This is a genomic window from Nonomuraea sp. NPDC003727 (assembly GCF_053586935.1).
Window position 1 is genome coordinate 111,722 of the sequence record NZ_JBSFNE010000008.1, and the last position, 55,059, is coordinate 166,780.

53 protein-coding genes (2 of these 53 only partly in view) are annotated in these 55,059 nt (G+C 72.6%); 25 read left to right on the forward strand and 28 right to left on the reverse strand.

All coding sequences use genetic code 11. The annotated features are described in order from the left end of the window. The 3 genes from ACWDLG_RS21355 to ACWDLG_RS21365 form a co-directional block, all read left to right on the forward strand. Positions 1–1,022, forward strand: the 3' portion of a protein-coding gene (locus tag ACWDLG_RS21355; RefSeq protein ID WP_449922319.1) for a helix-turn-helix domain-containing protein. 508 nt of this gene lie to the left of the window's left edge; the window shows 1,022 of its 1,530 coding nt (coding positions 509–1,530); the start codon falls outside the window, past its left edge; its stop codon occupies positions 1,020–1,022. A 108-nt stretch (positions 1,023–1,130) separates the two neighbouring features. Next, complete coding sequence (locus ACWDLG_RS21360) at positions 1,131–2,162, forward strand: tyrosine-type recombinase/integrase (RefSeq protein ID WP_449922321.1); 1,032 nt, start codon at positions 1,131–1,133, stop codon at positions 2,160–2,162. Positions 2,163–2,312: 150 nt separating this feature from the next. Beyond that, positions 2,313–2,942: a LysE family translocator gene (locus ACWDLG_RS21365; protein ID WP_354922766.1), complete on the forward strand. Its 630-nt coding sequence runs from the start codon at positions 2,313–2,315 to the stop codon at positions 2,940–2,942. A gap of 332 nt (positions 2,943–3,274) precedes the next feature. Here ACWDLG_RS21365 and ACWDLG_RS21370 read toward each other — a convergent pair whose 3' ends face one another. The 4 genes from ACWDLG_RS21370 to ACWDLG_RS21385 form a co-directional block, all read right to left on the reverse strand. After that, positions 3,275–4,444, reverse strand: a complete 1,170-nt coding sequence (locus tag ACWDLG_RS21370) for a cytochrome P450 (RefSeq protein WP_449922324.1) — start codon at positions 4,442–4,444, stop codon at positions 3,275–3,277. 12 nt (positions 4,445–4,456) lie between these two features. Beyond that, positions 4,457–5,173 (reverse strand): helix-turn-helix domain-containing protein, encoded by a 717-nt coding sequence (locus tag ACWDLG_RS21375; protein WP_449922326.1) that lies wholly within the window; start codon positions 5,171–5,173, stop codon positions 4,457–4,459. A gap of 190 nt (positions 5,174–5,363) precedes the next feature. Next, a complete protein-coding gene (locus ACWDLG_RS21380) occupies positions 5,364–5,888 on the reverse strand; it encodes a GyrI-like domain-containing protein (RefSeq protein ID WP_449922328.1) in 525 nt (174 codons plus the stop codon). A gap of 2 nt (positions 5,889–5,890) precedes the next feature. Next, positions 5,891–6,661 carry a MerR family transcriptional regulator gene (locus tag ACWDLG_RS21385; RefSeq protein WP_449922330.1) on the reverse strand — a complete coding sequence of 257 codons (771 nt, stop codon included), beginning with the start codon at positions 6,659–6,661 and terminating at the stop codon, positions 5,891–5,893. Positions 6,662–6,742: 81 nt separating this feature from the next. Between ACWDLG_RS21385 and ACWDLG_RS21390 the strand changes: the two genes are divergently transcribed. Further along, the gene (locus ACWDLG_RS21390; RefSeq protein WP_449922331.1) at positions 6,743–7,507 is read left to right on the forward strand and encodes a MerR family transcriptional regulator; all 765 of its coding nucleotides are present in this window, start codon (positions 6,743–6,745) and stop codon (positions 7,505–7,507) included. A 63-nt stretch (positions 7,508–7,570) separates the two neighbouring features. On the opposite strand, the gene ACWDLG_RS21395 is transcribed toward ACWDLG_RS21390, so the two are convergent. The 3 genes from ACWDLG_RS21395 to ACWDLG_RS21405 form a co-directional block, all read right to left on the reverse strand. Continuing rightward, positions 7,571–8,368, reverse strand: coding sequence for a putative protein N(5)-glutamine methyltransferase (locus ACWDLG_RS21395; protein WP_449922333.1), 798 nt, complete (start codon positions 8,366–8,368; stop codon positions 7,571–7,573). Between the two features lie 276 nt (positions 8,369–8,644). Next, positions 8,645–9,472, reverse strand: a complete 828-nt coding sequence (locus tag ACWDLG_RS21400; protein WP_449922335.1) for an alpha/beta fold hydrolase — start codon at positions 9,470–9,472, stop codon at positions 8,645–8,647. Positions 9,473–9,661: 189 nt separating this feature from the next. After that, on the reverse strand, positions 9,662–11,377 hold the full coding sequence (locus ACWDLG_RS21405) for an ABC-F family ATP-binding cassette domain-containing protein (protein ID WP_449922337.1): 1,716 nt from the start codon (positions 11,375–11,377) through the stop codon (positions 9,662–9,664). Positions 11,378–11,443: 66 nt separating this feature from the next. Between ACWDLG_RS21405 and ACWDLG_RS21410 the strand changes: the two genes are divergently transcribed. After that, positions 11,444–12,163: a TetR/AcrR family transcriptional regulator C-terminal domain-containing protein gene (locus ACWDLG_RS21410; RefSeq protein ID WP_449922339.1), complete on the forward strand. Its 720-nt coding sequence runs from the start codon at positions 11,444–11,446 to the stop codon at positions 12,161–12,163. On the opposite strand, the gene ACWDLG_RS21415 is transcribed toward ACWDLG_RS21410, so the two are convergent. The 3 genes from ACWDLG_RS21415 to ACWDLG_RS21425 all read right to left on the reverse strand — a co-directional run bounded on the left by ACWDLG_RS21415 (position 12,093) and on the right by ACWDLG_RS21425 (position 14,505). Further along, positions 12,093–12,359 (reverse strand): Tn3 family transposase, encoded by a 267-nt coding sequence (locus ACWDLG_RS21415; protein WP_449922341.1) that lies wholly within the window; start codon positions 12,357–12,359, stop codon positions 12,093–12,095. The two genes, ACWDLG_RS21410 and ACWDLG_RS21415, sit on opposite strands and share 71 nt — an antisense overlap. A gap of 43 nt (positions 12,360–12,402) precedes the next feature. Beyond that, positions 12,403–13,035 carry a cysteine hydrolase family protein gene (locus ACWDLG_RS21420; protein WP_449922342.1) on the reverse strand — a complete coding sequence of 211 codons (633 nt, stop codon included), beginning with the start codon at positions 13,033–13,035 and terminating at the stop codon, positions 12,403–12,405. Positions 13,036–13,260: 225 nt separating this feature from the next. Further along, complete coding sequence (locus ACWDLG_RS21425) at positions 13,261–14,505, reverse strand: MFS transporter (RefSeq protein ID WP_449922344.1); 1,245 nt, start codon at positions 14,503–14,505, stop codon at positions 13,261–13,263. Between the two features lie 133 nt (positions 14,506–14,638). Here ACWDLG_RS21425 and ACWDLG_RS21430 point away from each other — a divergent pair, with 133 nt between their 5' ends. Then, positions 14,639–15,574, forward strand: a complete 936-nt coding sequence (locus ACWDLG_RS21430) for a LysR family transcriptional regulator (RefSeq protein ID WP_449922346.1) — start codon at positions 14,639–14,641, stop codon at positions 15,572–15,574. 82 nt (positions 15,575–15,656) lie between these two features. On the opposite strand, the gene ACWDLG_RS21435 is transcribed toward ACWDLG_RS21430, so the two are convergent. Further along, positions 15,657–16,673, reverse strand: coding sequence for a DUF4037 domain-containing protein (locus ACWDLG_RS21435; RefSeq protein ID WP_449922348.1), 1,017 nt, complete (start codon positions 16,671–16,673; stop codon positions 15,657–15,659). A gap of 165 nt (positions 16,674–16,838) precedes the next feature. Between ACWDLG_RS21435 and ACWDLG_RS21440 the strand changes: the two genes are divergently transcribed. Further along, entirely contained in the window at positions 16,839–17,219 is a 381-nt protein-coding gene (locus tag ACWDLG_RS21440) for a DUF3817 domain-containing protein (RefSeq protein WP_449922350.1), read from the forward strand. Here ACWDLG_RS21440 and ACWDLG_RS21445 read toward each other — a convergent pair. From ACWDLG_RS21445 to ACWDLG_RS21455, 3 genes are all read right to left on the reverse strand, one after another. Next, complete coding sequence (locus tag ACWDLG_RS21445) at positions 17,180–17,908, reverse strand: GNAT family N-acetyltransferase (protein ID WP_449922352.1); 729 nt, start codon at positions 17,906–17,908, stop codon at positions 17,180–17,182. The two genes, ACWDLG_RS21440 and ACWDLG_RS21445, sit on opposite strands and share 40 nt — an antisense overlap. Next, positions 17,905–19,335 carry an adenylosuccinate lyase gene (gene purB / locus ACWDLG_RS21450; protein ID WP_449922354.1) on the reverse strand — a complete coding sequence of 477 codons (1,431 nt, stop codon included), beginning with the start codon at positions 19,333–19,335 and terminating at the stop codon, positions 17,905–17,907. Before purB ends, ACWDLG_RS21445 begins: the two co-directional genes overlap by 4 nt. Positions 19,336–19,402: 67 nt before the next feature. After that, positions 19,403–22,603: an efflux RND transporter permease subunit gene (locus ACWDLG_RS21455; RefSeq protein ID WP_449922356.1), complete on the reverse strand. Its 3,201-nt coding sequence runs from the start codon at positions 22,601–22,603 to the stop codon at positions 19,403–19,405. Between the two features lie 112 nt (positions 22,604–22,715). On the opposite strand from ACWDLG_RS21455, the gene ACWDLG_RS21460 reads away from it, so the two are divergent. Further along, the gene (locus ACWDLG_RS21460; RefSeq protein ID WP_354921189.1) at positions 22,716–23,225 is read left to right on the forward strand and encodes a MarR family winged helix-turn-helix transcriptional regulator; all 510 of its coding nucleotides are present in this window, start codon (positions 22,716–22,718) and stop codon (positions 23,223–23,225) included. Here ACWDLG_RS21460 and ACWDLG_RS21465 read toward each other — a convergent pair. After that, positions 23,192–23,569: a MerR family transcriptional regulator gene (locus ACWDLG_RS21465; protein ID WP_449922358.1), complete on the reverse strand. Its 378-nt coding sequence runs from the start codon at positions 23,567–23,569 to the stop codon at positions 23,192–23,194. The genes ACWDLG_RS21460 and ACWDLG_RS21465 overlap by 34 nt on opposite strands. 44 nt (positions 23,570–23,613) lie before the next feature. Between ACWDLG_RS21465 and ACWDLG_RS21470 the strand changes: the two genes are divergently transcribed. Continuing rightward, positions 23,614–24,789: an MFS transporter gene (locus ACWDLG_RS21470; RefSeq protein WP_449922360.1), complete on the forward strand. Its 1,176-nt coding sequence runs from the start codon at positions 23,614–23,616 to the stop codon at positions 24,787–24,789. A gap of 56 nt (positions 24,790–24,845) precedes the next feature. Here the strand turns inward: ACWDLG_RS21470 and ACWDLG_RS21475 are convergent, their stop codons facing one another. Beyond that, positions 24,846–27,125 carry a HelD family protein gene (locus ACWDLG_RS21475; RefSeq protein ID WP_449922364.1) on the reverse strand — a complete coding sequence of 760 codons (2,280 nt, stop codon included), beginning with the start codon at positions 27,123–27,125 and terminating at the stop codon, positions 24,846–24,848. A gap of 176 nt (positions 27,126–27,301) precedes the next feature. Beyond that, on the reverse strand, positions 27,302–28,168 hold the full coding sequence (locus tag ACWDLG_RS21480) for an NAD(P)-dependent oxidoreductase (RefSeq protein WP_449922366.1): 867 nt from the start codon (positions 28,166–28,168) through the stop codon (positions 27,302–27,304). A 108-nt stretch (positions 28,169–28,276) separates the two neighbouring features. Here ACWDLG_RS21480 and ACWDLG_RS21485 point away from each other — a divergent pair, with 108 nt between their 5' ends. The 4 genes from ACWDLG_RS21485 (at position 28,277) to ACWDLG_RS21500 (ending at position 31,695) form a co-directional block, all read left to right on the forward strand. Next, entirely contained in the window at positions 28,277–29,275 is a 999-nt protein-coding gene (locus ACWDLG_RS21485) for a GlxA family transcriptional regulator (protein WP_449922368.1), read from the forward strand. A gap of 77 nt (positions 29,276–29,352) precedes the next feature. Further along, positions 29,353–29,694 carry a YciI family protein gene (locus ACWDLG_RS21490; RefSeq protein ID WP_449922370.1) on the forward strand — a complete coding sequence of 114 codons (342 nt, stop codon included), beginning with the start codon at positions 29,353–29,355 and terminating at the stop codon, positions 29,692–29,694. A 1-nt stretch (position 29,695) separates the two neighbouring features. Further along, a complete protein-coding gene (locus ACWDLG_RS21495) occupies positions 29,696–30,886 on the forward strand; it encodes an RNA polymerase sigma factor (RefSeq protein ID WP_449922372.1) in 1,191 nt (396 codons plus the stop codon). Positions 30,887–30,984: 98 nt separating this feature from the next. After that, positions 30,985–31,695 carry an SRPBCC family protein gene (locus ACWDLG_RS21500; protein ID WP_449922374.1) on the forward strand — a complete coding sequence of 237 codons (711 nt, stop codon included), beginning with the start codon at positions 30,985–30,987 and terminating at the stop codon, positions 31,693–31,695. A gap of 165 nt (positions 31,696–31,860) precedes the next feature. Here the strand turns inward: ACWDLG_RS21500 and ACWDLG_RS21505 are convergent, their stop codons facing one another. Continuing rightward, on the reverse strand, positions 31,861–32,847 hold the full coding sequence (locus ACWDLG_RS21505) for an NAD-dependent epimerase/dehydratase family protein (RefSeq protein ID WP_449922376.1): 987 nt from the start codon (positions 32,845–32,847) through the stop codon (positions 31,861–31,863). 281 nt (positions 32,848–33,128) lie between these two features. Then, complete coding sequence (locus ACWDLG_RS21510) at positions 33,129–34,433, reverse strand: ion channel protein (protein ID WP_449922378.1); 1,305 nt, start codon at positions 34,431–34,433, stop codon at positions 33,129–33,131. A 122-nt stretch (positions 34,434–34,555) separates the two neighbouring features. Here ACWDLG_RS21510 and ACWDLG_RS21515 point away from each other — a divergent pair, with 122 nt between their 5' ends. Continuing rightward, positions 34,556–34,999 carry a DNA-binding protein gene (locus ACWDLG_RS21515; protein WP_449922379.1) on the forward strand — a complete coding sequence of 148 codons (444 nt, stop codon included), beginning with the start codon at positions 34,556–34,558 and terminating at the stop codon, positions 34,997–34,999. A gap of 101 nt (positions 35,000–35,100) precedes the next feature. After that, positions 35,101–35,862, forward strand: coding sequence for an SDR family NAD(P)-dependent oxidoreductase (locus ACWDLG_RS21520; protein ID WP_449922381.1), 762 nt, complete (start codon positions 35,101–35,103; stop codon positions 35,860–35,862). Between the two features lie 45 nt (positions 35,863–35,907). Here ACWDLG_RS21520 and ACWDLG_RS21525 read toward each other — a convergent pair whose 3' ends face one another. Further along, positions 35,908–36,378, reverse strand: coding sequence for a pyridoxamine 5'-phosphate oxidase family protein (locus tag ACWDLG_RS21525; RefSeq protein ID WP_449922382.1), 471 nt, complete (start codon positions 36,376–36,378; stop codon positions 35,908–35,910). Positions 36,379–36,544: 166 nt separating this feature from the next. Between ACWDLG_RS21525 and ACWDLG_RS21530 the strand changes: the two genes are divergently transcribed. Further along, positions 36,545–38,251, forward strand: a complete 1,707-nt coding sequence (locus ACWDLG_RS21530) for an asparagine synthase-related protein (RefSeq protein WP_449922384.1) — start codon at positions 36,545–36,547, stop codon at positions 38,249–38,251. Positions 38,252–38,353: 102 nt separating this feature from the next. Here the strand turns inward: ACWDLG_RS21530 and ACWDLG_RS21535 are convergent, their stop codons facing one another. Then, on the reverse strand, positions 38,354–38,932 hold the full coding sequence (locus tag ACWDLG_RS21535) for a TetR/AcrR family transcriptional regulator (protein WP_449922386.1): 579 nt from the start codon (positions 38,930–38,932) through the stop codon (positions 38,354–38,356). Between the two features lie 83 nt (positions 38,933–39,015). Between ACWDLG_RS21535 and ACWDLG_RS21540 the strand changes: the two genes are divergently transcribed. Beyond that, the gene (locus ACWDLG_RS21540) at positions 39,016–39,747 is read left to right on the forward strand and encodes an SDR family NAD(P)-dependent oxidoreductase (RefSeq protein ID WP_449922387.1); all 732 of its coding nucleotides are present in this window, start codon (positions 39,016–39,018) and stop codon (positions 39,745–39,747) included. A gap of 19 nt (positions 39,748–39,766) precedes the next feature. Here ACWDLG_RS21540 and ACWDLG_RS21545 read toward each other — a convergent pair whose 3' ends face one another. After that, a complete protein-coding gene (locus tag ACWDLG_RS21545) occupies positions 39,767–39,964 on the reverse strand; it encodes a TetR-like C-terminal domain-containing protein (RefSeq protein WP_449922389.1) in 198 nt (65 codons plus the stop codon). Positions 39,965–40,019: 55 nt separating this feature from the next. Between ACWDLG_RS21545 and ACWDLG_RS21550 the strand changes: the two genes are divergently transcribed. Together ACWDLG_RS21550 and ACWDLG_RS21555 are read left to right on the forward strand one after the other, a co-directional pair. After that, entirely contained in the window at positions 40,020–40,514 is a 495-nt protein-coding gene (locus ACWDLG_RS21550) for an FBP domain-containing protein (RefSeq protein ID WP_449922390.1), read from the forward strand. A gap of 12 nt (positions 40,515–40,526) precedes the next feature. Continuing rightward, complete coding sequence (locus ACWDLG_RS21555) at positions 40,527–41,678, forward strand: MFS transporter (RefSeq protein WP_449922392.1); 1,152 nt, start codon at positions 40,527–40,529, stop codon at positions 41,676–41,678. Between the two features lie 16 nt (positions 41,679–41,694). On the opposite strand, the gene ACWDLG_RS21560 is transcribed toward ACWDLG_RS21555, so the two are convergent. Genes ACWDLG_RS21560 through ACWDLG_RS21570 form a run of 3 tightly spaced genes read right to left on the reverse strand, consistent with a single transcriptional unit; the run spans position 41,695 to position 44,417 of the window. Further along, complete coding sequence (locus ACWDLG_RS21560; RefSeq protein ID WP_354921242.1) at positions 41,695–41,928, reverse strand: hypothetical protein; 234 nt, start codon at positions 41,926–41,928, stop codon at positions 41,695–41,697. Positions 41,929–41,938: 10 nt separating this feature from the next. Further along, complete coding sequence (locus tag ACWDLG_RS21565; protein WP_449922394.1) at positions 41,939–42,571, reverse strand: LysE family translocator; 633 nt, start codon at positions 42,569–42,571, stop codon at positions 41,939–41,941. A 40-nt stretch (positions 42,572–42,611) separates the two neighbouring features. After that, positions 42,612–44,417, reverse strand: coding sequence for an AMP-binding protein (locus ACWDLG_RS21570; RefSeq protein ID WP_449922395.1), 1,806 nt, complete (start codon positions 44,415–44,417; stop codon positions 42,612–42,614). Between the two features lie 145 nt (positions 44,418–44,562). On the opposite strand from ACWDLG_RS21570, the gene ACWDLG_RS21575 reads away from it, so the two are divergent. Continuing rightward, positions 44,563–45,249: a nucleotidyltransferase domain-containing protein gene (locus ACWDLG_RS21575; RefSeq protein ID WP_449922397.1), complete on the forward strand. Its 687-nt coding sequence runs from the start codon at positions 44,563–44,565 to the stop codon at positions 45,247–45,249. Further along, entirely contained in the window at positions 45,249–45,995 is a 747-nt protein-coding gene (locus ACWDLG_RS21580) for a nucleotidyltransferase domain-containing protein (RefSeq protein ID WP_449922821.1), read from the forward strand. The genes ACWDLG_RS21575 and ACWDLG_RS21580 overlap by 1 nt, the downstream gene beginning before the upstream one ends. 16 nt (positions 45,996–46,011) lie before the next feature. Here the strand turns inward: ACWDLG_RS21580 and ACWDLG_RS21585 are convergent, their stop codons facing one another. Next, on the reverse strand, positions 46,012–46,533 hold the full coding sequence (locus ACWDLG_RS21585; RefSeq protein ID WP_449922399.1) for a hypothetical protein: 522 nt from the start codon (positions 46,531–46,533) through the stop codon (positions 46,012–46,014). Between the two features lie 136 nt (positions 46,534–46,669). On the opposite strand from ACWDLG_RS21585, the gene ACWDLG_RS21590 reads away from it, so the two are divergent. Continuing rightward, positions 46,670–48,085 carry an AAA family ATPase gene (locus tag ACWDLG_RS21590; RefSeq protein ID WP_449922401.1) on the forward strand — a complete coding sequence of 472 codons (1,416 nt, stop codon included), beginning with the start codon at positions 46,670–46,672 and terminating at the stop codon, positions 48,083–48,085. Between the two features lie 9 nt (positions 48,086–48,094). Here the strand turns inward: ACWDLG_RS21590 and ACWDLG_RS21595 are convergent, their stop codons facing one another. After that, positions 48,095–49,324, reverse strand: coding sequence for a lanthionine synthetase LanC family protein (locus ACWDLG_RS21595; RefSeq protein ID WP_449922403.1), 1,230 nt, complete (start codon positions 49,322–49,324; stop codon positions 48,095–48,097). Between the two features lie 74 nt (positions 49,325–49,398). On the opposite strand from ACWDLG_RS21595, the gene ACWDLG_RS21600 reads away from it, so the two are divergent. Continuing rightward, positions 49,399–49,815, forward strand: coding sequence for a hypothetical protein (locus tag ACWDLG_RS21600; RefSeq protein WP_449922405.1), 417 nt, complete (start codon positions 49,399–49,401; stop codon positions 49,813–49,815). A gap of 6 nt (positions 49,816–49,821) precedes the next feature. On the opposite strand, the gene ACWDLG_RS21605 is transcribed toward ACWDLG_RS21600, so the two are convergent. Continuing rightward, positions 49,822–50,643, reverse strand: coding sequence for a class I SAM-dependent methyltransferase (locus ACWDLG_RS21605; protein ID WP_449922407.1), 822 nt, complete (start codon positions 50,641–50,643; stop codon positions 49,822–49,824). A gap of 119 nt (positions 50,644–50,762) precedes the next feature. On the opposite strand from ACWDLG_RS21605, the gene ACWDLG_RS21610 reads away from it, so the two are divergent. Continuing rightward, positions 50,763–54,527: a Pls/PosA family non-ribosomal peptide synthetase gene (locus ACWDLG_RS21610; protein WP_449922409.1), complete on the forward strand. Its 3,765-nt coding sequence runs from the start codon at positions 50,763–50,765 to the stop codon at positions 54,525–54,527. Then, a protein-coding gene (locus ACWDLG_RS21615; protein ID WP_449922411.1) for a M1 family metallopeptidase crosses the window boundary here: on the forward strand, positions 54,518–55,059 show its 5' portion. Its footprint extends 724 nt past the window's final position; only the first 542 of its 1,266 coding nucleotides appear in the window; the start codon lies at positions 54,518–54,520; the stop codon falls past the right edge of the window. The genes ACWDLG_RS21610 and ACWDLG_RS21615 overlap by 10 nt, the downstream gene beginning before the upstream one ends.

The following is a 55,059-nucleotide window of genomic DNA, read 5'->3' on the forward strand; positions in this document are numbered from 1 at the left end:
TGTTCCTGGGGCCGTTGATGCACCGCACCGACCAGTTCGAGATCCCGTACGCCGGCGGGTGCGACCTGGGGACGCGGACGGTGCAGCCGCACATGAGCGCGCTGCGGCACTTCGGGCTCGAGGTGACGGCCACGGGCGGGATGTACCACGCCAAGGTGGACGCCTCGGTCTCCCCCAGCCGGCCGATCGTGCTGACCGAGCGGGGCGACACGGTGACGGAGAACGCGCTTCTGGCCGCGGCGCGTCACGACGGGGTGTCGGTGATCCGCAACGCCTCCTCCAACTACATGGTGCAGGACCTGTGCTTCTTCCTGGAGGAGCTGGGTGTGAAGGTGGAGGGGGTCGGCACCACGACGCTGACGGTGCACGGGGTGCCGCACATCGAGGTGGATGTGGACTACTCCCCCTCCGAGGATCCGGTGGAGGCGATGAGCCTGCTGGCGGCCGCCGTGGTGACCTCCTCGGAGCTGACGATCTGCCGGGTGCCGATCGAGTTCCTGGAGATCGAGCTGGCGGTGCTGGAGGAGATGGGCCTCGACCATGACCGGGGGGCGGAGTACCGGGCGGCCAACGGCCGTACGCGGCTGGTGGATCTGACGGTGCGGCCCTCGCGGCTGGTCTCCCCCACCGACAAGATCCATCCGATGCCGTTTCCCGGGCTCAACATCGACAACGTGCCGTTCTTCGCGGCGATCGCGGCCACGGCGCAGGGCTCGACGCTCATCCACGACTGGGTCTACGACAACCGGGCGATCTACCTGACGGAGCTGACGCGGCTGGGGGCGTCGGTGAAGCTGCTGGATCCGCACCGGGTGCTGGTGGAGGGGCCGACGCGGTGGCGTTCGGCGGAGATGATGTGCCCTCCGGCGCTGCGTCCGGCGGTGGTGGTGCTGCTGGCGATGATGGCGGCCGAGGGCACCTCGGTGCTGCGCAACGTCTACGTCATCAACCGGGGGTATGAGGATCTGGCCGAGCGGTTGACGGCGCTGGGCGCGCGGATCGAGATCTTCCGCGACATCTAGGGTGCGGGTCCGGGGCCGGCGGACGAGCCGGCCGGCCCCGGACCGGCTGTGCTTTTGTCGGTGCCGCTCGATACGGTCGTGCCGCGGATCTTCTAGGCGAGGAGGGGCATGCGGCCGGCGGAGCTCAACAGGCTGACGGTGGCGCAGGCGGTCGACCGCTATGTGGAGCTGGTGCGCGCCAGGACGGTGACGGGGGCGCTGTCGGCCTCGACGGCCGAGGTGTACGCGCGTGACGCGGCGACGCTGGTGGCGCTGGCCGGTGAGGAGACCGTGCTCGACGATCTGACCGGCGAGGACGTGGATGCGATCTTGCTGGCGTTCGCGCGCAAGCCGGACGGGCGGCGCTCCGGGGCGGGCGGGGGGTTGCAGAGCGCTTCGTCGCAGGCGCGTTTCCGGCGGTCGATCTCGGCGTTGTTCAAGCACGCGACGCTGGCCGGCTGGGTGCAGATCAATCCGATGGCGGCGGCGACGGTGACGGCCAGGGAGCGCGGCGGGTTGCGGCCCGAACGGCGGGCGTTGACGCGTGAGCAGGCGCAGGGCTTGATCGGGGCGGCGCGGGAGCTGCGGCCGGCCGAGCCGGCGGCCGGGGGGCGGCGCAGGCGCGGCGACCAGCGGATGGAGCTGCGTGACGGGTTGATCGTGCTGCTGCTGTCGACGCTGGGGCCGCGGGTGTCGGAGCTGGTGCGGGCCAATGTGGAGGATTTCTACACCAACGACGGGGTGCGCTACTGGCGGATCTTCGGTAAGGGCGGCAGGACGCGGGACGTGCCGTTGCCCGCGGTGGTGGCCGAGGCGCTGGAGGCGTACCTGGCGGGCGGGCGGGCCGAGTCGGCCGACAAGGCGTTGCTGCTGTCGTGGCGGGGGCGGCGGCTGGCGCGTGGTGACGTGCAGGCGGTGATCGACAGGGTGCAGCAGAGGGTGGATCCGGCGCAGCGGCGTTCGGTGACGCCGCACGGGCTGCGGCACACGACGGCGACGCATCTGCTGGCTGACGCGGTCGACATGGACGCGGTGCGCAGGGTGCTGGGTCACAGTGACCTGTCGACGCTGGGCCGCTACCGTGACGAGCTGCCGGGTGAGCTGGAGGTGGCGATGCGCGTCCATCCGCTGCTGAAGCCGCCGCCCGACGGGCGTGGGTGATCGTCGGGTACGGCAGGCGGTGGCCGGCCTCTGCCCGTCCAGGGCCCGCTGTCGTCGCGGGAGCGGAGGCCCCGCTCCTTCATGACGTCAGGGATGCGCCTGCTCGGGGGCGCGTGGCCGGGGCGGGCGACGGGCGGCCATGATGGGGGCATGATGTCGGCTGTGCTGTCGTTCGCGGTTGTCGCGGGTTTCCTCACGATCGTCCCTGGCCTTGACACGGCGCTGGTGCTGCGTTCGGCGTTGACGCAGGGCAGGCGGCAGGCGTTCGCGACCGCCCTGGGGATCAACACCGGTGTGCTGGTGTGGGGGGCGGCGGCCGCGGCGGGCCTGTCGGCGCTGCTGGCCGCTTCGCAGGTGGCCTTCACGGTGGTGCGGTACGCGGGCGCGGCCTACATGGTGTGGTTCGGCGTGTCGTTGATCGTCAAGTCGTGGCGGGAGGGTCTGGCGGCGTCCGCGCCCGCGCCAGCCGGGGCCGGCGGTGGTGTGCTGGCGGCGTGGGCGCGGGGCGCGCTGACGAACCTGCTCAATCCGAAGATCGGCGTCTTCTACGTGGCGTTGCTGCCGCAGTTCCTGCCGCCGGAGGCGCCGCCGCTGGTGGGCGGGCTGCTGCTGGCGTTGGTGCACAACCTCGAGGGCATGGTGTGGTTCGCGGTGCTGATCGCGGGGGCGCAGGTGGCACGGTCGTGGCTGGAGCGGGCGTGGGCGCGCAGGGTCGTCGACGGGGTGACCGGGGCGGTGCTGGTGGGTTTCGGGGTGCGGCTGGCCTTGTCGCCGCAGTAGCGCCGGTGGTGGGTGCGTGCGCGACCATGGGCGGTGTGCGTGGCCATGGGCGGTGTGCGTGGCCTGCACCCGCATGACCTGCATGGCGGGCGCGGTGGTGCGGGTGGCGGGCCTCACCGATGACGCTTGTCCCTCCGCCCCGCCGCGCTGCCTGGGCGCCTCTCCCCCGCGTCTCGTGCCTGGCGCCCGTCCCCGTGTGTCCCTGACCGGGGACGTGCGGCTGCGTCTCTGCGCCCCGGTGCCGCGTCCGGTGACACCCCGAGGAAGGCCAGCGGCCGATGAGCCGGGCGGGCGCGCTGCGCGACCAGCTCGGCCCGGGGATCAGCCCCCAGCTACGGGCTGACCAGCGCTAGATCGAGCAGGTCGATGCCAACCGGGGTGCGCTCGGTCGCGATCCGGCCCACCGACCACGGACCGGGGAACCGGTGCAGCAGTGCGTGAACCGCGACCGCGAGCTCGTGCCTGGCCAGATGCGCGCCGAGGCAGAAGTGCACGCCGTGGCCGAAGGAAAGGTGCTCGTTGGGCGTTCGGTCGGGACGGAACTCCTCCGGCTCGGCGAACACCCGGGGGTCCCGGTTGGCCGACAGCACCATGGCGATCACCCGCTGGCCGGTCTCGATGGCGTGCCCTGCGATGCCGGCCGGGCCGGTGGTGAACCGGTCGGTGCCACCGATCGGGGGCAGGAACCGCAGCACCTCCTCGACAGCATCCGGTACCAGTCCAGGGTCAGCACGCAGCTGGGCCAGTGCGTCCGGGTGAGCCGCCAGGCACAGCACGGTGTTGACCAGCAGGGTCTTGGTCGTCTCGTGGCCGTTGATGAGCAGCAGCGTGCAGAAGTTGATCAACTCATCGTCGGACAGCCGGCTGCCGTCCGGTTCGGCGGCCAGCAGAGTGTCGATCACGTCGTTTTGGGGCCGGGCGCGGTGCTCGGCGAACACCTCCATGAGGTACTCGACCAGTTCGGCTTGTGCGGTGCGGAACGCGGCCTGACGTACCGGGTCCTCGGCGAACGAGCCGGCGAAGGAGGTGATCGCCTCGGTCCAGCGCACGAAGTCCGGTTGCCGGTCGGCTTCGACTCCGAGCAGTGCGGCGATGGTGCGCACCGGCAACGGGTAACCGAGCTGGCCGATCACGTCCAGCTCACCGTCCACATCGGCCAGTTGCATCCGCACGGTGTCGGTGATCGAGGGGAGCAACGCCTGGATCGCGCGGGGCGTGAAGGCCCGGCTGACCAGTCGGCGCAGCAGGTGGTGCCGGGGCGGGTCCATCGCCGACAGACCGCCGAGAACCGGGTTGTCCCGGTGCGGCACGGGTTGCGAGCTGTAGCGCAGCTCGTCGGAGGAGAACGTCGAGTAGTCGGTGAGCACCTGGTTCACCTCGGTGTAGCCGTGCACCACCCAGGCACCGAACGGTTCGACGAAACGCACCCCGTCCCCGGCCAGACCGTCCCGTGCGGTCTCCCGGTGCCAGTCGAGGATCTCCATGACAACGTCATCAGCCATGCGTCGAGTGTGTTAGCCCCGGCTGGTCGAGGCTTGGAGAAAACGGACATCCGGCAGCAACGTGGTCGGCGGCGCCCCCACCGCGTGCCGGAATTCGGCGAGCAGGTGTGACTGGTCGTAGCAGCCGCTGCGCACGGCGATGGCCGCCCAGTTCGGGCGCTCGCCCTTGGCCACCGCGGCGTGCGCGGCGGCGAGCGCGTGGTGCAGCCGCACCACGCGCGCGTAGGACTTGGGCCGCAGCCCGACCGCCACCATGAACCGCCGCCGAAGTTGCCGCTCGGACAACCCAGCCTGGGCGGCATGCCGGTCGACCGGCGCACCTGGCGCCGCGTGCATGGCCGCCAGCACGATGCGCACCCGCTCGTCGACCCGGCATCGCCCCGCCCGCGCCCGCACCAGGGCCAGCGCCCCTGCCAGCCGCTCGATCACCGGCCCGTCCAGGCGCCCGACCTCGATGGGCGCCCCGGCCAGCGGCACCTCGTCGGCCGCGACCCCGAACAGCCCGGTCACCGTCCCCGGTCGCAGCCGCACCCCCACCAGGGACCCGCCCTCGGGCAGCGCCCCCTGCCGAGCGCGCGTCTCCGGCCCGGCCAACCAGCACGCCCCATCAGGCATGACCAGCAGGTCGACGGCGGGTTGCGGCAACCCTCTGGGCACCACGTCGCCGTCGAGCACCCAATTCCCGGACACCAGATGGGTCAGGTCGGCGGGCACGGGCGGAGCGGTCACCCGTGCAGTCAACCCGGTGGGCCGCCGCGTTCGCCAGCGATTAAGCGAACGGTGGACGCGGAATCGAACCCCTCACTCACCCCCTGCCGCCGCGCGGCCGTCCGGCGAGCTGTCGTGTAGGCAGGCAACCACGGGCTCCTGGCCGGCCGAGATGCGTAGACAACACCTCCGCTACCAGGAGCCCGTCCTGTCAGCCCGTGGTGGCGGCGCTCCTGACCGGCTGGCGCAGCAGGGTGCGCAGCTTGGCCGGGTCCTGCTCCTGCGGGTCCGACAGGTACACCTCGTGATGCGGCCCGTTGTGGACCAGGCCGTGCTCCTTCATGTACTCCTCCATCGCCGCCAGCGTCAGATGCTCCTCACTGAAGGGCCCCTCGTGCAGAAACTCCACACACTCGCCCTCGGTGAAGGTGACCACCTGCACCCGGTCGACCGCCGCGCCGGAGGGACGGGCGGCCTCTCTGGCCGCCTCCATCGCGCCGGGCTCGGGCGCCTGCGGCAGCGGCAGGTGCAGGTGCCAGCGCCACTCGGCGCGCGGCACGGTCAGCGGCGGGCGGCTGTCCTCCACCCACCAGCGGCCCTCCATCGGGCCGACGGCGGCGTTCATGGCGCCGGCCACGGTGTAGAGGGCGGTGACCGCCGCGCCGTACTCCGGGCCGCCCGGCTCGCCCAGACCGGTGACGGTCAGCGCGGTGACGGGCCCATAGCTGGTCTTCATGATCAATCCTCCAAAGGAATCTGCAGATGTGTGACGAGCTGGTCAGGAGGGGTCCGGGCGGGGTCGGAGACATACACCTCGCGGATCGGGCCACCTGCGGCCTGGCCGCGCTCGGCGCACCAGGCCAGCAGGGCGTGGGCGGTCAGCGTGACCTGGTCGTAGGGGCCGACGTGGGTGGCCTGGGCGAACCGGCCGCCAGGCAGCACGCGCGGCCTGGTCCCGGCGATCGGCTCGCCGGTCACCAGCGCCACCTCGACCGTGCACGGTTCGGTCAGCTCGACGGGGAACAACCCGATCAGCTGCGGCTCCCGCACGGCCGTACCGGCTGCCGCCAGGAGGCGGGCCACACAGGCGGAGGTGGCGCGGGCGATGTCCAGGTCGCCCGCGGCCTGCTCCCCCGTCACCGCCACCAGCCGTGACGGCTCCTCCACCTCGACCACCTGCGCGGACGGCAGCCCTTCGCTCATGACCCTTTCGAGGGCGGCCAGCGTGCGCCGCCGCCTTCGAAGCTCGGCCTCCAGGTCGTCGCGGACCCGGCCGAGCGCGCCTTCGGTTCCTGACAGGACCTGGCCGATGACCGCCAGCGGGACGTCCAGCGAACGCAGCAACCCGATCGACAGCGCCTGGCGGGCCTGGGACGGGTGGTAGTAGCGGTAGCCGCTGTCGTCGTCGATGTGGGCGGGCCGCAGCAGGCCGAGCTCGGCGTAGTGGCGCAGCTGCTTGACGCTGAGCCTGCTGAGGCGGGCGAACTGCCCGATCGGCAGAAGATCCATGGCTCAAGCATGGACTCTCCCACCGAGGGAGAGTCCAGCCGACGTTGACCCTCACGTAGCGGGAGGGTCCATGCTGGGGGCATGAGTTTGTCCGTGGGGCAGGTCTCGCGCCTGGCGGGGGTGACGGTGCGGACCCTGCACCACTACGACGAGATCGGGCTGCTGTCGCCGAGCCGGCGCAGCCAGGCGGGCTACCGCCGCTACGACGACTCAGACCTCGAACGGCTGCAGCAGGTGCTGTTCTACCGGGAGCTCGGCTTCGGCCTGGAGGAGATCATCGGCATCCTCGACGAGCCGGGCAGCGACGAGATGACGCACCTGCGCCGCCAGCACGAGCTGCTCACCGCGCGCATCGACCGGCTGCGCCAGATGGTGGCGGCCGTGGAGGTCGCGATGGAGGCGCACACCATGAACATCACGCTGACGCCCGAGGAACGCCTGGAGGTCTTCGGCGACTTCCGGCCCGAAGCCTACGAGGCGGAGGCGCAGCGGCGCTGGGGCGACAGCCCCCTCTACGCCGAAAGCCGCCGCCGCGTCGCCTCCTACACCAAGGCCGACTGGGTGCGGCAGCGCGGCGAGGCCGAGGCGATCACCGCCGACCTGGTGGAGGCGTTGCAAGCCGGGCTGCCCGCCGGCAGCGGGCAGGTGATGGACCTGGCCGAGCGGCACCGCCTGCACATCAGCCGCTGGTTCTACCCGTGCTCACCCGACGTCCACCGGGGCCTGGGCGAACTGTATGTGAACGACCCGCGTTTCACCCCGACGTTCGAGGCGCAGGCGCCGGGCCTTGCCGCCTACCTGAGCGAAGCCATCCGGGCCAACACCGCCCGCCTGCGGGCCGAGTGAGAGCAGGCGGGCGGTACGGCAGGGCGGGCCGTCAGCGGACCGTCCAAGGCCGCCGGGCACCGGCTACGGGCCGGGGGTGCCGATGACGACGGTGGCCTCCATCTCCTCGCAGGTGACCACGCGGGCGCGCAACCCGCTGCTGGTGAACGTCTCGACGGCCTGCGGCGCCTGCCGGCGGCTGGTCTCCACCAGCAGGCTCGCGCCGGGCGCCAGCCACACCGGGGCGGCGTCCGTCACCCGGCGCATGACCTGCAGCCCGTCGGCTCCGCCGTCGAGCGCCACCCGCGGCTCGTGCACGCGGGCCTCGGCGGGCAGCAGGTCGACCTCCTGGCTGGGCACGTAGGGGACGTTGGCGATCAGGACGTCGATCCGGCCGCGCAGCCGCTCGGGCAGCGCCGCCAGCAGGTCGCCGTGGTGGACGTGACCGCCGAGCCCGTCGAGGTTGCGGCGGGCGCAGTCCACCGCGGCCGTCTCGATGTCGGCGGCGTGCAGTTCGAGCCCGGGCACGGCGGTGGCGACCGCGGCGCCCAGGGCGCCCGACCCGCAGCACAGGTCGACCACGACGGCGGGCCGGTCGGGGGCGCCGGCCCGGCGGGCCAGCTCGATGGCCTGCCGGGCGAGGATTTCGGTACGGCGGCGCGGGACGAACACCCCGGGATCGACCGCCACGCGCAGGCCGCAGAACCGCGCCCAGCCCAGGACGTGTTCCAGCGGCAGGCCGGCGGCGCGCCGTTCGACCATGGAGGTCAGCTGGTCGGGGGTGGCGGCCGTGGCGATGAGCAGTTCGGCTTCGTCCTCGGCGAAGACGCAACCCGCCGAGCGCAGGGTGGTGACGATGAGGGACAGCGATGGAGCCGGCATGGGCGCCTTTCGGGAAAAGATCCTGTGGGCGCTCCCCCGGGTCACGCGCGTGTGGCGGCCCGGGCGGCTGTGCGGTGGGAGCACCCAGCCTGACGTGGCGAAATGGGTCTCACCTCCTTGGTCGCTGCCGTGCTGGAGATCGCCACGATACCGGAGCGTCCCCGGCGCCGTCACCCGGGGTGCCCTCCGCGGCCGGCGCGAGGAAGCCAGGGCGTCGGCCGGGGTTCCGTCGGCCGGGGTTCGGCCGCCTCCCAGGGGCCGCCGGGGGCCGGCCGCTCAGCTCGCCAGTTCCGCGGTGAAGCCGGTCAGCAGCGCGGTGACCTGCTCGGGCCGCTCCAGCGGCGGCAGATGGCCGGTCCCGGGCAGGTCGACGCGCCGCGCCCCGGCGATCCCGGCCGTCAGCAGGTCCGACACCTGCTGGATGCCCGGCACGTCACACAGCCCGTTGACGACCAGCGTCGGCACCCGCACCTCGCCCAGCCGTTCGGCGGCCGCGGGGGTCAGGAACCTCTGGACGGTCGGCGGGCCGCTCCACAGCCGCTCGAACACCTTGCGGCACATCGTCACCGCCCGTTCCCACACCTGGTCGGTCAGGTCGGCCCGCCCCCGCGAAGGGCCGGCGACCTGCCACAGCACCTGCGCCCGCGCCATCGCCAGCGCGTCGCCCGGCTCGACCTCGGCGCCGCCCTGCCGGTAGCGGGCCAGCCGCTCGGCCGGCACCGCGCTGTTCACCCGCTCGCGGGCCTGCTCCAGCATCTCCGGCGGCCAGGTGTGCCCGGCCAGCCCGGAGGCGATCAGCGCCAGGCCGCTGACCCTGGAGGGGGCGGCCAGCGCGGCCTCGACCGCGTAGGCGCCGCCCATCGAGCAGCCCACCAGGGCCGCCCGCTCGACCTCGAGTCTGTCCATCAGCGCCAGCAGGTCCTCGTGGTGGCACACCTGGCCGTCGGTGTCGCCGGAGCGGCCGTATCCGCGCCAGTCGTAACGGATCACCCGGTGGCCGGCGGCCAGCGCGGCGAACTGGTGGTCCCACATGCGGCGATCGGCGATGGCGCCATGGATCAGGATCACCGCGGGCCCGTGGCCCGCCTCTTCGTAACTCAGCATGCCGGGCAACCTAGCGGGACGGCCGCCGCCGCGGCGATCATGTTCGCCACCGGCGTGCACGACCGCGCCGCCGGCCGTAGGCGGCGGGGCGCTGCGGCCGACCCCTGGCGCTCCGCGTGCTTGCCGGACTTCTCGTCGGCGAAGATCCGGATACAACCCGCTTCGGTGAGGGCGCTGGTGGCAGGGGCTTCAGCGGGCACGCTCGACCCGAGCTTCGTCCCAGACCGGTTCGCTGCTCTCGTAGACGGTTCCGTCGGCGCCGAAGATGAGGAAGCGGTCGAAGTCGGCGGCGAACCAGCGGTCATGGGTGACGGCCAACACGGTGCCGGCGAAGGACGCAAGGCCCTGTTGCAGGGCCTCGGCGCTGGCCAGATCGAGATTGTCGGTCGGTTCGTCGAGCAGCAGCAGCGTCGCACCCGACAGTTCCAGCAGCAGGATCTGCAGCCTGGCCTGCTGCCCGCCGGACAGGGTCTCGAACCGCTGATGGGCGGCGGGTGCGAGTTCGTAGCGGGCGAGCGCGGCCATGGCTTCGTTCAGCGTGAGGGCATGCCCTGCTGTGACCAGTTCGGCGGGGGTGTGGCCGTGCAGGTCGGGCCTGGCGTGAGTCTGCGCGAAGTGGCCGGGCACAACCCGGGCGCCCAGCCGTACAGAACCGCTGTGACGTACCGAGGGGACCGCGCCGTCCGCCGCTTCGGCCAGCAATCGCAGGAAATGAGATTTGCCCGAGCCGTTGGAGCCGAGGACGCCCACGCGTTCGCCGTACCAGATCTCGGCGTCGAACGGCCGCATCAGTCCGGTGAGTTCCAGGGCGTCGCAGACGACGGCGCGTTTGCCGGTCCGGCCGCCGCGCAGTCGCATCCGCACGTTCTGCCGCTTGGGCGGGCGCTCGGGCGGGCCTGCCTCCTCGAAGCGCGCCAGCCGCGTGCGGGCGGCCCGGTAGGCGGACGACAGCGCGTCGTTGTTGGCCGCTGTCTGCCGGAGGGTCTGCACCAGGCGCTTGAGCTTGGCGTGCTCCTCGTCCCAGCGGCGGCGGCGTTCCTCCAACCGGTCGATACGGTGCTGGCGGCCCTGAGCGTAGGTGGCGAAGCCCGCGCCGTGGACCCAGACGCCGCGCGACTCCGCGGTCACGATGCGGTCCGTTGCGTTAGCCAGCAGCTGCCGGTCGTGGGAGACCAGTAGCACGGTCTTGGAAGTGGCACGCAGCTGATCTTCCAGCCATAGCTTGGCGGGCACGTCGAGGTAGTTGTCCGGCTCGTCCAGCAGCAGGACCTGATCCGGCCCGCGCAGCAGCGCCTCCAGGACGATGCGCTTTTGCTCGCCGCCCGACAGGGTACTCACGGGGCGTTCCCGGACCGCGTCGTAGGGCAGGCCCAAGGCCGCGGTCGCGCAGGTGTCCCACACCACCTCCATGTCGTAGCCGCCGGCGTCGGCGTAGTCGCTGATCGCCTGCGCATAGGCCAGCTGCGTCGTCTCGTCGTCGCGTTCCGCCACCGCTGATTCCGCCCGTTCCAGGTCGGCGGCGGTGGCGCGGACCCGGTCGGAGGCCACGGACAGCAGCAGATCATGCAGGGTCCGGTCGTCGCGGACGCTGCCGATGAACTGCCGCATCACCCCCAGCCCACCCGAGCAGGCCACCCGGCCGTCGTCCGGTTGCAGATCTCCGGCGATCAGTCGCAGCAGGGTGGTCTTGCCCGCGCCGTTCGGTCCCACCAGCCCGGCCTTGGCGCCCTCGCCGATGCGGAACGACACCTCGTGAAGGAGCAGCCGGCCGTCCGGCAGCACGTATGTGAGCCGGTCCACCTCGACGTGTCCCGCCACCGTGTTCCTCCCTGCCGGTCGCACTTCGGACCATGATCGGACCGTCGTTCTGGCAACCGGATCATTGATCCAGTGCTCGAACACCATACTAGACTTGCCTTCGCCAAGGGGAGGGACGCATTGGGAACGAAACACTCAGGATCGCCAGGGGACGTGTGGCTGCGGCCGCCGGTGCGGGCGGCGCGTGAAGCGCCGCTGAGCCGCGACCGAATCGTGGACGAGGCCATAGCCCTCCTCGATGAGGAAGGCGCCGACCGGCTGACCATGCGGCGGCTCGCCGAGCGCCTGGGGACCGGCTCCACGACGCTGTACTGGCACGTGAAAACCAAGAACGATGTCCTTGACCTCACCCTCGACGCGATCTTCGCAGCGGTTGAGATCCCGCGCGCAGACCGCCAGGACTGGCGTGCCGGCATCACCGCGCTGATCAGCGGGTGGCGTGCCGTCCTGCTGGAACATCCCTGGTCGGCAGCGCTGCTCGGCCGTCCGATGCTGGGCCCCCATGTACTTGCCCGCAGCGAGTTCCTGTACGCCACCCTCCTGGATGCCGGGGCCACCGAGCCGCACTTGACCGCCGCCGCGTACGGCTTGTCCAACTTCGTCATCGGTTCTGCACTCATGCAGGCGACCTGGACGGCCGGAGAGGAGCAGGCCACGCGAGCTGCCGCTCAGGATTACTTCCGCGCCAACCGTGACCGGTACCCCGTCCTGGCCACCCATGGCCCCCTCGCCGAGGACAGCGACTGGGAAACCAGCTTCACCTTCGGCCTTACCTGGCTCCTCGACGGCATCCAAGCCACCATCAGTGCCTCCAGTGCCGGCGGCGCCGCCAATGGGCCATCCACGAAGGCTGCAAGCCACGCCCGCCAGTGAGACAGCGGGACCGCAGCCGCGCGTCGGAGATGTCGGCGATCCGGGGCGAGAACTGGTAGCCGCAGATTGCGAACAGCCCGAAAACGATGTCGACGTACGACGCGGTGTCGGTGATGACGGTTTCTGGTTTCGGACCGCCGTCGCGGGCGTGGATGGCGTCCAGGATGAACAGCCGGTCGCGCAGCGTGCCGGGCACGCCGAGTCACCCGGTGGGGGCCCTTGTGCCGCAGACCGAGCGGTCATGCCCTGCCGGTCTTTGCCCGAACAGGACGGCTCGCGTGCAGGAGCGAGCGCAGTTCGGCGGTGTCGATGATGTGGGCCAGTCTCGGGAAGACGCCGGCCATCAGGGTCTGGTGGGCCTGCGGGTCCGGGTCGGTGACGCCGTCGGACAGGACGTAGAGCTGGTAGTCGCGGTCGGCGGCGTCGGTGACGGTGGACAGGACGGCGCCGCTGGTGCTGATGCCGGCGATGACCAGGGTGGTGATTCCGCGATCCCGCAGTTGCCGGTCCAGGTCTGTCGTCGACAGCGCGCCGTAGCGGGTCTTGCGGACGGTGATGTCGCCGGGCTCGGGAGCGAGCTGGTGGTGGAAGTGCGTGGCGGGATCCGCGTGGTGCATGAGGCGCTGCCGGCCGAGGAAGGAGAAGGTCTTGTTGGTCGGCGGGATCGCCGCCCAGTCGGCTGCGGTGAATGCGACTCGCACGTGGGCGATGGCGGCGCCGTGCGCTCGCATGTCGGCGATGGCGCCGGCCACTCGTGACAGCAGCGCTTGCGGGTCTGCCAGGTCGGGGAGCGAGGCCAGGATGTGCTGCTGGTAATCCATGACGAGCAGTGCGGCCGTCCGGGGGTCCAGCGCCGGGGTCGTGACGGTCATGTTGTCTCCTTGGGTGATGAGGGCGCCCTGACAGGCGAGATCGCACGCCAGGGCCGGACTGCACATGGGCGCGTGAGCCGCGATGTGCCGCGCCGCGACCCCACCGGCCACGGTGAAGGTCGTCACGCTCATCCGCGAGCTCTGCGCGCGGGGGCGAACCGCTCCGGCAGGGGCGGCTCGGCCCGATCGCGGTGACGGCCGTTGCGGCCCGTCAGGTGCGGCCCGTCAGGCGCGGCTGGGTGCCGGCTCCGGCTCGGCGAGGGGCGCCGCGGCGCGTCGGGGAAGCAGCAGCGGGGTCGCCAGCAAGAGCACGCCGGCCAGGCCGATGGCCGTGCGCGGGCCGAGCAGGCCGCCCAGCACGCCCCAGACGGCCGTCAGGAGCGCGGTCGAGACCTTGGTGGTCACCGACCAGGCCGACAGCGTGCGGGTGACCCGCTCGGTCGCGGTGCGCTCGAGGCGGTAGGTGGCGTAGACGGGGTTGAAGACCCCGCAGCAGAAGATCAGCCCGAGCTCGACGCCCATCACCAGCAGCAGCCCTCCGGTCCCCGGCCCCAGGAAGGCCAGCCCGACGGGCCAGATCGCGCGCAGCGTCCCGGCCGCGACCAGGACCCGGTGCCGCCCGAACCGGGTGACGAGCGGCCGGGCCAGCCGCGAACCGAGCAGCCCGCCGATCGCGGGCGCGGCGAAGGCCAGGCCGTACTGCCAGGGCGCGAACCCGAGTTGGCCGAGCATCACAACGGCCAGCAGCGCGTCGGTGGCCATCACCAGGCCGTTGAACAAGGCGGTGTTGAACAACAGCGGACGCAGCCTCGCGTCGGCGAGGATGTACCGCCAGCCGTCGAGCAGGTCCCCGGCCCGCATGCGCGCGGCCTGCCGGCGATCGGGCCGCGGCTCCTGCCCGCCCGTCGCGCCGATGCCCAGAGCCGACAGCAGGTAGCTGACCGCGTCGGCCACCACCGTCGCCACCGGACCGAGGATCCCGATCGCGGCACCGCCCAGCGGCGGTCCGATGATCGTGGTCGTCCAGGTCGTGGACTCGAATCGGGCGTTGGCGACGAGCAGGTCCTCGGCCGGCAGCAGCGTCTTCAGGTACGCGCCGCAGGCGGCGCGGAAGGTGATGTCGGCGGCCGCGACGACGACCGCGACCAGCAGGAGCTGGACGAAGGACAGCACGCCGAGCGCGAACGCGGCCGGGATCGTCAGCAGCGCCGCGAACCGCACCAGGTCCGTCCCGATCAGGACCGGCCGCTTGCGGCGCGACTCCACCCACGGGCCCAGCGGCACCGCCACGGCCGCGCCCGCCAAAGCCCCCACGGAGGACAGCGCCGCGACCTGCGCCGGCCCGGCGTGCAGCACCTGGACCGCGATCAGCGGGAACGCGCCGAAGGCGAGCCATGTGCCCAGCGCGCTGGTCCCGTACGCTCCCCAGAGCCACCCGAACCGCCGCCCCAACCGGTGCCCGTTCCTCATGCCGACGCTCCTCGTCACTCACGTGCACAACCGATCCGCGATCGGAAGCATCAAAGCGAGCGGCATGCCCGGGGATCAAACAACCACAGGGCCGCCCGGACACAACCCACGGTTGTATCCATAGGGTTGCCGCATGGACCACGACACCGTCCGGACCTTCGTCGCCGCCGCCGACGCGGGGCAATTCCAGGAGGCCGCCGCCGAGCTGGCGGTCACCCAGCAGGCCGTCTCCAAGCGCATCGCAGCGCTGGAGCGCAACCTCGGCGTGCGGCTGTTCACCCGCACGCCGCGCGGCGCCGAGCTCACCATCGACGGGCAGGCGTTCCTGCCCCACGCCCGAGAACTGCTCCGGGTCGCCGAGCGCGCGCTCGCCTCCGTGCGCACCGGCCACCGTCCGCTGCGCGTCGACATGATCGCCTCGCGCAGCGCGGCGTCGGGCCTGATGCGCGGCTTCCACCGCGCGCACCCCGAGATCGACCTCGACGTGGTGATGCTGTTCGACATCGAGCGGGCCGTCGCCGCCATTCGCTCCGGCGCGATCGACGCGTCCTTCCGCGCCGTCGCCATGCCCGGCCGGCCCCTTCCCGAGGACATCGCTTCCGTCCGGGTTCTCGACGAGCCGCTCCAGCTCCTCACCGGCCCCGCCCACGCGCTGGCCGGCGCCCGGTCGGTGACCGTCGCTCAGCTCGCCGGGCACCGGATCTGGATGCCCGGCATCGTCCCCGGGACCGAGTGGGCCGCCTACTACGACGACCTCGTCGCCGAGTTCGGCCTCACCATCGAGGCGACCGGCCCCAACTTCGGCTCCGACGCGCTCCTCGACACCATCGCCGACACCCCGGCCCTGGCCACCTTCATGGGCGGGCAGACCCGCCTGGTCTGGCCCGCCGGCCACGGCCTGCGCCGCATCCCGGTGACCGACCCCATACCCGTCTACCCGCACTCGCTCCTGTGGCGCCGCGACAACCCCCACCCCGCGCTGGCCACCCTCCGCGCCCACCTCGCCGCCACAGCCGCCGGTCCCGGCGCCGCCGGGACCTGGGCGCCGGACTGGGCGATCCCACGCTGAACGCCACCCCGGCAGCCCGGACCGGGTCAGGTGGACGGCCCCGGCGGACGCGGCGCCGCCGCCCGGCGACGGCCCGCGCCGGTCAGGCCGCCGCCCGCGACGAGGCCAGCGCCGCCGACGTCAACGCCCTGGCCAGCGCCGGCTCGGTCAGAACGTCCACGTTGTCGCACAACTGGTCGATGCTGCCCGCCGGCGGCAGCGCCCGCACCTCCGGATCACGGATCGACTCCAGCAACGCCGCCGCGAACCGGTCCCCGCCGATCACCCGGAACGGCCGCGCGTGAAAACGCCGCACCGCCGGATCGAGCGGCCCCGTCAGCGCGATCCTGTTGTGCACGGCGGCCAGCCGCTCGTAGGCCGAGCACAACGCCTGCTCCCGCTCACCCCAGGAGCGGGCCGCCACCGCCCCGGCCAGCGCCTGACCGAGCTCGGCCGCACCCGGCAGGCGGGCCAGCGCGCTGCCCAGCCACTTGGCGTACGGCGGGTAGCGTCTGCGCTGCAGCAACGCCAGCCGCATCACCTGCCGCGCCAGGCCCGCCGCCAGCGCCGCCGAACCGAGCTCGTCACCCACTTCGGCGCACCGGCCGGGGAAGGACTCCTCCGCGCTGATCCGCCGCCACTGGCAGGCCAGCACATACCGCCACACGTCGTCGGGATACCAGGCCAGCGCCTGCCGTACCGCGGCCAGCTCGCCGAGCCCGTCGTGGAAGACCTCCCCGCGCGTCACCTCGGCCAGCGCCTGCCACGGCGCCGACAGCCAGTCCAGGGTGCTCACCCGCCCGCGCGGATCGAACCCGAGCCTGCCGGCCAGCCACCCGCCCAGCTCGTGCACCCGCACCCCGTGGCGCAGCAACCCACTCTGGGCGAACACCGTCGGATACCCGCCGAAACGCGCCGGCAGGCCGGCCGCGACCTGCTCCTCCACCTCGCCGACCGCCTCCGGCGCCACGAACAGCAGCACACGCGGCCCCCAGTCGTGGTCGGCGCTGCGTTCGGTGTCGAAGGCCTGCACCTCCGACCCCGGCCCGATCAGCGCGGCGCTGTGCCGCACCCCGGCCACCAGCGGCGCCACCACCTCGTTGTAGAAGGCGCGGCTCAACTCAATTCCAGGCACAAATCCAGACATCACTATGTCAACTGTGCCTGACGGCATCGGGAACCTCACCCGGTTTTCGCGGCGGTCCCGCCCGCGGGCCGGACCGCCCCACCCGGCCGTTAGGCTGGCGTGCGGCCACCCCGAAACCCAGCGAAAGGGCTGTTCACCGTGCTGCGCCTGTTCCGTGCCGTCGCCATCGCCGAGGCCTTCTCCTGGACCGGCCTGCTGGCCGGCATGTACGTCAAGTACATCCTCCAGGCCGGCGAGGTCGGCGTGAAGGTGTTCGGCCCCATCCACGGCGGCCTGTTCGTCCTGTACGTGGCGGCCGTGCTGCTGGTCGCCCGCGAGCGGGGCTGGTCACGCGGCACCGTCGTGGTGGGCCTGGTGTGCGCGGTGCCGCCGCTGGCCACCGTGTGGTTCGAACGCCGCCAGACGCGCCACGAACGCGCCCGGCAGACCACCACCACCCCCGCCACCGCGCACAACAGCACCGGCCAGGACAGCGGCGTTCAGGACACCACGCAGGCCGCCACCGCCCGCCGCCGGTAACCCAGCCCCGCATACAACCGCAACGCCGCCACGTTGTCGTCGTCGACCATCAGCGCCGCCCTGCCGTGCGCGGCCACCAGACGACCACTGACCCACCGGCACACCCGCCCGGCCAACCCCGTACCCCGCCACGGCGCCGCAGTGGCCACCCCCGCCACGAAACCGACCGACGGCGCGCTCCACGCGTCGGCCGCCACCGCCGCCAGCCTGCCCTCCACCCGCACCCCCGCCCAGCGGGCCACACCCTGCCCACCGGGCACCGCATAGGAGTCGGGCGCATGCTCGGCCAGCAACCGGCCGATCTGCCCCTCGAAGCGACCCTCCAGCCACGACACCCCGTCACTGGGACCGATCGGCACCTGCTCCAGACTCATCCAGGAGAAGACCCCCACCCGCCCCAGCCCCGGCACCCGCTCCGCCACCTGCCGCATCAGGTCCGCCTCACCCAGCGGCCGGTACGACGGCCCCAGCTCGGCCAGCGCGTGCCGCAGCACGGCGGCGGCATCAGCCGGATCCCCCCACACCGCCAGCCGGTCACGGCGGGAGATGCCCGGCGCCCCCGCCACCACCGCCCGGCCGCCCGCCCACGCCCGCCCACCACCCGCAAGGCCCTGAGCCGCCCACATCACCAGATCGTCATCGCCGCAGGCCGCCTCCAGCTCACCCGGCGTGGACAGCTCGCGGATCACAGGATGGCGCCCGGCACATACCCGGCGGCCCGCGGATAGCGCGCCACGACCTCGCCGACCAGCCCGCACACCCGCTGCACCTGGTCGCCGGCCGCGCCGGTGAAGGAAACCCGGTCAGCCAGCAACTCCTCCAGCCGCTCCCGATCCAGCGGGAAACGCTCATCGGCCGCCAGCCGCTCCAGCAGCCGGTTGGCCGACCCCTGCGAACGCATCTCCAGCGCCGAGGCCACCGCGTGCTCCTTGATCAGCTCGTGGGCCTGCTCACGGCCCACCCCCGCCCGCACCGCCGCCATCAGCATCTTCGTCGTGCCCAGGAACGGCAGATAACGGTCGAGCTCGGCCGAGATCACCGCGGGGAAAGCGCCGAACTCGGCCAGCACCGTCAGCATGGTCTCCATCAGCCCGTCGAAGGCGAAGAACGCATCCGGCAGCGCCACCCTGCGCACCACCGAGCACGACACGTCGCCCTCGTTCCACTGGTCACCGGCCAGCTCGGCCGTCATCGACGCATACCCGCGCAGGATCACCGTCAGCCCGTTGACCCGCTCACAGGAACGGGTGTTCATCTTGTGCGGCATCGCCGACGAGCCGACCTGACCCTCCTTGAACCCCTCGGTCACCAGCTCGTGCCCGGCCATCAACCTGATCGTCTTGGCCAGCGAGGACGGCGCCGCCGCCAACTGCACCAGCGCACCGACCACCTCGAAGTCCAGCGACCGCGGATACACCTGCCCGACACTGGTCAAGCGCCGCTCGAAACCCAGATGCGCGGCCACCCGCTCCTCCAGCTCCGCCAGCTTGCCGCGATCACCACCCAGCAGGTCGAGCATGTCCTGCGCGGTGCCCACCGGCCCCTTGATCCCCCGCAACGGATAGCGGCCGATCAACTCCTCCAGCCGCGCGAAACCCACCAGCAGCTCGTCGGCCGCGCTCGCGAACCGCTTGCCCAGCGTGGTCGCCTGCGCCGCCACATTGTGGGAACGGCCCGCCATCACACTCGCCTCGTACTGCTCGGCCAGCGCCCCCAGCCGGGCCAGCAACGCCACGACCCGATCACGCACCAGCAGCAGACTGTCGCGGATCTGCAGCTGCTCGACGTTCTCCGTCAGGTCACGCGAGGTCATCCCCTTGTGAACATGCTCATGCCCGGCCAGCGCGTTGAACTCCTCGATACGCGCCTTCACATCGTGCCTGCTGACACGCTCCCGCTCGGCGATGGAGGCCAGATCGACCTGCTCGACCACCTTCTCGTAGTCGTCGATCGCCTGCTGCGGCACCGCCACCCCCAGCTCGGCCTGCGCCTTCAACACCGCCAACCACAGCCGCCGCTCGGCGACCACCTTCGACTCGGGAGACCACAGGCGAGCCAGCTCGGCGGAGGCGTAGCGGGCGGCCAGAACGTTCGGGATGCGCGGCTTGGAAGTCACGTTGCCCCAGTGTATGGGGCCGCCCCGCCCCGCCCGGCAAGCGGGGGTGACGGGACGGCCCGGCGCCCTAGACCGGCGCGCCCACCTTCTCGGCGGCCGGCGCCGGCACGGCCCCGCCACGCCCGCCCAACCGCTCCTTGACCCGCTCCACCATCGTGTACAGCGTCGGCACCAGCACCAGCGTCAGCAGCGTCGAAGAGATCAACCCGCCGATCACCACGATCGCCAGCGGCTGCGAGATGAACCCGCCCGAGCCGGTCACCCCCAGCGCCATCGGCGTCAGCGCGCAGATCGTCGCCACCGCCGTCATCAGGATCGGCCGCAACCTGCGCCGGCCACCCTCGATGACCGCCTCCACCACACCAAGGCCCTGCTCCCGGTACTGGTTGACCAGGTCGATCAGCACGATCGCGTTGGTCACCACGATGCCGATCAGCATCAGCATGCCGATCAGCGCCGGCACACCCATCGGCGTACCCGTCAGCAGCAGCAGCCCCAGCGCACCCGTCGCCGCGAACGGCACCGACACCAGCAGGATCAGCGGCTGCACGAAACTGCGGAACGTCGCCACCATGATCATGAAGACGATCGCGATCGCCGCCAGCATCGCCACCCCCAGATCGGCGAACGCGTCGGCCTGGTCAGCCGACACACCGCCGACGGTGAAGGCGGCACCCGCCGGCAGCGCCAGCCCGTCCAGCTTCTTCGTCAGCGCCTGCGTCAACCTGCCCAGATCGCTGGCCGAAGCCTTGGCCGAAACCGTCGCCGACCGCTCACCGTCGATCCTGGAGATCTGCGTCGGCCCGTCCACCTGCGACACCGTCGCCACCTGCGACACCTTCACCGCGCCGACCTTGAGCTTCTCCACCTCCTCGACGTCCTCCGGCTCGTCGCCACCCCGCAGGATCAGGTCACTGTCGACACCGTCCAAGGTCAGCCGGCCCAGCGGCGCGCCACGGAAGGCCTGCGCCACCACCTGACCCACCTGCGCCTCGGTGACACCCTTGGCCGCCGCCTTCTTCCTGTCGACGACCACCTCGATCCGCGGCGCGCTCGACTCCAGATCCGAGGAGACGTCCCGCAACCCCTCCACCTGCCCGACAGCCGTGGCCACCTGCCCGGCCGCCGCACGCAACGTGGCGGTGTCGGGCGCCTGCACGATCACCTCGACCGAGTCCGAGCCGAACCCGGCGCCGCCCTGCCCGCCGACCGTCACCTCACCGACACCCGACAGGCCCTTCAGCTCCTGGCGCAGCCGCTCCTCCAGCGCCGGCGTGTCGCTGCCCTCGGCGACCGTCACCGAGAAGGAGGCACGGTCGGCACCGCCGCCCGCCCCGCCCCGCATCGCGTTGCCGCCACCCACGTTGACCTGGTACGACTGCACGCCGTCCAGATCCGCCAGCACCTTCTCCACCTTCTTGGCCGCCGCGTCCGTGGCAGCCAGATCCGTGCCGGCCGGCATCTTCTGGCTCAGCGAGATCGTGTCCTGGCCGGAGGAGTCGATGAAGTTCGTCTCCAGCCTGCCGGCCAGCCCCATCGTGGCCGCGAACACCACCACCCCGATCAGGACCGTCACCAGCCGCCGGCGCGTGGCAAAGCGCAACACCGGCAGATACATCCGCTGCAACGGGCTGCGCAGCTCCTTGGCCTCAGCCGCCTCCCGCACCGCCCGCGCCTGCTCAGGCTCCAGCGCCGGAGCCTTCAGGAACCAGTAGGCCAGCACCGGGATCACCGTCAGCGACACCAGCAGCGAAGCCAGCAACGCCACCGTCACCGTCATCGCGAACGGCGCGAACAGCTCGCCCACCATGCCGCCCACGAACGCGATCGGCGCGAAGACCGCCACCGTCGTCAGCGTCGAGGCCGTCACCGCGCCCGACACCTCACGCACCGCCGCCGTCACCGCCGTACGCTTCGGCTCGCCGTAGCCCAGATGCCGCTTGATGTTCTCCAAGACCACGATCGAGTCGTCGACCACCCGGCCCACCGCGATCGTCAGCGCGCCCAGCGTCAGCATGTTCAGCGAGTAGTCACCCGCCCACAACGCGATCAGCGCGATCACCACCGACAGCGGGATCGACACCGCCGTCACCAGCGTCGAACGCAGCGACAGCAGGAACACCAGGATCACCAGGACGGCGAAGACCAGCCCCAGCAGCCCCTCGGTCGTCAGGTCCTCGATCGACCGCTCCACGTACGGCGCCTGATCGAAGATCACCGTCGCCTTGGCGCCCAGCGCCGACTCCATCGCCGGCAGCTTCTCCCGCACGGCGTGCGAGATCGCCACCGCGTTGCCGTCCGGCGTCATCGTCACCGACACACCCAGGCTCGGCTCGCCGTTGGTGCGCGTCAGCGTCGTCGCCTCGCTCTTGCGCCGCTCGATGTCGGCCACATCGCCCAGCCGCACCGGCTTGGGCGGCTTCGGCGCGGCCTGCACCGGCGCCTGCCCCGCACCCGGCGGCATCGCCCTGCCCGGCACCTGCCGCGCCTGCCCCTGCGCCTGGGCCGGGGCGGCGGCCTGCGGCGCCGCCGGCACCAGATACAGGTCCTCCAGCGCCTCGATCGACTCGATCCGCGAGCCCACCTGCACCGTCAGCGCCTTACCCGACTCCTTCAGCGTGCCGGCCGGCACCGGCGTCCCGTTGGCCTTCAGCACCTCCGGGATCTGCGCCGGCGACACACCCTTGTCGGCCATCTTGTCGGCGTCCGGCGTGATGACCACCGTCTCGCCCCTGGCGCCGGTGACCTCCGCCTCGCGCACCCCGTCGATGCCCTGCAGCTGCGGCACCAGCACGCGGTCCAGCTTGTCGGCCATCGCCCGCTCGTCGCCGCCGTCGCCCACCGCCAGCACCACGACCGGGATGTCGTCGGTGTTACCCGCCACCACCTGAGGATCGACACCATCGGGCAACTGCGCCCTGATCTTGCCGATCGCCGTCTGCATCGTGGCCACCGACTCCTCGATGTCGGTGCCGTAGGCGAAGGAGACCTGGACCTGCGCCAGCCCCTCCTTCGAAGTCGAGGTCATCTCTTCCAGGCCGTCGATCCCGGCGAAGGAGTCCTCGATCGGCTTGGTGACCTGATCCTCCACGATCTCCGGAGAAGCCCCCGGGTAGGACGCGACGACGAACGCGCCGGGAAACGACAGCGACGGCAGCAACTGCTGCTTCAGCTGCGGGATCGTGTAGGCGCCGAACGCGCTCAACACGATCGCCACCAATATCACCAGACTGCGGTTGGCAAGGCTCAACCGGGCCAGAGCTGTCATCCGCTCCTCACAGGGCAAACGGGACAAAGATTTCGGCCCAGACTAACACTTTGCCTCGCACGAATATTTAGCCCGAGGCGGCTTTCCTGATAACCTTCTCAGGAAGCGAGAGGTGAGAGTGAACGACGAACGCGACAAGCTGATCCGACAGATCAGCGACACCCAGCGCGAGCTCGGCCGCGTCTTCGCGCAGGACCGATCCTCACCCCTGTTCAGCTCCAACCTCACCATGAGCCAGCTCAAGGTCATCATCCTGCTGGCCTACACCGGCTCCGCCTCAGGCCAGGAACTCGCCACCAACCTCGGCGTCGGCCTGGCCACCGTCACCGGCATCGTCGACCGCCTCATCGGCCACGGCCTGGTCACCCGCCACGAAGACCCCCACGACCGCCGCGTCCGCCGCGTCGAACTCACCGACGCCGGCCGCACCCTCATCGAACAACTCAACGACGCCGGCCTGCGCCACTACCGCCGCATCATGCAACGCCTCGACCTCGACACCCTGCGCACCCTCGCCGACATCACCGCCAAGATCGCCGACATCGCCCGCGACCTCCCCTGGCACGACGACGACCAGCACGTCCCCACTCAAGGCGAACCCGGCCGCACCGCCGCCAGATAACCCAGCAACGCATCCCGGTTACGCGCCAGACAGTCGATCCGCGCCTGGATCCGCGCCACCTCCCCCCGCAACAACCCCTCCAGCTCCGGCGTCAGACACGCCGGATGCACATGGATCCCCTCAGGCCCCTCCAGGAACGGCAGAATCCGCCGGATGATCTCCGTCGTCAACCCCGCATCCAGCAACCCCCTGATCTGCTGCACCCGAGACACCGCCGCCTCGCCATAACACCGGTAACCGTTGTCCGAACGCGACGCCCCCAGCAGACCCTGCTCCTCGTAATAGCGCAGCATCCGCGACGGCACCCCCGTACGCCGCGACAACTCACCGATCCGCACCACCACACCCCCTTGCCTTCACACTGATGTGAAGGTCCAAGCATGGCCGCATGCCCGCCCGAACACCACTCGGCGCACTACCGGCCCTGTTCAGCGCCGCCTTCACCGCCGTCATGACCGAACTGCTGCCCGCAGGCCTGCTCCCCCACATCAGCCACGACCTCCACACCAGCCCCGCCACCACCGGCCACCTCGTCACCGGCTACGCCATCACCTCCTGCGCCGCCGCCATCCCCATCACCGCCGCCCTGCGCTCCCTGCCCCGACGCCCCGTCCTGATCACCACCCTCGCCGGATTCGCCGCCTGCAACCTCATCACGGCCCTGTCCGACACCTACGCCCTCACCTTCGCCGCCCGCCTGCTCGCCGGCGCCCTCGGCGGCACCCTGTGGGCCATGCTCGTCGGCTACGCCACCCGCATCGTCGCCCCCACCCACCGCGGCCGCGCCATCGCCATCGTCTCCGCCGGCATCACCATCGCCCTGTGTGCCGGCATCCCCGCCGGAACCGCCCTGGCCGACCTGTACGGCTGGCGCGCCACCTTCGCCGCCCTGGCCGTACTCTCACTCCTGATCGCCGCCTGGACCCGCGGGCAGGTCCCACCCCTGCCCGGCGACCAGACCACCTCCCGCCGCCACTCCCTCCGCCAGGTCAGCCACCTGCCCGGCATCAGACGCGTCCTCACCCTCACCGCCGTCGTCCTGCTCGGCCACCAGACCATGTACACCTACATCGCCCCCTACACCCAGCACACCGGCGGCCGCACCGACCTGACCCTGCTCGTCTTCGGCCTGGCCACCGTCGCCGGCATCCTCATCACCGGCGCCCTCGTCGACCACCACCCGCGCGCCGCCCTCACCACCGCCCTCGCCCTGCTCACCGCAGCCATGCTCACCCTCGCCCTCACCCCCGCCGCCGTCCTGATCGCCGCCGCCGTCTGGGGAACCGCCTTCGGCGCCGCCCCCACCCTCCTGCAGGCAGCACTCGTCAGCGCCTCAGGACCCCGGCACGCCGACCTCGCCACCGCCATGCAGACCACCGTCTACAACCTCGGCATCGCCGCCGGCTCCCTGACCGGCGGCCTCGTCCTCGACCACGCCGGACCCGCCGCGCTCCCGTGGGCCGCACTCGCCATCCTCGCCCTCACCTGGCGCATCCTGCCCGCCGTCACCTACGCCCGCCCCCAGCCGCGACGACGTGACCACCACGACGCCCCTGCTTGTTGAAGACGGTCTTCAGTCCTTGAATGAAGGGCGGCCAACGGCCGCCCTACCCAGCGCCTTTACAAAGTAGATTCCAAGCGGGCGAGAACGGCCGGCAGGCGCTCCTGGTAGACCACCGTCAGCCGCCTGGTCGCCCTCGTCATCGCCACGTACAGGGCCCGCGCCGACTGGGCGAGGATCCCCTCCGGGTCGACCACCACCACGGCGTCGAACTCCAGCCCCTTGGCCTGCGTGACCGTCAGCACCGCCACCGGCGCCTCCAGGTCGTCGCCGCCCGGCAGCAGCGCCGCCACCCGCGCGTGGACCGCGTCCGAGGTGACCACCCCGACCCGGCCCTCGCCGATCCGGCCGCGCTCCCGCTCGGCCAGCGCCGGCACCTCACCCAGCCCCGCCCGTACGGCAAGCGGCCGGTCCCCGCCCCGCCGTACCGACTCCGGCGGCCGCAACGCCGGATCGACGGCGCGCAGCACGTCGGCCGCCACCTCCATGATCTCCACCGGGGTCCGGTAGTTGACCAGCAGCCGCTCCTCCCGCCACCGCCCCGCCAGGTAGGGATCGAGCACCTCGGCCCACGAGCGCGCCCCCGCCGCCGAACCGGTCTGCGCCACATCGCCCACCACGGTCAGCGACAGGGCCGGCACCCTGCGCATGACCATCCGCCAGGCCATCGGCGACAGCTCCTGCGCCTCGTCGACGATCACATGCCCGTAGGCCCACGTGCGGTCGGCGGCCGCCCTGTCGGCCGTCGTCAGCGCGTCGCCACCGTCGTCGTGCCGCTCGGCCAGCGCCGCCGCCTCCATCAGCTCCGCCTCGGCCAGGCCGGTCGACACCAGCACCTCCCGGGCGTACCGCTCGGCCTCCCTGCGCACCTGTTCAGCCTGTCGCGCGGCCTGCCTGGCCGGCGAGTCGTCCTCGCCCAGCAGCTCGGCCGCCTCGTCGAGAAGCGGCACGTCACCGACCGTCCACGGGGCGTCCGCCGGCCGCGCCAGCACCGCCCAGTCGAGCCCGGCGGCGGCCGAGGCCAGCCGCTCCGGCGACGACAGCAGCTCGCTCACCAGCCGCTGCGGCGTCAGCTCCGGCCACAGCTCCTCCAGCGCGTCCCGCACCTGCGGGAAGGACCACAGCCGTGCGGCCTCGTAGGCCAGGTCCTGCTCGGTGTAGGGCTCCTGCGGGGCGGGCAGCTCCCGCTCCAGCTCGGCCACCACCTCGGCCGGCAGGAAGTTCTCCAGCGCCAGCGACCTTTCCACGCCCTCCAGCAGGTCGCGCGCCAGCTCCCGCAGCAGTTCGGTGACCAGCAGCTTGCGCGCCATGTTGTGCGGCAGCCGTACGGCTCGAGCCCGGTCCCTGACGCGCGCGCACGTCTCGTGGCCGACCCGCAGCGGCGTACCGTCCACCTCCACCTCGAGGTCGCCGTCGGGAACCCGCTGCCGATCCCGTACGGCCGCCGCCACCACCGCCGCCATCCGCCGATCGCCCTTGACCACGGCCACCCGCGGCGGGTCCTCGGCCACGGCCCGCACGCCGGGAAACAGCTCCCCCACCGTGGACATCACCACCTGCGTCTCGCCCAGAGCGGGCAGCACGTGCTCGATGTAGCGCAGGAACATGCTGTTGGGCCCGACGACGAGCACACCGCGCCGCTCCAGCGTCTCGCGGTGGGCGTACAGCAGGTAGGCGGCCCGGTGCAGCGCCGCCACGGTCTTGCCGGTGCCCGGCCCGCCCTGCACCACCAGCGCGCCCTGCAGCCCCGAGCGGATCACCCTGTCCTGCTCGGTCTGGATGGTGGCCACCACGTCGCCCATCCGCCCGGTACGGCCGCGCCGCAGCGCCGCCAGGAGCGCCGCCTCGCCCACCAGCGTGCGCCGCTCGCCGTCGCTCATCCGTTCCAGGTCGAACACCTCGTCGTCCAGGCCGACGACGGTGCGTCCCTTCAGGTGCAGGTGGCGTCTGCGCACCAGGGCGCCGGGCGCGCCGGGGGTGGCCACGTAGAAGGGCCGGGCGGCCGGGGCCCGCCAGTCGATCAGCACCGACTCGTGCTCCTCGTCGCGCAGCCCGATCCGGCCGATGTAGGTGGTGGCGCCGTCGCGGTCGTCGATCCTGCCGAAGCACAGCCCCCGCTCCACGGCGGTCAGCTGCGCCAGGCGGCGCGCCTGCTCGGCGGCGGCGACCTCGCGCTCGACCCGGCCCTGCACGTTGGCCACCGTGCCGCCGCTGCCGAGCACCTCGCGCAGGACGCGCCCGGCCCGGCCCTTGGCGGCGTCGAGCCAGCCGTAGAGCATGGTGACGCGGGACTGCTCGGCGCTGATGGCTTCAGCCAAGCCCTCTTGACGAATCGACATACGACTGTTACCCTCCTCGTAGAGAGGTTTAGCAGCCTCTTTTTGGCGTGCCTAAGTGACGCAGCTTACCTAGCACTGGGGCCGCCGTCACGCCGATCCGCCTTCCACCCCGCGATCCGGTCACCTGTTCACGGCCGGGCCCGGCACCGTGTCACCCGCGGCGTCACCCCTCGGCGTCACGCCTTGGCCGGACCGCGCAGCACCTCGATGACGCTGCCGAAGCTGTCCGCGCCGTGCCCCGCCGCCCTGGCCCGCACCATCGTGGCCTTCACCAGCTCGGGCAGCGCGTTGTCGACACCCCGCTCCGCGGCCGCGTGGATCAGGTGGTCGATCGCGGCGATCTGCACGTCCACCGTGGCGTCGTCACCGGGGTAGCGACCGGCGTCCACCTGGGCCGCGTACGTCGCGACGAAACCCGCCACCGCCGTCAGCCAGCGGATCGCGACCGGCGTGTAGGCGGTGGCCGCGATCTTGTCCGCGCCGACCATCGCCGTGCCGTGCAACCAGCCGGTCATCGTCGCCCACATCAACCCGAGCAGCGCCGCGTCGTACAGCGAGGCCATGCCGGGGTCGTCGCCCAGACGCACGGGGTCGCCCAGCGCCGACAGCACCTCACGGCGAGCCTCGAACACCTCCCGCGAACCGCTGTAGAGGAACATCATCTCCTGGCTGCCGACCCCCGGCGGCGTCGTCATGATGGCGCCGTCCAGGTAGCCCACGCCGTGCGCGAGCGCCCACGCCGCCATCTGCCTGGCCTGCTCGGGAGAACCGGAGGTGAGGTTGACCAGCTCCCTGCCCGCCAGCGACCCGGTGACCGGCTCGAGCACCTCCAGCAGCGCGCCGTAGTCCAGGACGCACGCGATCACCACGTCGCCGGCCTCGACCGCCTCCCGCGGCGTGGCCGCCGCCCGTGCGCCCCGCGCCACCAGCGCCTCGGCCCTGCCCGCCGAACGGTTCCACACCGTCGTCTCCACACCCTTGTCCAGCAGGGCGCCGGCCAGCGCCGACCCCATCGAACCCAGCCCGAGCACGGTCACTCTCATGTCACAACTCCTTGTTTCGTGTGCCGGACCACGTTCGCAGGCGCGTGCCGGGCCACGACAGTGACACCCATGACGGCGACCACCAAATTCCTGCCATACGCTGAGGCCATGAGCGCCGGATCCGTCGCCGTGGTCGTCACCGACAACATCGCCGTCCCCTCCTGGGACCTGTACGAGCTGAGCATCCCGTGCACCGTCTTCGGCAAGCCGCAGCCCGACCTGGCCGACCCGTGGTACGAGCTGCGCCTGTGCGGGACGAGCGGCACCCCCGGCGCGGGCCCCGAGGGCGCAGCCGTACCGGGACTGGCCCTGCGCACCCCCTACGGGCTCGACGACCTCGCCGGCGCCGACACCGTCATCGTCCCCTCGGTGCCCGACGCCTGCGTCGAGGACGGCGCGCCGCTGCCGCCCGCGCTCATCACCGCCCTGCGCCGCGCCTACGACGCCGGCGCCCGCATGGTGTCGCTGTGCACCGGCGCCTTCGCCCTGGCCGAGGCCGGGCTGCTCGACGGGCGCCGCGCCACCGCCCACTGGATGCACACCGCCCAGCTCGCCCAGCGCTACCCGAAGGTCCAGGTCGACGACTCGGTGCTGTACGTCGACGACGGCGACGTGCTGACCAGCGCCGGACTGACCGCCGGACTCGACCTGTGCCTGCACCTGGTCCGGCGCGATCTGGGCGCGCACGTGGCCAACCAGCTCGCCCGGCGCATGGTCGTGCCCGCCCACCGGCCCGGCGGCCAGGCCCAGTTCATCGACCTGTCGGTGCCCGACTCCGACGACGGCGGCATGGCGCCGGTCCTGGAATGGGCGCGCGCCCGGCTCGACCAGCCGCTGACCGTCGAGGACCTCGCGCGCCGCGCCGCGATGAGCCCCCGCACCCTCTACCGCCGCCTGCAGGCCGCCACCGGCATGACGCCGCTGCAGTGGCTGCTCAACCAGCGCCTGGGCCGGGCCCAGAGCCTGCTGGAGTCGACCGACCTGCCGGTCGAGAAGGTCGGCGAGCTGAGCGGCCTGGGCACGGCCAACAACCTGCGCCACCACTTCCTCAAGCACGTGGGGGTCTCGCCGAGCGACTACCGGCGCGCCTTTCCCCGCACCTCGTAGGAGAAAGTCGGCAGCGTGGTGTCGATCCGGCCGCCGGCCGTTCGTGTAAGGGATGAGACGACATCCGGGAGGACACCATGAAGCAGTACCTGCTCAGCATCTACCAGCCCGACGGCGAGCCGCCGGCACCCGACGTGCTGGCCGCGATCATGCGCGACGTCGACGCGTGGGACCGGGAGCTCAGGGCCGCCGGCGCCTGGGTGTTCACCGGCCGCCTGCACCCTGCCGGCACCGCCACCGTGATCCGCCACAAGGACGGTGAGCCGCTGCTGACCGACGGGCCGTACACCGAGGGCAAGGAGCACATCGGCGGCTTCGTCGTCATCCAGGCCGCCGACCTCGACGCGGCGCTCGAATGGGGCCGCAAGGCCGGCCTGGCCACCAGGCTGCCGATCGAGGTCCGTCCGCTGCACGACTGACATGTCCTTCGTGGAAGGCGTCTTCCGCCAGGAGTACGGCCGCGCCGTCGCCGTCCTGGTCCGCCACTTCGGCGACATCGACCTCGCCGAGGAGGCGGTCCAGGACGCCTTCGCCGAGGCGGTCCGCCGCTGGCCGGCGGCGGGCCCGCCGCCGAGCCCGGCCGGATGGATCATCACCACCGCCCGCAACCGCGCCATCGACCGCCTGCGCCGCGAGGCCTCCCGCCAGGACCGTCACGCCGAGGCCGCGCTGCTGCACGCCCCCGACGAGCCCACGGAGGAAGGGCCCGTGCACGACGACCGGCTGCGCCTCATCTTCACCTGCTGCCATCCCGCCCTCGCGCCCGCCGCCCGGGTGGCGCTCACGCTGCGGCTGCTGGGCGGCCTGACCACCGCCGAGATCGCCCACGCCTTCCTGGTGCCCGAGGCGACCATGGCCCAGCGGCTGGTGCGCGCCAAGGGCAAGATCCGCGACGCGCGCATTCCTTACCGGGTGCCGCGCGAGGCCGACCTGCCCGACCGGCTGCGCGCGGTCCTGGCCGTCATCTACCTGATCTTCAACGAGGGCTACGCCGCCAGCGCCGGCGCGCGCCTGCAACGCGAGGACCTGTGCGCCGAGGCGATACGGCTGGGCCGGCTGCTGGCCGAGCTCATGCCCGACGAGGACGAGGTGTGGGGGCTGCTGGCACTGATGCTGCTGCTGCACGCGCGCCGCGCCGCCCGCGCCGACACCCAGGGCCGGCTGGTACGGCTGGCCGAGCAGGACCGCTCGCTGTGGGAGCGCGACCTGATCGCCGAGGGCCAGGCGATCGTGCGCGCGTGCCTGCGCCGCGACCGGCCGGGCCCCTATCAGATCCAGGCGGCGATCAACGCCGTGCACAGCGACGGTCCGGCCACCGACTGGCGGCAGGTCCTGGCGCTGTACGACCAGCTGCTGGCGATCGCGCCGAGCCCCGTCGTGGCGCTCAACCGGGCGGTGGCGGTGGCCGAGGTCAGCGGCCCGGCCGCGGCGCTGGAACTGGTCGGCGAGCTGGATCTGGGCTCCTACCACCTGTTCCACGCCATCCGCGCCGACCTGCTGCGCCGGCTGGGCCGCACGGCCGAGGCCGGAGCGGCCTACGCGGCGGCGATCGACCTGGCGGGCAACGACGCCGAACGGGCCTTCCTGCGGGAGCAGGCCGGCAGGCTTTGACAACAAATATTGTCGGTGGGAGAGTGGGAGCGTCTTCTTGCCGCGCGGAGGACGGGCCGTCCACGCGAGCGCCGCCCAGCACACCCAGGAGTCCTGAGATGTCACACGAGTTCGAGCTGCAGCACGAGCTCTCCCTGGCCGCGACCCCCGAACAGGTCTGGGAGGCCATCGCCACCGGACCCGGCATCGACTCCTGGTTCATGGGACGCAACCAGGTGGACAACGGCGTCATGCGCACCGCCTTCGGCGACTACAACCCCGCCAACCCCATCACCGCCTGGGAACCGGGCAAGCGCCTGGCCAGCAAGTCGCCCACCGCCGACGACGGCCGCTTCATCGCCTACGAGTTCCTCATCGAGGGCCGTTCCGAGAGCAGCACGGTCGTCCGCATCGTGACCAGCGGCTTCCTGCCCGGCGACGACTGGGAGAACGAGTTCGAGGCCATGCGCACCGGCCTGGCCCTGTTCCACGCCACCCTCGCCGAGTACCTCACGCACTTCACCGGGCGCACCGCCGTACCCGTCACCGCCTTCGGCACGGGCGCCTACGCCGCCCTCATCGACCGCCTCGGCGACCCCGCCACCGGGGACACCGTCACCATCACCCCGCCCGGGCAGCGGCCCGCCCGCGGGGTCGTCTACCACACCAGCGCCCAGACGCTCGGCATCCGCACCGCCGACGCGATGTACCGCTTCGTCAACGGCTTCGGCGGTGGCGTCGTCGCCCAGCACCACCTGTTCGCCCCCGGCACGGACCCCGACGAGGCCGACCGCGCCTGGACCGCGTGGCTGGCCGAACACGCCGCCTGACGACCGGCCGGTGCCGGACACCGCCCCCAGGCGTCCGGCACCTTCACCCGGAATCACCCGGCACCGTCATCACCCGACCCCGGCACCGTCGTCGGTGACGGTGACGGTGACGGTGACGGTGACGGCGACGGTGACGGTGACGGCGACGGCGACAGGCCGAAGCCGTCAGCCGAGAGCCTCGAGCAGCTCGCGCTCGCGCTGGGCGCTGAGGCCGGCCCGCCGCACCCGGTCCAGGCCCTGCTCGCGCTCCCAGACCAGCGTGTCGGCCAGCAACTCCGCCCGGGGCCGATGACGCAGCCCCGCGACGCCCGCCGCCGACCCGCTACGAGCCGACCATCCTTCCCAGCCGGGCTCGACCAGCCACATCGGCAGCGACTCGGGCCCCATGTACTGGGCCACGCCGTTCTCGACCAGCCAGGCCGGGTCGGCGGCCACCACCGGACCGGTATGGCCGCCGGCAGCGCGGCACAGCTCGATCCACTCGGCGAACGGAACGGTCGGACCCACGGCGTTGAAGGTGCCGACGGTCCCCTTCTCCGCGGCGTCGAGCAGCCAGGCGGCCAGGTCCCGCACGTCAACCGTCTGCGTCGGCTGGACCGGCGAGTCGGGGACCAGCATCGGCCCGTGCGGATCGCGCGCGGCACGGGCCACCCAGTAGCCGGTGCGCCCGCTGTGATCGCCGGGTCCGCCGATGAGGCCGGCACGCGCGATGAGCAGGCGGTCGCCCACCACCGCCGCCGACGCCTGCTCGCAGGCGACCTTCGCCTCGCCGTACAGCGCGCGGTCGACCTCACGCCGATCCGTCGGAGCGAGCAGGTCCGCCGACTCGTCGGCGCCCGGCGTGGCATGAGCGGCGTAGGCGTTGACGGAGGAGACATAGCTCCAGTGCCCGGCCCGGCCACCCAGCGCCTCCAGCGCCTCACGCACGAAGCCGGGCTGCCAGGAGACTTCCATCACCGCGTCCCACGTGCGGTCGAGCAACGGCTCGTACGCCGCGGGATCCCGCCGGTCGGCGGCCACCAGCCGCGCCCCGTCGGCGACCTGCCCGCTTTCGCCGCGAGCCAGGCACGTCACGCGATGGCCCCGCGCGACCGCCTGCCGCGACAGCTCACGGCCCACCCATGCCGTCCCACCCAGAATCAAGATCTCCATGGTGACACCCAAGCACCGCGCCCTCCGGGCACCGGGCGGGTTCGCTGCAGGCGCACGCGCTTCGCTGAGAGCGGATGGCGCCCACCGCCATGGACGCCGCCCCGCCCAGGACAGCCGGCGCGGCATCGCGCCGCAGGTGAGGACGAGCGACCTGCGCCGCCCCGCTCCCGCCGCCCGGAGTTCGAGCCGGCGCGCCAGGGCTTGCCGTGGGCGGCGGCGCAGATCGGGCAGTGCTCTGCCGAGGTGTGGACGGTCGCCGCGGCTCGCTCCTCGGGGGCGTCCTACGCGGCCCGCTCCTCGATGACCATCTGCGGCCTGCCGGTGACCAGCAGCCACGCCGGCAGCAGCGCCAGGCACAGCACCGGCAGCAGTTGCAGCTCCGCCACGACGGTCGCCGCCATGAACAGGCTCAGCCACCCCTGCTGGGTGACGGCCAGCACCACGCCCAGCAGCCCGGAGGCGATCGCCAGGCTCACCGGGACGGACGGCACCAGCGCGTTGGCCAGCAGGCCGAGAGCCACCCCGGCGAACACCGCGGGGAAGATCCGGCCGCCGATGAACCCCGCCGTGGCGGCGAGCAGCAGCGCGGCCAGCTTCACCACCACGATGAGGGCCAGCCCCGCGGCGGTGTAGGCGGCCGCTTGGGCGGTGAGCTCCTTCATCTCCTCCACGCCCCGGAACAGCGTGATGCGGCCCCCGACGACGCCGAGCACGCCGAGCAGCGCGCCGGCGAGCGTCAGCCGTACGACGGGGTGCCTGATCCGGTGCACCAGCCGGTGCGTGTGCGGGAAGGCCAGGACGACGGCCAGCCCGAGCACTGCCCCGACCGAGGCGATCACGGCGGCGGCCAGCAGGTCACCGGCGTGCGGCGAGTACGGCGGCACCTGCACCGACAGGACCGGGGCGGCGAGCATGACGGTGGTGATCGACCCGGCCCCCGCCGCGATCAGCGGGGCGAACAGCCGGTCCCACAGCGGCGTCGGCCGGCCGCCCAGGGTCAGCTCCGACAGGATCAGCGCGGCGGCGACCGGCGTGCCGAACAGCGCGCCGATCGTGCCGGCGGCCGCCAGACCGAGCCAGGTCTGCGCCACGATGCCGGGCAGCAGCCGGCCGCCGATCGCCACGGCCAGGGCGATGTTGGCCGCGGTGACCGGGTTCTCCGGGCCGAGGCTGACGCCGCCGGCCATCGACAGGATGACCCCCACCAGCATGCCCGGGATGACCTTGACCGGCAGCGGCGGCCCGACCAGGCCTTCGGTCGCCGGATCAGGCCCTGTGGGGATCTTCCACACCACCAGGCCCACCATGAGCCCGGTGAACGTCAGGACGGCCAGGGTCCACCACCAGGAGGCGCCGTCCACTTTCAGAGCCGACGGCAGGTGATGCCACAGCGCCTGCTGGAGCAGGTGCTCCACGGCCGTGACGGCCAGCAGGATCGCGCTGCACACCACCCCCACGACCAGGGCGGGCAGCGCCAGCCGCGCCAGCGCCCAGGCCTGGCCGCGCGCCGAGGGCATCGCGGCCGCGCCGGCGGGGCCCTCGGCGCGATCGCCCTGCTCGCCTCCTGAGCCGCCGCACCGCGTCATGAGTGGGAGGGTTCCCGGGCCGGGTCAGGCGCTCGCAAAGGGAGGTGACGACTTGGCTATGCAAACAAGTCGTTCACAATGGTTTGTTGACATCGGATCGTGTCTTCGGCATTCTGATCACCATGTCAGCTGATTCCGGCCAGGCCGCCGACCCGTTCACTCCCCCGCGCCCCGAGCAGGCGCGCGCACACCGCGTCTACGCCTCCCTGCACCGCATCGCCGAACGGCACGCCACCACCGACGCCCAGCGCGGCCGCCAGGTCCACCCCTCGGCCGTCGGCCCGCACGAAGCCGTCAGACTCGTCTCCTTCCTGCTCAGCGGGGCCGCACAGCTCGACGACGGCGAGCCCGAGGTGGACCATGCGGACATCACCGCCGCCCTCACTCTCATCCCGCTGGCGCGCGGGGAGATGGACGAGCTGGAGGCCGGGCTGCTGCAGATGGCGCGCGGACGCGGCATGACCTGGCCGGAGATCGCCTTCGGCCTCGGGCTCGGCACCCCCCAGGCCGCCAGGCAGCGCTACGAGCGGCTGGTCGACCGCACCACCGCCGACGACCCCGCCTGACGGCGTCCCCCTGCGGGCGCTGGAGTCCCTTGTCACGGAACACGCCCACAGGAGGACGCGCCGGCCGACCGGCGGCCGACCGGGTGCTACCGTGTCGCCTCGTGTCCGACTACCTGCGCGAGCTCTTCTCCCTCCACGGCCGAACAGCCCTGGTCACCGGCGGCAGCTCCGGCATCGGCTACGCCGTCGCCGAAGCCCTCGGCCGCGCGGGCGCCGAGGTCACCATCGTCGCCCGCAGGGAACACGAGCTGCGCCGGGCCACCGCCGCACTCCACGACCACGGCGTCAAGGCCTCGTGGATCAGCGCCGACCTCGGCCTGCGCGCCGACGTCGACCGCGTGTGCGCGCAGGCGGGCGCCATCGACATCCTGGTCAACGACGCGGCCAACAACATCCGCAAGCCCATGGCCGAGCTCACCGACGCCGACTACGAGCAGACCATCGCCGTCAACCTCACCGCCCCCTACCTGCTGGGCCAGCACTTCTCCCGGCACATGGTCGAGCAGGGCTGGGGCCGGATCATCAACATCGGCTCCCAGCAGACGATCAGCGCCTTCGGCGACAGCGGCGTCTACGGCGTCGCCAAGGCGGGCATCGCCGGCCTGACCCGCTCCCAGGCCGAGGCGTGGTCACGGTACGGCGTGCGGGTGAACACGATCATCCCGGGGTTCGTGCTGACCCCGCTCACCGAGCCCGCCCAGGCGATCCCCGGACGGACCGAGGAGCTCGCCGCCCGCCACATGGTCGGCCGCAACGGCGTGCCCGCCGACTTCGCGGGCGCGGCCGTCTTCCTGGCCGGCGACGCCGTCGGCTTCGTCACCGGCCAGAGCCTCTACGTCGACGGCGGTTTCTCCGTGCACTGACCCGAGCCCGGGTCACCGTCCCGGCGCCTTTACAAAGTAGATTCGCTACTGGCGTTTCACCTGCCGGACGCCGCGGCCCTCGTGCCACATGTCGATCACCAGCTGATCGCCCTCCACCCTGGTCCACACCACCTCCCTCACCTCGACCCGGAACAGGTGCGGCCCCTCACCCGGCATCTCTAACCCGGCCACCACCTCGGGATCGGTGACCTCGGCCGCCCTGCCCGACAGCTTCGCGTCACCCGCCCAGGCGGACGGATCCGCCTCCTCCTGCGGCGACGGACACGCGTGCAGCGCCAACCGCGGATCGCGCCGCAGGTCGAGCGCCTTCATCGCGCCCGGCATCGACCCCAGCCACAGCTCCCCGTCCCTGAAGTCGACCTCCGTGCCGCTGATGCGCGGCGAGCCGTCCTTCCTGATGGTGGCCAGCGTCTTGTGCTTGTGGGCGTCGAACAGCGCCCGCACCGTCGCCGCCAGACCGGGCGCCTGTCTCTCGAATTCCTGCCACGAACTCATGCCGACCATCGTGCACCCCGCCGCCGACAGTTCGGGGCGGCCTGCCCCGGCGCGCAGAACCCCGGCCCGCATCGGCCCGCCCTCGCCACCGGTCCGGACATCCGGGTGCGAAAGCAGAACGCCGCATCGGCGGATACCTAGAAAGGCATCAACCTCCGGGGGCATCATGAGGGTCTTTCTTGTCGTGGCCGGGAAGCCGCACCAGCGCGAGGCCGTACGGCAGGCCGTCCAGCGGGCCAAGGACGCGATCGGCGCGGCCTTCCCCGTCAGGCCGGAGCGCGTCCGCGCCGCCGAGTGGCAGGCTTCGCACGGCGGCGTCCACCTGCTGGCCTGGACCAACGAGCCGGACTGGGCGCCGATCGCGACCCCCGACGGCGTCACCGCGGTCGCGGGCCACCACCCGGGCGACCCGCGCACGCTGGACGGCCCCGCGGCCGGCGAGCCGGGCTGCTTCGCCCTCTTCCGGGCCGGCGAGCACGGGTTCAGCGCCTCGACGTCGCTCGCCCCCGCCGACCCGGTCTACTACGCCCAGACGGGCGACCTCCACGTGGCAGGCAACCGGGCCCTGCTGGTACGGCTGGCCGCCTTCGGCGAGGTCCGCCACGACGTGCCCGCCTTGCAGTCGGTCGCCCGCCAGGGCTACTTCCTGTCGGAGGAGACGCCCTACGCCGGCGTCCGGTCGCTGCCGCCCGCCTCCCTGCTGGTCGCGGGCGAGCGGCTGACCGTCACCACCGACCCGCTGCCCGAGGGCGAGAGCCGTACCGGGACGCAGCGGGTCGCCGCCGGGATGCTCGCAGCGGTGGAGCCGCTGCTGCAGACACCCGACCCGGTACGGCTGACGCTCACCGGCGGCAGGGACAGCCGCCTGGTCGCGGCCCTGCTGCACGCGGCGGGGATCCCGTTCCACGCGGTCACCTCCGGCTTCGACGACCACCCCGACGTGGTGGTGGCCCGCCAGGTGGCCGCGGCGCTCGGCATCGAGCACGAGGTGCAGGCCCCGTCGCTGACGCCGCGCAGCGAGCTGCGGGTGGCCCATCCCGCCGACCGCGTCCAGAACGTGCTGCGGGTGTGCGAGGGCATGCTGTCGGCCTACGAGAACATCACCGGCGACGGCCCCTACAGCCGGCGCCCTTCGCTGGGCGGGCACAACGGGGAGATCCTGCGCGGCGGCTACCTGTCGGGCATGGAGGAGGCCACGCCGGAGGCGGTGCGGCGCAGGACCCAGTCGCTGTTCCTGGCCCACCGCGCCCTGTTCACCGACGCGGCCAACGCCCACGCCGAGGAGCTGGCCTGGCGCTCGGACACCCTGCACGTGCCCGACCACCTGTATCTGCGCTTCCGGGTGGGCCGCTGGCACGCTGCCTCCCGCGCGGCCATGCTGCGCAGGGGGACGCCCGTGCAGCCGTTCCTGGACAACCGGGTGGTCGCCGCCGCGCTCGCGCTCGATCCGGGGTTCCGGCGTTCGGAGCGCCTGGTCCACAAGCTGATCAAGATGTTCGCGCCGGCGCTGGCGGCGGTGCCGCTGGAGGGAGGGCAGTGGCGCTTCAGGTCCGAAGGGCGCCTCGCCCGGCTGTGGAGCAGGGCGCAGCGGCTGCCGTCCAGGCAGGCCAAGCCGTGGAACTGGCGTGCCGAACCCGGCGAGGAGATCGCCAGGGAACTGGAGCGGACGATCACGTCGTCGTCCGGTCTCGGCCAGATCGTGCGGCTGGACAAGGTGCCCGCGCTGTTCGAGGGCGGCAGGCTCACCAAGGCGCCGCTCGTCTGGCACCTGTACACGGTGGCGAGCCTGCTGGCCACCGACCCCACCCGGCCGCTGCCCCCCTCCCGCGAGATGCTGCACGTGCGGGCCCAGCGGCCCCGGGCGGCGCTGTGAGGCCGGTACGCGCCGGTGCGCGGGTTTCCGCGGGCACGGCGCCGTCCGGCACGGTGGCGGTCAGGCCACGCAGGTGCCCAGTCAAGTCGAGCAGGCGGCCGGTCAGGTCGTGAAGGCGGCCAGCAGGTCGTCCAGCCCGGCCTTCACCCGCTCGGCCGTCACCCCGCACGCCCGCAGCCGGTGGGCCAGCAGCGGCGCGGCCAGCGGCGCCAGCAGCGCGTCGGCCAGCACGTAGCCGTCGGCACCCGGCCTGGCCTGCGCGATGAGCATCGACAGGTGGGTGTGGTGGGCGGCGTACGCGCCGCCGAACCTGGCCAGCGGCGCCGCTGTCTCCGCCATCAGCAGCAGGTCCAGCTGCTCCACCGTCCTGTCGGTCAGGCCGTGCAGGAACGCGCGGATCCGCTCCGGCGGGGCGGCGCCGGGCCCGAGCGGCGGCGGCCCCTCGAGGAACGCCTCCTGGAACTCCCGCTCGCGCTCATCGATCAGCGCGTACGCCAGCCCTGAGCGGTCGCCGAAGCGCCGGTAGAGCGTGCCGACGCCCACCCCAGCCGCCGCGGCCACCTCCGCCATGGACAGCCCTTCGACGCCCTTCGCGGCCACGATGCCGGCGGCGGCGGTGAGGATCTTGACCCGGTTGCGAGCGGCGTCGACCCGCTCGCGCCGGTTGGCGACGGCGTTCACGATCACAGGCTACTGGACCCCTTGCAACCGGAACCCGTTCCGCTTTACTCTCAACCGGAACCCGTTCCGGATAAGGAGAACTCATGCCGCACAGAGTCGCGCTCGTCACCGGAGGAAGCCGGGGCATCGGCGCCGCCATCGCCGAGAGGCTTGCCGCCGACGGCGCCGACGTGGTCGTCACCTACGCCCGCTCGGCCGAGCGCGCCGCCGCCGTCGTCCGGCGCGTCGAGGCCACCGGGCGCCGCGGGCTGGCCCTGGAGGCGGCGGCCACCGACGCCACCCAGCTGGTCGCCGCCGTCGACCGTACGGTCACCGCCTTCGGCCGCCTCGACGTCCTGGTCAACAACGCCGGCATCGCCCCGTTCGGCCCGCTGGAGCAGGTGACGTTGGAGGAGGTCGACACCACGATGGCCGTCCACGCGCGCGCCGCGTTCGTCCTTGCCCAGGCCGCCGCCAGGCACATGGGAAGCGGCGGGCGGATCATCAGCATCGGCAGCAGCCTGGCCGAGCGGGTGCCCTACCCCGGATGGACGCTCTACGCGATGAGCAAGTCCGCGCTGATCGGCCTGACCAAGGGGCTGGCAAGAGACCTGGGCCCGCGCGGCATCACCGTCAACCTCGTCCACCCAGGCTCGACCGACACCGAGATGAACCCGGCCGACAGCCCCGAGGCCGAGCAGGAGCGCGCGTACACCGCGCTGGGCCGCTACTGCGACCCCCGCGACATCGCCGCGACGGTCGCCCATCTGGCGGGCGAAGGCGGCAGGAACATCACCGGCGCCGCCGTCACCGTCGACGCGGGCACCACCGCCTGAACCGCCTGAGCGGTCCCGATCAGCCGGGCCGGCGCTCCAGCATCGCGTGGACGGCGCCGATGGCGCGCTCCCACGACGCCGCGACATCGCGCGGATGGCCGAAGCCGCCGGTCGCCTCGAGGCTCACGAAGCCGTGGAAGGCGCTGCGCACCACGTGCACCGCGCCGGTCAGGCCGGGCTCGGACAGGCCGTAGCCGCGCAGCATCGCACGCCCCATCTGAATCCCTAAAAGGTTTTGCCTAATGATCCTAGGAAAATGTACCGTTCGACGCATGAAACAGCTCACCGAACAGGCCATTCGCGCGTCGTTCGTCAATTGTTCCAAAGGCGAGGCCAAGCGCCTGGCCGTTCCACGTGATCTCACCGACCGGCCGTGGGAGGACCTGGACTTCCTCGGCTGGCGCGACCCCGGCGCGCCCGAGCGCAGCTACATCGTGGCCGAGCACGACGGCGGGCTCGTCGGCGTGGCGCTCAGGCTTCCCACCCAGCAGCGCGGGTTCCTGCAGCGCAGCATGTGCTCGTTGTGCCTGACGACGCACCCCGGCACGGGCGTCTCGCTGATGACGGCGCGCAGGGCCGGCGAGGCGGGACGGCAGAACAACTCCGTCGGCGTCCACATCTGCGCCGACCTGGCCTGTTCGCTGTACGTGCGCGGCCTGAAGAGCCCGGACCCGGGCGGCAGGATGGAGGAGTCGCTGTCGATGGAGGAGCAGATCGAGCGCACCCGCGGCAAGCTCGCGGACTTCGTCGCCAAGGTGCTCGTCTGACAGACTCGCAACGTGATCGCACGCCGGGCCAGGATCGCCGTCTGCTTCTCCTTCGCCCTGCTCGGCATCGTCTCAGGGGTGTGGGCCGCCCGCATCCCGACCGTCAAGCAGTCGCTGCACCTCAGTGACGGGCAGCTCAGCCTGGCCCTGCTCGCCGTCGCCGTCGGCCTGGTCGTCGGGATGCAGTTCGCGGGACGGCTGACCGACCGCCTCGGCAGCGCCAGGGTCGTCGCCCCCGCGGGGGCGGTCTGCGCCCTGGCGATGATCCCCGCCGGCTTCGCCCCCGGCCTCGCCGTCCTCGTCGGCACCCTGTTCGTGTGGGGCCTGCTCAACGCCTCGCTCGACGTGTCCATGAACACCCACGCGGTCGAGGTCGAGCGCGCCTACGGCCGGCCGCTGATGTCCTCCTTCCACGGCATGTACAGCGCGGGCGGGCTGCTCGGCGCCGCGGCCGGCGCGCTGTCGGCGTGGCTGGGGCTGTCCCCCGGCCTCACCTTCACCGCGGTCACCGTCCCCCTGGCGGCTCTCGCGGTCCTGGTGAGGTCCTGGCTGCTGCCGTCCGCGCCCGGCCGCCAAGACCGGCGCAGGGTCGGGCGGGCGGGGTTCGGGTGGCACGGCCGGGTGGTGTTCATGGGCGCGATGGCCTTCGCCGGGCTGCTCGGCGAAGGATCGGCGGGCGACTGGAGCGCCGTCTACCTGCACGAGGAGCTCGGCGCGGCGACCGCTCTCGCGGCCATCGCGTTCGCGGCCTTCTCCACCGCCATGACGCTGGGCCGCTTCGCCGGCGACCGGCTCGCGCTGTGGTGCGGCCCCGTCGCGCTGGTGCGCTGGTCGGGCCTGCTGGCCGCGTCGGGGCTCGGCCTCGCGCTGCTGGTGGCCGCGCCGGTCGCGGCGATCGCCGGGTTCGGCCTGTTCGGCCTGGGTCTGGCCACCATGGTGCCGCAGGTGTTCTCCGCGGCCGGCAACCACGACCCCGCGCGGGCCGGGGCGGCGATCGCCCAGGTCGCGACGCTCGGCTACGCCGGCCTCATGCTCGGGCCGGTGATCATCGGCGGCGTCGCCGAGTTGGCCGGGCTGCCGCTCGCGCTGGCGATACCGGTCGCCTGCTGCCTGTTCATGTCGGCGTCGGCGGTGTCACTCCGCCCTCGGCCCTTTACAAAGTAGATTCGAGCCCGGGTGGCTACGCCCCTCCGCCGAGCAGGCCCCGCCCGCCGTGCTTCTTGTGGACGGCCTGCTTGGTCACGCCGACCGCCTCGGCGATCACCGACCAGGCCAGCCCCTTGTTGCGGGCCCTGCGCACCTGGACCGCCTCCATGCGCTCGATCTCGCGGCGCAGCGCCGCGGTGGCCCGCAGCGCCAGGAGCGGATCGTCGTCCTCCGTCTGCCGCACCAGGGTGGCCAGGTCGTCCGTCATACCGACCACGCTATCTGGCCTCGGCCACCAGCCGCACGCCCAGCGCGATCAGTACCACGCCGGAGACCTGCTCCAGGCGGCGCCGTACGGCGGGCCGCCCCAGCACCGCCCTGGCCTTGGCCACCGCCCAGATGACGGCTCCGTACCAGAGGGTGTCGACCAGCACCCACACCACGGCGAGCGTGACCAGCGTCAGCGGCACGTCCTGCCCCTCCGGCACGAACTGCGGCAGGAACGACATCGCGAACACCGCCGCCTTCGGGTTGGCCAGGCACGTGCCGAACCCCGCCAGATAGGACCTGCGCCACCCGTCGACGGCCTTGACCCCGGTGACCTCCCCGGCGAGGTCACCGGGAAGGTCACCCGGGTGCTTGCGGCGCAGCGACTGCACGCCCATCCAGATCAGGACCGCCGCGCCGGCCAGGCGCATGACGTCGTAGGCCAGCTCGGAGGCCAGCACGAGCGCCGACAGGCCGAAGGCGGCGGCCAGCGCCCACAGCAGGATGCCCGTCTCGTTGCCGAGCGTGGCCGCCAGCCCCGAGCCCCTGCCCGACCTGATCGTCTGGCGCAGGATGACCGCGGTGCTCACCCCCGGCACCATCGCCACGAGGACGCACGCTCCGATGAAAGCGATCAGATACATGTCCCGATCCTGACGTCGCCGCTCCGGGACGGCAACGCCTTTACCGGCCGAGCACCCCGGCGATCTCCTCCAGCACGACCGGGTCCTCGATCGTCGAGGGCACCGGGTAGTCGTCGCCCGCGGCGATGGCCCGCATGGTGCCGCGCAGGATCTTGCCCGACCGCGTCTTGGGCAGCCGGGCCACGACCACCGCCCTGCGGAAGGCGGCCACTGGGCCGATCCGCTGTCTGATGAGGGCGACCAGCTCAGCCTCCACCTCGTGCTCGGGCCGGTTCACCCCCGCCTTGAGCACCACCAGACCGAGCGGCAGCTGACCCTTCAGCTCGTCGGCGACGCCGATCACCGCGCACTCGGCCACGTCGGGGTGCGCGGAGATGACCTCTTCCATTGCCCCCGTCGACAGCCGGTGGCCGGCCACGTTGATGACGTCGTCGGTGCGGCCCATGACGAACAGGTAGCCGTCGTCGTCGATGTAGCCGCCGTCGCCGGTCAGGTAGTAGCCGGGGAAGCGCGACAGGTAGGCGGCGTGGAAGCGCTCGTCGTCGCGGTAGAGGGTGGGCAGGCAGCCCGGCGGCAGCGGCAGCTTGATCACCACGGCGCCCTCGACGCCCGGCGGGCACTCGCGTCCGTCGGGGTCGAGGATGCGCACGTCGAAGCCGGGAACGGGCTTGGTGGGCGAGCCCGGCTTGATCGGCAGGGTCTCGATGCCGACGCAGTTGGCGGCCACCGGCCAGCCGGTCTCGGTCTGCCACCAGTGATCGATCACCGGTACATCCAGCAGGCCGGTGGCCCAGTGGTAGGTGTCGGGGTCCAGCCGCTCGCCGGCGAGGAACAGATGGCGCAGGTTGTGCTTGCGCAGGTAGGCCCCTTCCGGGTCCTCCTTCTTGATGGCGCGGATCGCGGTGGGCGCGGTGAACAGCGTGCGCACGTCGTGCTCGGCGACCACGCGCCAGAACGCCCCCGGGTCGGGGGTGCCGACCGGCTTGCCCTCGTACAGCACGCTGGTGCATCCGGCCAGCAGCGGCCCGTAGACGATGTAGGAGTGGCCGACCACCCAGCCGACGTCGGAGGCGGCCCAGAAGACCTCGCCGGGGGCCGCCCCGTAGATGTGCGACATGCTCCAGTGCAGCGCGACGGCGTGGCCGCCGTTGTCGCGCAGCACCCCCTTGGGCGCTCCGGTGGTGCCGGAGGTGTAGAGGACGTAGAGCGGGTCGGTCGCCGCGACGCTCACGCAACCGGCAGGCTCGCTGTCGAAACCGGCCCAGTCGTGCCAGCCTCGGCCCAGCTCGGCGGGATGCTCGGGCCGCTGCAGGACGACGACGGCGTCGGGCCGGTGGGCGGCCTGCTCCAGCGCCGCCTCCAGCAGCGGCGCGTACGGCACGACCCTGCTGACCTCGATCCCGCACGAGGCGCTGAGCACGACCTTGGGCCTGGCGTGGTCGATGCGGACGGCCAGCTCGGCCGCGGCGAACCCGCCGAACACCACCGAGTGGACGGCGCCGAGCCTGGCGCAGGCCAGCATCGCGACGGCCGCCTCCGGCACCATCGGCATGTAGACGACGACCGTGTCGCCCTTGCCCACCCCCAGCTCGCGCAGCATGCCCGCGGCCTTGGCCACCTCGTCGCGCAACCCGGCGTAGGTGTAGGTGCGTTTGACCCCGGTGACGGGACTGTCGTAGATGAGCGCGGCCTGCTCGCCCCGGCCGGCGGCCACGTGCCGGTCGAGGGCGTTGAAGCAGGTGTTGAGCCGCCCGTCGGGGAACCAGCGCCCGTCGGCGAAGACGGTGCGCGGTTCGACGTCCCAGGTGATCGCGCGGGCGGCGGCGCCCCAGTCGAGCTCGCTCACCCATCGATCAGATCAGGGCGGGGCGGGCAGGCGCAACCCTCCGGGGCGTGTCGGCGGGACGGGGCCGTATCCCGGGCGACACCAGCCGAGACCGGGCGGTAGGGTGCACGATCAAGATTTTCCGTGCCCGGCGAGGAGGTGCCCCTTGGACGACGACACCGCTGCGGGCCGCGGGCCGGAGGAGCTGGGCGGGGACGACCTGATCCTGTCGGTGATCGTCGGGTCGCGGGCCTACGGGCTCCACACCACGGCCTCCGACACCGACAGAAGGGGCGTTTTCGTGGCGCCCACCGAGGCGTTCTGGCGGCTGGACAAGCCGCCCACCCACCGTGACGGGCCGCTGGCCGAGCAGTTCTCGTGGGAGGTGGAGCGGTTCTGCGCGCTGGCGCTGGAGGCCAACCCCACGGTGCTGGAGACGCTGTGGTCGCCGCTGGCCGAGGTGGTCACCCCGATGGGCCGGCGGCTGCTGGACCTGCGCGGGGCGTTCCTGTCGCGCCGGGCCCACGCCACGTTCGCGCGGTACGCCGACGCGCAGTTCCGCCGGCTCGACCCGGCCGCCCCCAGGTGGAAGCAGGCCATGCACATGATCAGGCTGCTGTTGAGCGGCATCCACCTGGTCGAGCACGGCTCGCCGCTGGTCGACATGAGCGCCCACCGCCGGCGGCTGCTCGACGTGCGTGAGGGCCGGCTGTCGTGGGAGGAGCTGTCGGAGTGGCGCGCCGCGCTGATGTCCGCCTTCGAGCGGGCGGCGCCGCACAGCGTGCTGCCCGCCGCGGCCGACCGCGCGACGGTCGAGGAGTTCCTGGTCGAGGTGCGGAGGGCCGGCCTGTGATGCTTCCTTCCTGGCTGGCCGAGGTGGCCGGCGAGCAGCCGTACCCGCTGGCGTTCGCGACGGTCAGCGGCGCCCACCTGTACGGGTTCCCCTCGGCCGACTCCGACGTCGACCTGCGCGGCGTGCACGTGCTGCCGGTCGAGCAGGTCGTCGGGCTGCGGGTCGGCCGGGAGACCATCGACAGGTCGTGGACCCGTTCGGGGGTCGAGGTCGACCTGGTCACGCACGACCTGGTGAAGTTCTGCGGGCTGCTGCTGCGGCGCAACGGGTACGTGCTGGAGCAGCTGCTGTCCCCGCTGGTGGTGCTCTCCTCGCCGGTGCACGAGGAGTTGGTCGCGCTCGCCCCGGCGTGCGTGACCCGCAACCACGCCCACCACTACCTGGGGTTCGCGCGCACCCAGTGGCGGCTGTTCGGCAGGACCGGCGAGCTCAAGCCGCTGCTGTACACCTTCAGGGTCCTGGCCACCGGCATCCACCTGATGCGGACCGGAACCCTGGAGACGGACCTGACCAGGCTGCTGGAGTACGGCCCCGCCTACCTGCCCGAGCTGGTGGCGGCCAAGCGGGAGGCCGAGCACGGGCCCGCGCCGGCGCTGGCGTCGGCCGCCGACGACGTGGCGCGGATGACGGCGCGCCTGGAGCGTGAGCGTGAGGCCTCGCGCCTGCCCGAGGCGGCCACGGCGGGCGAGGCCCTGCACGACCTGGTGGTGCGGGCGCGGCTCGCCGGCCTGTCGCCGCGAGCCTGACGCTCCTGGCCGGTCCCTAGTTGACGCAGTCCTGGTCGGTGAGCACCAGGCCCATCTCGTAGATCTTGTCGTCGGACAGCAGGAAGTAGTAGGAGGCCTTCGGGTTGCCGGGGACCTTGACGACGGGGAAGCCGCTGGCGGCCCGCTTCAGCTTGGGGTAGGCCGCCTTCAGCTGCTTGCCGGTCGAGCCGAGGCCGATGCCCTGGGGCGTCGTGACCCCTTCGGGCGCGAAGATCACGGCCACGCCCAGCTTCTTGGAGATGTAGAGCCCGACCCGGTCCTGGCCGGATGGGTGCGCCTTCAGGTCCCAGCCCGAGCAGCTGCCACCCCGCGTCTTGGGCACGATCGCCCCCGTGGCCCTGGCCTCCTTGGCGCTCATCCCCAGCCGGACGCCGCCGAAGCCGGACGGGCCCAGCTTCTCCCCCGCGCGCAGGGCCGGCTCGGCGGTGGCGGCAGGCGCCGCCGCCAGCAGCACCCCGCCGGCGAGCGCGGCGACCAGCAGCGAGCGGCCCAGCCTCGTGGCAACCGTGTGCGTCATGGTGATCCTCCGTCGTCATGAGTCCTTTTCCCGGTTTGATGACCACATCGCGCATCTGGTTCACGCGGGCGCCGATGTGATCGGGTGAGTACGGGCTACTCATGCCATGCCGGCGGGAGCCTGCGACAGTGTGCGGGTGACTGATCTCGATCACCGCGCCGCCCAGGCGCTCGCCGTGAGCCTCGCCAAGGTCTACGACGCCGTGTCCACCAGGATCGTCGAGGACAACGCCGCCTCCCCGCTGGTCGCCAGGGTGACCGGGCATCTGGGCTGCTCGCTGTCGGAGGCGGTCGTGGTGGAGGCGAAGTACCGCCTGTGGGAGCACGCCGGGCTGCAGGCCGGCACGGACCGCTATCTGGCCGCCCGTTCCCCCGGTGCCGAGTGGTTCGGCGTGATGGGCGGCGAACGCCGTTGGGAGAGCGTCATCAACATGCTGCTCTACGCCCTGCGCGACGGCAGCCGCCTGCTCGGCAGGCCCGACTACGGCAGCGCCCCGGTCGGGCCCGCCGAGAGCATGGAGGTGGTCCAGCTCGGCATGGTGGCCAGCCGGGCGCCGGACGGCACGCCCGTGGTGCTGGTGGTCACCAGCGTCGACGACTACCAGGGGCACTCGATGCTGACCGTCCTGTCCTCCTCCAGGACCGCCGCCTCGGCCACGCGCGACGAGATCGAACGGCTCAAGCGCCGGCACGACCCGTTCAGGGGCCAGGTGATGAGCTTCGGCTTCAGCGAGCACAAGGAGAACGAGCTGCTCACCTTCCTGCCCAGGCCGGAGCTGGCGGCCGAGGAGGTGGTGCTGCCGGAGGGGCGCCTCGCCGCGGTCGAGGACCACGTCGTCGGCATCGCGGCGGTGAAGGAGCAGCTGATCGAGGCCGGGCAGCACCTGCGCAGGGGCCTGCTCCTGTACGGCCCGCCCGGCACCGGCAAGACCCACACCGTGCGCTACCTGGTGGGCAGGCTGCGCGAGCACACCGCGATCCTGATGTCGGGCCCCGGGATGCGCCACCTCGATTACGCCGTCGCGCTGGCCCGCAAGCTGCAGCCGTCCATCGTGGTGATCGAGGACGTCGACCTGATCGCCGAGGACCGCAGCCACTTCGAGACCTCGCCGCTGCTGTTCTCGCTGCTGGATGCGATGGACGGCATCACCGGCGACGCCGACGTGTCGTTCGTGCTGACCACCAACAGGGTCGAGACGCTGGAGAAGGCGCTGGTGCAGCGGCCCGGCCGGGTGGATCTGGCGGTGGAGGTGCCACCGCCGTCCGGGGCCGACAGGGAGCGGCTGATCCGCCTGTACGCCAGGAACCGGCCGGTCGAGGCGGACGTCGCCAAGGTGGTCGCGGCGACCGAGGGCGTGACGGCGGCCTTCGTCAAGGAGTTGCTGCGCCGGGTGATCCTGCTGGCGATCAGGTCGAGCGAGCACGCGCTGACCGACACGCACTTCGACGCCGCCTTCGCGGCGATGTCGGGCGACGAGCAGGCGCTGACCCGCTCCCTGCTCGGCGCGGGAGGCGACGGGCGGCAGGCCAGGACCGCCTCGCGGTTCTGCTGACCGCCCAGGTCAGGACAGCCCCGACCACACCGTCAGCGGGAAGGGGTTGTCCGGCAGCAGGATGAGCCTGCGGCTGTCGCCGCGCTCGGCCGCGTCCAGGTGCAGCAGCGCCGCGCCGATGCCGGCGGCGCCCACCATGTAGCCGGTGTCGGCGGTGATCTCGGCGGGCCGCAGCCTGCGGTAGGCCTGCCACCACCGGCCTTCGCGCGCCGCGCCGACCAGGTGCTCGCCCAGCGTCAGGGCGAAGGCCCGGTACGCCTGCTCGCCGGTGGCCGCCCACAGCCCGACGAACAGTTCCAGCAGCCCGGCCGCGCCGCAGCACTGGCACATGACCTCCCAGAACCCGGGAGTGCGCCGGTACGGCACGCCGCTGGAGAGGATGCCGTGAGCCAGGCGCTCCACCCAGTCGTCGTCGCCCAGTTCGTGGAACATCCTGGCCACGCCCGCCGAGCCGGAGCAGAAGCCGAGGTAGTGCAGGTGGCGGCCCTGCGGGAGGTGGTGGGGCACCAGCGCGCACGAGCCGTTGACCTCGCTGATCGCCTTGACGAAGCCGGCGCCTCTGGCGGCCGCGTCGTGGAAGCGCCGGTCGCCGGTCACCGCGTGGAGGCGGGCCAGGAGGAAGGCGGTGCCGGCCGTACCGGACAGGAAGCCGGGGGTGACGGCGTCGACGGGCAGGTCGGCGGGCGGCTCGGCGCCGAAGCGGTGGCCCGGCACGGGCAGGTCGGCGACGCGCAGGCCCGCCTCGACGGCGACGCGCTCGTAGGCGGGCTCGCCGAGCAGGGCGGCGGCGTGCAGCAGGGTGAGGATGATGCCGCCGTCGCAGCGCTGGCACGGATCGCCCGTCCAGGCAGGGCCGGCGGCGGCCAGCCGGTCGGCGGCGCGCGCGGCGGCGACGGTGAAGGCGTCGTCGATGGCCCAGCCCGCCTCGGCCAGCGCGAACACCACGCCGGCCAGGCCGTCGTGGAAGGTGGGGTCGCGCTGCTCGGGCCAGACGGCGGCCAGGTAGCGGGCGCCCTCGGCGGCGTCCTCCAGGTAGGAGTCGTCGCCGGTGGCGGCGGCCAGCTCGAGGAAGAACAGCACGATGCCGGCCGCGCCCGAGTAGAGCGAGGCGGGCCGGTGCGGAAGCGCGGCGCGTTCGCCTGCGTGCCAGTGGCGGCCCCGGGCGTCGTCGACGGCGCACGCGCGGATCCACTGCGCGGCCGCGACGGCGGCCTGCACAGGGGCCTCGATCGGGCTCATGACCATCAGTCTCCCACCGCACCCAATAACCCGCAAACCCAATAGGTTTAATGTGGTTTAGTACAGTGTGGGCGATGACGAACGATGACATGTGCACCGCCTGCCTGGGCTCGGCGCAGGAGGAGATCGTGCCCGGCGTGACCCGCGCGTGCCGGGCGTGCGCGGGGACCGGGCGCCGCCGCGAGCAGCTGATCTGGCAGCTGGCCCATCTCGAGGCCGAGCAGCTCATCACGCTGCCCGTCGTCCGCGACCTCGTACGGCAGGCGCGCGGCCCCTTCCACCTGTCGCAGGTCGCCGACACCGTCAGGGCGATGCTCGACCTGCCCGCCGGACGCCTGCCCGTGGGTCCGCGGGTGCGCGACCTGCTCCTGGAGCTGGAGGCCGCGGGCGAGATCGTGATGGTGTCGGCCCCCGACGAGCTCCTCGACGGCACCGAGGTGGTGCTGCATCGCGACCCGGCCTGGGAAAGGGCCCGCACGCTGGGCGTCTAACGCCGTTCATGCACGGCAGACGAGCTCGCCGTGCAGGATCGAGATCCAGCCGTCGGCCGAGTCCGCCCATGCGCGCCAGCCGTCCGAGATGCGCCGCAGGTCGGCCTCGGTAGCCGCGCCCGACGCCAGCGCCTGGCGCGCCATGTCGGAGCGCAGGATGCGCTCCGCCCACATCCCGCCCCACCAGCGCCGGTCCTCCTCGGTGGAGAAGCACCAGGTGGAGGAGGTGGCGGTGATGTCGGTGAAACCGGCCGCGCGGGCCCACGACAGCAGCCGCCGCCCGGCGTCGGGTTCGCCGCCGTTGGCCCTGGCGACCCGCTGGTAGAGCTCCATCCAGGAATCCAGCTCCGGCAGTCTCGGATACCAGGCGAAGGCGGCGTAGTCGCTGTCGCGGACCGCGACGTATCCACCCGGCTTGGTGACGCGCCGCATCTCGCGCAGGGCCTGGACCGGGTCGCCGACATGCTGCAGCACCTGGTGGGCGTGGACGACGCAGAAGGTGTCGTCGGGATGGTCGAGCGCGTGCACGTCGGCGACGGCGAAGTCGACGTTGGTCAGGCCGCGCGCCGTCACCTCCGCCCTGGCCAGCTCCAGCGCCTCGGTGGAGACCTCCGAGACGGTCAGGTGGCCGACCAGGGCGGCCAGGTCCGCGCTGATGGTGCCGGGCCCGGCGCCGACGTCGAGGACCTTCATGTGCGGCTTCAGATGCGGCAGCAGGTAGGCGGCCGAGTTCTCTGCGGTGCGCCAGCGGTGGGAGCGCAGCACCGACTCATGGTGACCGTGGGTGTAGACGGCGTTCATGGTGTCGCACACTATCGGTATTCCCATATTACGAGAACATATGTCTCATATCGCGAGACAGTATCGGAAGAAGCCTCATGGACCAGGGAATAGCGCAGCACAATGCCACGTTGCGTCCTGTTGCCGTCGATCTCAGGAGTTGCGCCTTGTTACTGTCCGTGGTCGCCCAGCAGGAGCTCGCCACCCGCGCCGTCTACGCCGCGGGCCGCTCGGCGCCGCCGCCGCGCACCCTGCTCGACATCCTCGACACCACGACGGCGGCCCACCCCGACGCGCCCGCGCTCGACGACGGGGAGGTCTCGGTGACCTACCGCGAGCTCGGCGCGCGCGTGGCGCGGCTGGCCGGCGAGCTGGCCGAGGCGGGGGTGCAGCGCGGCGACAGGGTGGGCGTGCGGGTGCCGTCGGGCACGATCGACCTCTACGTCACGATCCTGGCCGTCCTGACCGCGGGCGCGGCCTACGTGCCGGTGGACGCCGACGATCCCGACGAGCGGGCCGAGCTGGTCTTCTCCGAGGCGGACGTGCGCGCGGTCGTCACCGACAAGGTCACCGTGTTCGGCGAGCCCGCCTCAGGAGCGCGGGGCGGCAGGCCGGCGATCGACGACGACGCGTGGATCATCTTCACCTCGGGCTCGACAGGCAAACCCAAGGGTGTGGCGGTCACCCATCGCAACGCCGCCGCGTTCGTCGACGCCGAAGCCGGCCTGTTCCTCGCCGACCGCCCGCTCGGTCCGGGCGACCGCGTGCTGGCCGGTCTGTCGGTGGCCTTCGACGCCTCCTGCGAGGAGATGTGGCTGGCCTGGCGGCACGGCGCGTGCCTGGTCGCCGCCCCGAGATCGCTGGTGCGCACCGGCATGGACCTCGGCCCGTGGCTGGTCGCCCACGGCATCACCGTCGTCTCGACGGTGCCGACGCTGGCGGCCCTGTGGCCGGCCGAGACGCTCGACGAGGTCCGCCTGCTCATCTTCGGCGGCGAGGCCTGCCCTCCCGAACTGGCGGCACGGCTGGCCGTGCCCGGCAGGCAGGTCTGGAACACCTACGGCCCCACCGAGGCCACGGTCGTGGCGAGCGCCGCGCTGATGACCGGCGAGGGCCCGGTCAGGATCGGGCTGCCGCTGGACGGCTGGGACCTGGCGGTCGTCGACGAGCGGGGCGAGCCCGTCCCGATGGGCGGCACCGGCGAACTGATCATCGGCGGGGTCGGCCTGGCCCGCTACCTGGACCCCGTCAAGGACGCCGAGAAGTACGCGCCGCTGCCCAGCCTGGGCTGGGAGCGCGCCTACCGCAGCGGCGACCTCGTGCGTGCCGAACCCGAGGGGCTGGTCTTCGCCGGTCGCGCCGACGAGCAGGTCAAGCTGGGCGGGCGGCGCATCGAACTCGGCGAGGTGGACGCGGCCCTTCAGGCGTTGCCGGGCGTGGCGGGCGCGGCCGCGGCCGTGCGCGGCCAGCTCCTGGTCGGCTACCTCGTCGTGGCGGACGGCTTCGACCCGGCCGAGGCCAGGGACCTGCTGCAAGACCGGCTGCCCGCAGCGCTCGTACCCAGGCTGGCGATCGTCGACGACCTGCCGACCCGGACCTCCGGCAAGATCGACCGTGACGCGCTGCCGTGGCCGCTGCCCCGGCGGCAGGCGCAGCGCGGCTGGGCGGCCGAGCAGTGGGCGGCCGTGCTGGGCGTGGCGCCCGAGGGTCCCGAGAGCGACTTCTTCACCGAGGGCGGCGGCAGCCTGGCCGCGGCCCGGCTGGTGTCGGCGCTGCGCGTCCGCCATCCCGAGGTGACCGTCGCCGACCTCTACGAGCACTCGACGTTCGGCGCGCTCGTGGCGTTGCTGGGCGACGAGGAGCCGCAGGAGGCCCAGGGCCCGGCGCGCGAGATCGCACCGATGCCGGTGCGCGCCTCGCTGGCGCAGGCGGCGCTCATGGTGCCACTGATGACCGTGACGGGCTTGCGCTTCCTGGTCGTGGTGGCGGCGCTGGCCAACCTGCTGTGGACGCCGGTGCTGTCGTGGTGGTGGGTCGCGGCGGGCGCGCTGGTGCTGCTGTCGCCGCCGGGCCGGCTCGTGCTGTCGGCGGCCGTCGCCCGGCTGGTGCTGCGCGGCCTCACGCCGGGGCGCCATCCGCGTGGCGGGGCCGTCCACGTCAGGTTGTGGTTCGCCGAGCAGTTCGCGGCCAGGCTGGGGCTGCCCGACCTGGGCAGCGCGCCGCTGATGTCGTGGTACGCCAGGCTGCTGGGCGCGCAGGTCGGCGCGGACGCCGACCTGCATTCGGCGCCGCCGGTCACCGGCATGCTCAGGATCGGCAGGGGCGCCTCCGTCGAGCCCGAGGTCGACCTGAGCGGGGTGTGGTACGACGGCGACCAGGTACGCGTGGGCGAGATCAGGATCGGCGCCGGCGCGTCGGTGGGCTCCCGCTCGACGCTGCTGCCAGGCACCAAGATCGGCAAGCATGCGCAGGTCGCGCCCGGCTCGGCCGTCAGGGGCGCGGTCCCCGCAGGCACGCGGTGGGCGGGCGTGCCCGCCACCAGGCAGGGCAAGGCCCGCAAGGTCGAGGAGCGGCCGCCCAGGTCGCGATTCTGGGTGGGCGTGTACGCGCTGACGGCCATGGCGCTGAGCCTGCTGCCCGCACTCGGGGTCGGCGCCGGGCTGGCGGTTCTGACGGCCGCCGGCACGATCTGGGCGCTACCCGTGGCGACGGTCGCGGGGATGGCGGCTTACGCGCTGGTGACGCTGGTGGGTGTGCGGCTGCTGGCGATCTGCCTGCACCCGGGCCGGTACCCCGTGCACAGCCGTCCCGCCTGGCAGGCGTGGGCGACCGGCAGGCTGATGGCCGCCGCCAGGGTGTGGCTGTTCCCCCTGTATGCCAGCATCCTGACCCCGGGATGGCTGCGCGCCCTCGGCATGAGGGTGGGCCGTGACGCCGAGCTGTCCACGGTGCTCGCGCTGCCGTCCATGACCTCGGTCGGCGACGGTGCGTTCCTGGCCGACGACACCATGGTCGCCCCCTACGAGCTGGACGGCGGGTGGATGCGCATCGCCGAGGCCCGCATCGGCAAGCGCGCCTTCCTCGGCAACTCCGGCATGACCGCGGCGGGCCGCAAGGTGCCCAAGGACGGCCTGGTCGGCGTGCTGTCGGCGACGCCGAAGAAGGCCAAGTCGGGCTCGTCCTACCTGGGCATGCCGCCGGTGAAGCTGCGCCGTACCAGCCAGGAGGGCGACCGCAGCCGCACCTACGACCCGCCCGCGCGGCTCAAGGCCGCCCGCGCGCTGGTCGAGCTGTGCCGCCTGCTGCCCGCCACCTGCACGACCGCGCTGGCCGCGCTGAGCGCGGGCACCCTGCTGTGGATCGCCTCGCGGTACGGCATGGCCGCCGCGGCCCTGCTGAGCGGCGTGGTGCTCCTGGTGGCGGGCGTCGTGGCCGCCTCGGTGGCGAGCCTGGCCAAGTGGGCGCTGCTGGGCCGGATCACCGCCGGCGACCGGCCGCTGTGGAGCTCGTTCGTGTGGCGCAACGAGCTGGCGGACAACTTCGTCGAGGTGCTGGCCGCGCCGTGGTTCGCCGACCCGTGGCTGGGCACCGCGCCGTTGAACGTGTGGTTGCGCTCGCTCGGGGCGCGCATCGGCCGCGGCGTCTCCTGCCACACCTACTGGCTGCCCGAAGCCGACCTGGTGAGCCTCGGCGACGGCGCGTGCGTCAACCGCGGCTGCGTGCTGCAGACGCACCTGTTCCACGATCGCGTCATGAGCATCGACACCGTCGAGCTGGGCGCGGGCGCTACACTCGGCCCTCACGGGGTCGTGCTGCCCGCCGCCACGATCGGCGCGCACGCCACGGTCGGCCCCGCCTCACTGGTGATGCGGGGAGAGAACGTGCCCGAGGGGACGCGCTGGTTCGGCAACCCCATCTCGCCATGGCGGTGACCCCCTACTTCCCCGGGCACGGCGATCCGCGCTTCGGCGTCACGCACTACGACCTCGACCTGCGCTACCGCGTCTCGACGAACTGGCTGGCCGGCCTGGCCACGCTGTCGGTCGAGGCCGCGGAGCCGGTCACCGAACTGGCGCTCGATCTGGGCCCGTTCACGGTGAACGCGGTCAAGGTCGACGGCGTCCGCGTCCGCCACGCCGTTCGGGCGGGCAAGCTGAGAGTGCCGCTCGGCCGGGTACGCCAGGGCGGGACGGCGTTCGGCGTCGAGGTCTCCTACGCGGGCAAGCCACGGCCGGTCTCCAGCCCGTTCGGCGGCGTGGGCTGGGAGGAGCTGACCGACGGCGCGCTGGTGGCCAGCCAGCCGATCGGCGCGCCGTCGTGGTTCCCGTGCAACGACAGGCCCGGCGACAAGGCCACCTACACCATGACGGTGACGACGGCCTCGCCGTACCAGGTGCTGACCAACGGCGCGATGGTGCTCAAGCGGCGCTCGGGCGGCGACACGACCTGGGTCTTCTCCCGCAC

What these genes read in the sequence shown, in the direction of transcription:
- ACWDLG_RS21360 (WP_449922321.1), top strand. Translation starts at nt 1,131, where the DNA reads ATGCGGCCGGCGGAGCTCAACAGGCTGACGGTGGCGCAGGCGGTCGAC.
- ACWDLG_RS21365 (WP_354922766.1), top strand. Translation starts at nt 2,313, where the DNA reads ATGATGTCGGCTGTGCTGTCGTTCGCGGTTGTCGCGGGTTTCCTCACG.
- ACWDLG_RS21370 (WP_449922324.1), bottom strand. Translation starts at nt 4,444, where the DNA reads ATGGCTGATGACGTTGTCATGGAGATCCTCGACTGGCACCGGGAGACC.
- ACWDLG_RS21380 (WP_449922328.1), bottom strand. Translation starts at nt 5,888, where the DNA reads ATGAAGACCAGCTATGGGCCCGTCACCGCGCTGACCGTCACCGGTCTG.
- ACWDLG_RS21385 (WP_449922330.1), bottom strand. Translation starts at nt 6,661, where the DNA reads ATGGATCTTCTGCCGATCGGGCAGTTCGCCCGCCTCAGCAGGCTCAGC.
- ACWDLG_RS21390 (WP_449922331.1), top strand. Translation starts at nt 6,743, where the DNA reads ATGAGTTTGTCCGTGGGGCAGGTCTCGCGCCTGGCGGGGGTGACGGTG.
- ACWDLG_RS21395 (WP_449922333.1), bottom strand. Translation starts at nt 8,368, where the DNA reads ATGCCGGCTCCATCGCTGTCCCTCATCGTCACCACCCTGCGCTCGGCG.
- ACWDLG_RS21400 (WP_449922335.1), bottom strand. Translation starts at nt 9,472, where the DNA reads ATGCTGAGTTACGAAGAGGCGGGCCACGGGCCCGCGGTGATCCTGATC.
- ACWDLG_RS21405 (WP_449922337.1), bottom strand. Translation starts at nt 11,377, where the DNA reads ATGGTGTTCGAGCACTGGATCAATGATCCGGTTGCCAGAACGACGGTC.
- ACWDLG_RS21420 (WP_449922342.1), bottom strand. Translation starts at nt 13,035, where the DNA reads ATGACCGTCACGACCCCGGCGCTGGACCCCCGGACGGCCGCACTGCTC.
- ACWDLG_RS21425 (WP_449922344.1), bottom strand. Translation starts at nt 14,505, where the DNA reads ATGAGGAACGGGCACCGGTTGGGGCGGCGGTTCGGGTGGCTCTGGGGA.
- ACWDLG_RS21430 (WP_449922346.1), top strand. Translation starts at nt 14,639, where the DNA reads ATGGACCACGACACCGTCCGGACCTTCGTCGCCGCCGCCGACGCGGGG.
- ACWDLG_RS21455 (WP_449922356.1), bottom strand. Translation starts at nt 22,603, where the DNA reads ATGACAGCTCTGGCCCGGTTGAGCCTTGCCAACCGCAGTCTGGTGATA.
- ACWDLG_RS21470 (WP_449922360.1), top strand. Translation starts at nt 23,614, where the DNA reads ATGCCCGCCCGAACACCACTCGGCGCACTACCGGCCCTGTTCAGCGCC.
- ACWDLG_RS21475 (WP_449922364.1), bottom strand. Translation starts at nt 27,125, where the DNA reads ATGTCGATTCGTCAAGAGGGCTTGGCTGAAGCCATCAGCGCCGAGCAG.
- ACWDLG_RS21480 (WP_449922366.1), bottom strand. Translation starts at nt 28,168, where the DNA reads ATGAGAGTGACCGTGCTCGGGCTGGGTTCGATGGGGTCGGCGCTGGCC.
- ACWDLG_RS21485 (WP_449922368.1), top strand. Translation starts at nt 28,277, where the DNA reads ATGAGCGCCGGATCCGTCGCCGTGGTCGTCACCGACAACATCGCCGTC.
- ACWDLG_RS21490 (WP_449922370.1), top strand. Translation starts at nt 29,353, where the DNA reads ATGAAGCAGTACCTGCTCAGCATCTACCAGCCCGACGGCGAGCCGCCG.
- ACWDLG_RS21495 (WP_449922372.1), top strand. Translation starts at nt 29,696, where the DNA reads ATGTCCTTCGTGGAAGGCGTCTTCCGCCAGGAGTACGGCCGCGCCGTC.
- ACWDLG_RS21500 (WP_449922374.1), top strand. Translation starts at nt 30,985, where the DNA reads ATGTCACACGAGTTCGAGCTGCAGCACGAGCTCTCCCTGGCCGCGACC.
- ACWDLG_RS21505 (WP_449922376.1), bottom strand. Translation starts at nt 32,847, where the DNA reads ATGGAGATCTTGATTCTGGGTGGGACGGCATGGGTGGGCCGTGAGCTG.
- ACWDLG_RS21510 (WP_449922378.1), bottom strand. Translation starts at nt 34,433, where the DNA reads ATGACGCGGTGCGGCGGCTCAGGAGGCGAGCAGGGCGATCGCGCCGAG.
- ACWDLG_RS21515 (WP_449922379.1), top strand. Translation starts at nt 34,556, where the DNA reads ATGTCAGCTGATTCCGGCCAGGCCGCCGACCCGTTCACTCCCCCGCGC.
- ACWDLG_RS21525 (WP_449922382.1), bottom strand. Translation starts at nt 36,378, where the DNA reads ATGAGTTCGTGGCAGGAATTCGAGAGACAGGCGCCCGGTCTGGCGGCG.
- ACWDLG_RS21530 (WP_449922384.1), top strand. Translation starts at nt 36,545, where the DNA reads ATGAGGGTCTTTCTTGTCGTGGCCGGGAAGCCGCACCAGCGCGAGGCC.
- ACWDLG_RS21540 (WP_449922387.1), top strand. Translation starts at nt 39,016, where the DNA reads ATGCCGCACAGAGTCGCGCTCGTCACCGGAGGAAGCCGGGGCATCGGC.
- ACWDLG_RS21545 (WP_449922389.1), bottom strand. Translation starts at nt 39,964, where the DNA reads ATGGGGCGTGCGATGCTGCGCGGCTACGGCCTGTCCGAGCCCGGCCTG.
- ACWDLG_RS21550 (WP_449922390.1), top strand. Translation starts at nt 40,020, where the DNA reads ATGAAACAGCTCACCGAACAGGCCATTCGCGCGTCGTTCGTCAATTGT.
- ACWDLG_RS21560 (WP_354921242.1), bottom strand. Translation starts at nt 41,928, where the DNA reads ATGACGGACGACCTGGCCACCCTGGTGCGGCAGACGGAGGACGACGAT.
- ACWDLG_RS21565 (WP_449922394.1), bottom strand. Translation starts at nt 42,571, where the DNA reads ATGTATCTGATCGCTTTCATCGGAGCGTGCGTCCTCGTGGCGATGGTG.
- ACWDLG_RS21580 (WP_449922821.1), top strand. Translation starts at nt 45,249, where the DNA reads ATGCTTCCTTCCTGGCTGGCCGAGGTGGCCGGCGAGCAGCCGTACCCG.
- ACWDLG_RS21585 (WP_449922399.1), bottom strand. Translation starts at nt 46,533, where the DNA reads ATGACGCACACGGTTGCCACGAGGCTGGGCCGCTCGCTGCTGGTCGCC.
- ACWDLG_RS21595 (WP_449922403.1), bottom strand. Translation starts at nt 49,324, where the DNA reads ATGAGCCCGATCGAGGCCCCTGTGCAGGCCGCCGTCGCGGCCGCGCAG.
- ACWDLG_RS21600 (WP_449922405.1), top strand. Translation starts at nt 49,399, where the DNA reads ATGACGAACGATGACATGTGCACCGCCTGCCTGGGCTCGGCGCAGGAG.
- ACWDLG_RS21605 (WP_449922407.1), bottom strand. Translation starts at nt 50,643, where the DNA reads ATGGGAATACCGATAGTGTGCGACACCATGAACGCCGTCTACACCCAC.